Genomic DNA, 57671 nt, shown 5'->3' with positions numbered 1-57671 from the left:
GGAATAACCCCATAAACACAGCGTAAAATGCGATGAAATTGCCGGAACCCGTGCCAGGTAGGGTAAGGAACAGCAGGGCGCTGAAAATCGCCATAAAAATGAAGTTGATAAGCGTCACCCGCACGCCGCCAAATTTATCGGAAATAGCACCACCCACCGACCGCGCGATGGCACCGATAAACGGGCCAAAGAACGCCAGGCGCAGAATATTCACATCCGGGAACTGTGTTTTTGCCAGCATGGCAAATCCGGCGGAAAAACCGATAAACGAGCCAAAGGTAGCGAGATAGAGCAGACTCAGCAGCCACAGATGCAACCGTTGCAAAACGGGCAACTGGTCAGCAATTGACGCACGTGAACTGGCAATATCATTCATCCCTGACCAGGCGGCGATAGTGGCAATCGCCAGTAGCGGTACCCAAATCCATGCGGCGTTCGCCAGCGACATCACAGAACCATCGGCCTGCGGTACGCCATTGACGCCAAGAAAAGCAAATACCGGTACAAAAATCACCAGCGGCGCAACCAGTTGCATCACGCTGACGCCTAAATTCCCCAACCCGCCATTAATCCCTAATGCACTGCCTTGTTTGGCTTTCGGGAAGAAAAAACTGATATTTCCCATACTCGAAGCAAAGTTCGCGCCAGCAAAACCACAGAGCAAAGCAATAACAATAAATATCCCAAAAGGGGTATTCGGATTTTGCACAGCAATACCGAGCCAGACGCAAGGAATAATCAGAATCGCGGTACTAAAAACTGTCCAACGGCGTCCGCCGAATATAGGCACCATAAAGGAGTAGGGAACACGCAATAATGCGCCGGAAACGGAAGGTAAGGCGGTTAATAAAAAAAGCTGATCGGTAGTGAAATTAAAGCCGATTTTATTGAGATTAACGGCAACTGCGCTAAATAACATCCAGACACAGAAGGCAAGGAGTAAACAACTTACTGATATCCAGAGGTTTCTTCTGGCAATGTGTTTTCCTTTATTTTCCCAGAAGGCCGGATTTTCTGGCTTCCAGTCGCGCAAAAGGTAACGATTATTTTTCTCATTTTGTAGTGCCATATTCTTCCTCACATGCACACATTGTTAATGAAAAAAAGACAAGGCAGGACATTGGACGCAATGGTCCGTTATTAGAATTAAGAGTAAATAGAGTGAAGTGCTGATTGAAAGAATAGATAACAAAGCGAAACTGCGGGGGGAGAAAGCTGATTATCTGAATGGATATGTGTTACTGAATGTAACAGTGATGCATCATATTTTTTACTAATTTTTAAACTAACATACGGCAAACGTATTTGTTGCCGTATGAATCGTGGCTTTATTGTCGTAGCCTTTGCTTATCGTTGACGCGTTGCCAGCCAGCAGAGCAGGGAACCGCCGCAGACCATCAATGCGCCTTGCCAGAAAGAGAACGATAGCGGAGCACTAAGCAGTACCGCAGCAAGCGCCGACGAAAGCACAGGCGTAAAATACGAACCTACCGCCATAATGGTGACGTTGCCATGTAAAATGCCGACGTTCCACGCAGCGTAAGCAAATCCTAAGGTAAATGCCGCTGAGATAAGTTTTATAATGACGGGCGTGCTAAATACCATCTCCGGTTGCGGCGTTAAAAAATAGTAAACCCACAAACTTGCTCCTGTCAGCAGGACGAAAACGGTAATACCGTTAAATCCACGGGCATATTTATTGGTGACCGTGCAATAAGCGGCCCAGATAAAAGCACCAATAAAAGCCAGGCAATAACTCAACGGGCTGGTAGTGATATTGTTGATAATTTCATCCGGCTTGAGGCCATTTTCACCCCCTAATACCCAGCAGACGCCACCAAGGGCTAATAATAATCCTGGTACAATCAGCCAGTTGGTTTTCTGGCCATTAAACAGAATGGCAAAAAGTATCGTCAGACTGGGCCATAAATAGTTCACCATGCCCACTTCAATTGCCTGATGGCGGGTTGCTGCATACCCTAAGGAAAGTGCCAGACAGATTTCATAGCTGACGAATAAGAAACTCCCCGCAAGTAAATAACCTTTGGGGATCTGCCGAATGCGCGGAAAGCCAACGGTGAAAATTAACAGCAGCCCGCTTAATGAATAAATAGCTGCTGCGCCGCCGACCGGGCCGAGCCCCTCACTGACACCGCGAATCAATCCTACCATCGTGCTCCACAGGACGATCGCTATTAGCCCTATGAGCGTTGCTTTTTGTCGTGTCATGCTCGCTGTTTAGTCTCTCTTGCCGTTAAAAATTAAGCTGAAATTTATAGCATTTTTTTAACCAGGCTGTCAGGCAGTGGTGTGTTTTTCTACCGCCATTGAGGTAGGTCAATTTGCGCAGGCGGATTATTTTGTGGCAAACACGTGTTCTTTTTGATTTCGCGCAAAAAGATTCAGAATTTTACTGTTAGTTTCCTCGCGCAGTAATACCCCTGAAAAAAGAGGAAAGCAATGGACGTCAGTCGCAGACAATTTTTTAAAATCTGCGCGGGCGGTATGGCGGGAACAACAGTAGCGGCATTGGGCTTTGCCCCGAAGCAAGCACTGGCTCAGGCGCGAAACTATAAATTATTACGCGCGAAAGAGATCCGTAACACCTGCACATACTGTTCCGTAGGTTGCGGGCTATTGATGTATAGCCTGGGTGATGGCGCGAAAAACGCCAGAGAAGCGATTTATCACATTGAAGGTGACCCGGATCATCCGGTAAGCCGTGGTGCGCTGTGCCCGAAAGGGGCAGGTTTGCTGGATTACGTCAACAGCGAAAACCGTCTGCGCTACCCGGAATATCGTGCGCCAGGTTCTGACAAATGGCAGCGCATTAGCTGGGATGAAGCATTCTCCCGTATTGCGAAGCTGATGAAAGCTGACCGTGATGCCAACTTTATTGAAAAGAACGAGCAGGGCGTAACGGTAAACCGTTGGCTTTCTACCGGTATGCTGTGTGCCTCCGGCGCCAGCAACGAAACCGGGATGTTGACGCAGAAATTTGCCCGCTCCCTCGGGATGCTGGCGGTAGACAACCAGGCGCGCGTCTGACACGGACCAACGGTAGCAAGTCTTGCTCCAACATTTGGTCGCGGTGCGATGACCAACCACTGGGTGGATATCAAAAACGCTAACGTCGTAATGGTGATGGGCGGTAACGCTGCTGAAGCGCATCCCGTCGGTTTCCGCTGGGCGATGGAAGCGAAAAACAACAACGATGCAACCTTGATCGTTGTCGATCCCCGTTTTACGCGTACCGCTTCTGTGGCGGATATTTACGCACCTATTCGTTCCGGTACGGACATTACGTTCCTGTCTGGCGTTTTGCGCTACCTGATCGAAAATAACAAAATCAACGCCGAATACGTTAAGCATTACACCAACGCCAGCCTGCTGGTGCGTGATGATTTTACTTTCGAAGACGGCCTGTTCAGCGGCTATGACGCTGAAAAACGCCAGTACGATAAGTCGTCCTGGAACTATCAGTTCGATGAAAACGGCTATGCGAAACGCGATGAAACACTGACTCATCCGCGCTGTGTGTGGAACCTGCTGAAAGAGCACGTTTCCCGCTACACGCCGGACGTTGTTGAAAACATCTGTGGTACGCCAAAAGCCGACTTCCTGAAAGTGTGTGAAGTGCTGGCCTCCACCAGCGCGCCGGATCGCACAACCACCTTCCTGTACGCGTTGGGCTGGACGCAGCACACCGTGGGTGCGCAGAACATCCGTACTATGGCGATGATCCAGTTACTGCTCGGTAACATGGGTATGGCCGGTGGCGGCGTGAACGCATTGCGTGGTCACTCCAACATTCAGGGTCTGACCGACTTAGGCCTGCTCTCTACCAGCCTGCCAGGTTATCTGACGCTGCCGTCAGAAAAACAGGTTGATTTGCAGTCGTATCTGGAAGCGAACACGCCGAAAGCGACGCTGGCTGATCAGGTGAACTACTGGAGCAACTATCCGAAGTTCTTCGTTAGCCTGATGAAATCTTTCTACGGCGATGCCGCGCAGAAAGAGAATAACTGGGGCTACGACTGGCTGCCGAAGTGGGACCAGACCTACGACGTCATCAAGTATTTCAACATGATGGACGAAGGCAAAGTCACCGGTTATTTCTGCCAGGGCTTTAACCCGGTTGCGTCCTTCCCGGACAAAAACAAAGTGGTGAGCTGCCTGAGCAAGCTGAAGTACATGGTGGTTATCGATCCGCTGGTGACTGAAACCTCTACCTTCTGGCAGAACCACGGCGAGTCGAACGATGTCGATCCGGCGTCTATTCAGACTGAAGTATTCCGTCTGCCTTCGACCTGCTTTGCTGAAGAAGATGGTTCTATCGCTAACTCCGGTCGCTGGTTGCAGTGGCACTGGAAAGGTCAGGACGCGCCGGGCGAAGCGCGTAACGACGGTGAAATTCTGGCGGGTATCTACCATCATCTGCGCGAGTTGTACCAGGCCGAAGGTGGTAAAGGCGTAGAACCGCTGATGAAGATGAGCTGGAACTACAAGCAGCCGCACGAACCGCAATCTGACGAAGTGGCAAAAGAGAACAACGGCTATGCGCTGGAAGATCTCTATGACGCTAATGGCGTGCTGATTGCGAAGAAAGGTCAGTTGCTGAGTAGCTTCGCGCATCTGCGTGATGACGGTACGACCGCATCTTCTTGCTGGATCTACACCGGTAGCTGGACAGAGCAGGGCAACCAGATGGCTAACCGCGATAACTCCGACCCATCCGGTCTGGGGAATACGCTGGGATGGGCCTGGGCGTGGCCGCTCAACCGTCGCGTGCTCTACAACCGTGCTTCGGCGGATATCAACGGTAAACCGTGGGATCCGAAACGGATGCTGATCCAGTGGAACGGCAGCAAGTGGACGGGTAACGATATTCCGGACTTCGGCAATGCAGCACCGGGTACGCCAACCGGGCCGTTTATCATGCAGCCGGAAGGGATGGGACGTCTGTTTGCCATTAACAAAATGGCGGAAGGCCCGTTCCCGGAACACTACGAACCAATTGAGACGCCGCTGGGGACTAACCCGCTGCATCCGAACGTGGTTTCTAACCCGGTTGTTCGTCTGTATGAACAAGACGCGCTGCGGATGGGTAAAAAAGAGCAGTTCCCGTATGTGGGTACGACCTATCGTCTGACCGAGCACTTCCACACCTGGACCAAGCACGCGTTGCTCAACGCCATTGCTCAGCCGGAACAGTTTGTGGAAATCAGCGAAACGCTGGCGGCGGCTAAAGGCATTGCCAATGGCGATCGTGTCACTGTCTCAAGCAAGCGTGGCTTTATCCGCGCGGTGGCTGTGGTAACGCGTCGTCTGAAACCGCTGAATGTAAACGGTCAGCAGGTTGAAACGGTGGGTATTCCAATCCACTGGGGCTTTGAGGGTGTCGCGCGTAAAGGTTATATCGCTAACACTCTGACGCCGAATGTCGGTGATGCAAACTCGCAAACGCCGGAATATAAAGCGTTCTTAGTCAACATCGAGAAGGCGTAAGGGGGCGAACAGATGGCTATGGAAACGCAGGACATTATCAAAAGGTCCGCAACTAACTCCATCACGCCGCCTTCTCAGGTGCGTGATTACAAAGCAGAAGTCGCGAAACTTATCGACGTTTCCACCTGTATCGGTTGTAAAGCCTGTCAGGTGGCGTGTTCGGAGTGGAACGACATCCGTGATGAAGTGGGGCATTGCGTCGGGGTTTACGATAACCCCTCCGATCTGAGCGCCAAATCCTGGACGGTGATGCGCTTTAGCGAAACCGAACAGAACGGCAAGCTGGAGTGGCTAATCCGTAAAGACGGCTGTATGCACTGTGAAGATCCGGGCTGCCTGAAGGCGTGCCCGTCTGCTGGTGCAATTATTCAGTACGCTAACGGGATTGTCGATTTCCAGTCGGAAAACTGCATCGGCTGTGGTTACTGCATTGCCGGGTGTCCGTTTAATATTCCGCGCCTCAACAAAGAGGATAACCGGGTATATAAATGCACGCTCTGCGTCGATCGCGTCAGCGTCGGCCAGGAACCGGCTTGTGTGAAAACCTGTCCGACCGGGGCTATCCACTTTGGCACCAAGAAGGAGATGCTGGAGCTGGCGGAACAGCGCGTGGCGAAACTGAAAGCGCGTGGTTACGAACATGCTGGCGTCTACAACCCGGAAGGGGTCGGTGGTACGCATGTCATGTACGTGCTGCATCACGCCGATCAGCCGGAGCTGTATCACGGTCTGCCGAAGGAGCCGAAGATCGATACATCGGTAAGCCTGTGGAAAGGCGCGCTGAAACCGCTGGCAGCGGCTGGCTTTATCGCCACTTTTGCCGGGTTGATTTTCCACTACATCGGTATTGGCCCGAATAAGGAAGTGGACGATGACGAGGAGGAGCATCATGAGTAAGTCGAAAATGATTGTGCGCACCAAATTTATTGATCGCGCCTGTCACTGGACCGTGGTGATTTGCTTCTTCCTGGTGGCGCTGTCCGGGATTTCGTTCTTCTTCCCGACGCTGCAATGGCTGACGCAAACCTTCGGTACGCCGCAGATGGGACGCATTTTGCACCCGTTCTTCGGCATTGCGATTTTCGTCGCGCTGATGTTTATGTTTGTGCGTTTTGTGCATCACAACATCCCGGATAAGAAAGATATTCCGTGGCTGTTGAACATTGTCGAAGTATTAAAAGGCAATGAGCATAAAGTGGCGGATGTTGGTAAGTACAACGCCGGGCAAAAGATGATGTTCTGGTCAATCATGAGCATGATTTTCGTGCTGCTGGTGACCGGGGTGATTATCTGGCGTCCGTACTTTGCGCAGTACTTCCCGATGCAGGTTGTCCGTTATAGCCTGCTGATCCACGCGGCTGCCGGTATCATCCTGATCCACGCCATCCTGATCCATATGTATATGGCATTTTGGGTGAAAGGATCGATTAAAGGGATGATCGAAGGGAAGGTAAGCCGTCGCTGGGCGAAGAAACACCATCCGCGCTGGTATCGTGAAATCGAGAAGGCAGAAGCGAAAAAAGAGAGTGAAGAAGGGATATAATCTCTTTTGAACTTTAAGCTGAAAATGGCGCTGTAAAAGGCGCCATTTTCATATTGTAGACAACGTAGGCTTTGTTCATGCCGGATGCGGCGTGAACGCCTTATCCGGCCTACAAACCGTTCAAATCCAATAGATTGCAGTGAACGTGTAGGCCTGATAAGCGTAGCGCATCGGGCAATGTTGCGTTTGTTATCAGTTTCAAATGGCGCTTTATAAGGTGCCATTTTTTTATTGCGTAACCAGACGGCGGAGTCGCGACACATCCACCGTTTTTTCCGCCTCTGCCAGACTCCAGGCGTTTTGCAGATTCAGCCACATTTGCGGCGAACTGCCGATCACCACGGAAAGTTTAATCGCCATTTCTGGTGTCAAAGCTGCTTTTCCGGTCAGCAATCGGCTTGCCGTTGAGGGCGCAATTTCCATTGCTCTGGCAAACTCGCGCAGGCTGACATTAAGTTCGTCCAGTGATTCCTGAATAATGTCCCCCGGGCGGGGATGATTGGCCATTTTCATCAGTGATAGTCCTCGTAATCCAGTATGTATGCATCGCCATTGACGAATTCAAATGTGATTCGCCAGTTGCCCGAGACAGATATCGCCCAAATTCCATCGCGATCGCCGCTTAACGGGTGTAGTCGGTAACCGGGCATATCGATATCAGCAAGACAGCTTGCTGCATCAATCACAGCGAGTCGGTGGCGTAATCGTTTGACTTGCGTCGGTATAACGCCGGAGGTTTTGCCAAGAAGAAACAAGTCACGCAATCCCTTGTGTCTGAAATTCATTATCATCTCTTCATCCTTGTTCCCTCGAAAGGAACACTATCACTATTGTTCCGTGCAGCGCAACAAATTTCGCTACGTTTTCGCGAATTGTGAGGGGAAAGATGGGGGAGAAAAAGAAGAAGAGTGAAATTGCGGAAAGCGTCTCGCAAAACAGGCTGCGACCCGAATATGGCAGTCGCAGCAAAGGCCTCTTAGCGACGGAAATCAATCACCATACGGCCACGGATTTTGCCTTCTTCCATCTCGGTAAAGATGGTGTTGATGTCCGCTAACGGACGCAGGGCGACTTTCGGCACCACTTTGCCTTCGGCGGCAAACTGGAAGGCTTCGGTTAGATCCTGGCGCGTGCCGACCAGCGAACCGACCACTTCAATACCATCCAGCACAAGGCGTGGGATATCCAGGCTCATAGACTCCGGCGGCAGACCGACAGCCACAACACGCCCACCTGCACGGACAGCATCAACTGCCGAGTTAAACGCAGCTTTAGCCACCGCTGTCACCACCGCGGCGTGAGCGCCACCGGTTTTTTCCTGCACAATTTTGGCGGCGTCTTCAGTGCGTGAGTTAATCGCTAAATCTGCACCCATTTCGGTTGCCAGTTTTAACTGCTCATCATTGACATCAATGGCGATCACTTTAGCGTTAAAGACATTCTTCGCGTATTGCAGGGCTAGGTTACCCAGACCGCCAAGACCGTAGATAGCAATCCACTGACCAGGACGAATTTTTGACAGTTTAACGGCTTTGTAGGTGGTGACCCCCGCGCAGGTAATACTGCTGGCCGCCGCCGAGTCCAGGCCATCTGGCACTTTTACCGCGTAATCCGCCACCACGATGCACTCTTCAGCCATCCCGCCATCAACGCTGTATCCGGCATTTTTAACTGAACGGCAGAGCGTTTCGTTACCACTGTTACAGTATTCGCAATGACCGCATCCTTCGTAAAACCACGCCACGCTGGCACGATCGCCTGGTTTTAATGAGGTGACACCGGGGCCAACTTCTGTCACCACACCAATACCTTCATGACCCAAAATCACACCGGTCTTATCACCAAAATCGCCATTCTTAACATGAAGATCGGTATGACATACACCACAACACTCCATTTTCAGCAGGGCTTCGCCATGTTTCAGTGAGCGCAGAGTTTTATCCGTAACGTCAACATGATGATCCTTCGTAACAACCGCAGCCTTCATAGTTCCTCCTTTTCGGATGATGTTCTGCATAGCAGGTGAGGCAAATGAGATTTATTCGCCACTACCCAGTATGGATGAGATCTGAAAAAGGGAGAGAAAAATTGCCCGGCAGTGTTCACTACCGGGCGCAGGTTTAGATGGAGGTACGGCGGTAGTCGCGGTATTCGGCTTGCCAGAAATTATCATCAATGGCCTGTTGCAAAGCTTCGGCAGACGTTTTCACCGCCACGCCTTGCTGCTGCGCCATTTTGCCAACCGCAAACGCAATTGCGCGGGAGACTTTCTGAATATCTTTCAGTTCCGGTAGTACCAGACCTTCGCCGTTCAGGACCAGCGGCGAATACTGAGCAAGCGTTTCACTTGCCGACATCAGCATCTCATCGGTGATACGTGACGCGCCGGAAGCAATAACGCCCAGCCCGATGCCCGGGAAAATAAAGGCGTTGTTACACTGGGCGATAGGGTAGATTTTATCTTTCCATACCACTGGGTTAAACGGACTGCCAGTGGCGACCAGCGCGTTACCTTCGGTCCAGGCGATAATGTCCTGCGGTGTGGCTTCCACGCGTGAAGTCGGGTTAGACAGCGGCATCACGATCGGACGCGGACAGTGTTTATGCATCTCACGGATGATTTCTTCGGTGAAAAGCCCGGCCTGTCCGGAGACGCCGATCAGAATATCCGGTTTGACATTGCGCACCACATCCAGCAGTGACAGCACATCGCTGTCGGTATCCCAGTCACTGAGGTTTTCGCGCTTCTGCACCAGTTTGGTCTGGAAAGGTAGCAAGTTCGGCATCTTGTCGGTCAGCAGGCCAAAGCGATCGACCATAAAGACTTTCTGCCGCGCCGCTTCCTCGCTTAATCCTTCGCGCTGGGTCTGGGCGATGATCATTTCGGCAATGCCGCATCCCGCTGAACCTGCACCGAGGAAGACGATTTTTTTCTCGCTTAACTGACCGCCTGCCGCGCGACTTGCCGCGATCAGTGTGCCTACCGTTACCGCCGCGGTTCCCTGAATATCATCATTAAAGGAACAAATTTCATTGCGATAGCGGTTAAGCAGTGGCATCGCATTTTTTTGCGCGAAGTCTTCAAACTGTAACAGCACGTCCGGCCAGCGTTGTTTCACTGCCTGGATAAACTCGTCAACAAATTCATAGTATTCGTCGTCAGTGATACGCGGATTACGCCAGCCCATATACAGCGGATCGTTAAGCAGCTGTTGGTTATTCGTCCCGACATCCAGCACCACCGGAAGGGTATACGCCGGGCTGATGCCGCCACAGGCGGTATAGAGCGACAGTTTACCGATCGGAATCCCCATCCCGCCGATGCCCTGGTCACCAAGCCCCAGAATACGTTCGCCGTCGGTCACCACAATCACTTTGATATTATGGTTCGGCACGTTTTGCAGAATATCGTCCATATTGTGGCGGTTCTGGTAAGAGATAAACACGCCGCGTGAACGGCGGTAGATCTCAGAAAAACGCTCACAGGCTGCGCCGACGGTTGGGGTATAAATAACAGGCATCATCTCATCAAGATGATTGTTTACCAGACGGTAGAAGAGGGTTTCGTTAGTGTCCTGGATATTACGCAGGTAGATGTGCTTGTCGATTTCGGTTTTGAATCCCTGATACTGGATCCACGCACGTTCCGCTTGTTCTTCGATGGTTTCGACCACTTCCGGCAGTAACCCCAGCAGGTTGAAGTTACGGCGTTCTTCCATGCTGAAGGCGCTGCCTTTATTCAACAACGGAAATTCCAGTAGTACAGGGCCAGCGTAAGGAATATAAAGCGAACGCTGTTTTTTTGTTTTTGGTTCCATGTCACTCACTCTTTTTTGAATATCCATCCCTGGGGTGCTTTTATCTTCTTTGCTTTACCGCCAGGGCGTCGGCCCCAAGTATAAAGCAGATAAAAACAAAAACACCATTGCGCAGGCAATGGTGTTTAATCGTCATTGAGGACTGATGGTTATGAATTACTTTTCAGCGGGGCGTTTTCTGCCGGTTGGGGTATTTACCACGCTGGATTTGTCACCTTCGGTAACTATTTTGCGCTGGTTAGAAATTTTATGATCCAGTCCAAGAATATGACGTGCCTGACGGTTCGATTTCATTTGTACTCCTCAATCCTGTAGCTAGTTTTAAGGACAACATCGCCGTAGCGAAGAAACACGTGCTAAACCCCTAAATTAGGTTGCCGATCAAGCATAGCAGCTTAAAGCGTAGGGTGCTGGCCGCTGATCACATAATTTATCGTTTGCTGGTAGATGTCACTGAGGATGTCGTTATCAGAGGCTTCGACCCATTTGGTCAGCTCCATGAGAATGTCATCTTCAGTGACAACACCGTGCTCTGCCCGAAGGCCTTGCTCAATGGCATTAACCAGAGCGGGTTCTGCTGTTGAATTTTTTGCCTGATAATAAGTAAACATAGTGATTCTCCGTGTCTGTGTATTTATGGTGTCTGCTACGGATTGCAGATTTATAAAGCACATTCAGCATGACAAATATTTACCGCTTCGTTGTTAAGATTAGTCCTGGTTGATGATTTTTATATTTTAACTGCATGATATTGATGGGGATTGTTATTGTAATGAGTTGATTTGTATTGAGGTAATATCTCTTGAGTTATATATTTCCGGCTATCTATTGTGGGAATTTAATTTAAGTGCAGGAGAAATATTTTCGCCGGATTTTATTCGGAATATCCTGCTTATCCTCGTGCTGATTCTCACGTAGTCTATAATTTCCTTTTTAAGCCCACAGGAGAGCAAGAATGACAATCCATAAGAAAGGTCAGGCACACTGGGAAGGCGATATCAAACGCGGGAAGGGGACAGTATCCACCGAGAGCGGCGTGCTGAACCAACAGCCGTATGGGTTTAACACGCGTTTTGAAGGCGAAAAAGAACTAACCCTGAAGAACTGATTGGCGCAGCACATGCCGCATGTTTCTCAATGGCGCTTTCATTAATGCTGGGGGAAGCGGGATTCACGCCAACATCGATTGATACCACCGCCGATGTGTCGCTGGATAAAGTGGATGCTGGTTTTGCGATTACTAAAATCGCACTGAAGAGCGAAGTTGCCGTGCCGGGTATTGATGCGTCCACCTTTGACGGCATCATCCAGAAAGCAAAAGCAGGATGCCCGGTTTCTCAGGTACTGAAAGCGGAAATTACGTTGGATTATCAGTTGAAAGCATAAGTACTTGCCGGATGATGTTGTCATCCGGCAAGCATTTACACGGATATTTTCTACTTATCCCAATGAAACCTCGCATTTAAACTGCATCTTCATTTTTTTCGTTATTCCTGCCTGTTCTCGAACAATCATTATTGCATCAGGTTGTAAACTCCTGTTTCGTTCAGAATAACAGTAAAACTTTGTTTATTTATGTCCTCTGTTTGATGGTGAGAAACATTTATGGCATTGTAAGATTCAGTTGATTTAATTAACCTGAATTAATTAAATTTAATTAATGAGCTAATTAACATTGTTTAATAAGGATGAAACTATGTTGATGAAAAAGGTCTCTTTTGCCATTGTTTTAATTTCCCTTAGTCAGTATGCAAGTGCGTCTTCAGAATTTAATTTCTTATCTGACAATGTTTTTGTTGATGCTTCTCTTTCATTTCTGAATGGTGAGTCAGGTGAGTTTGTTTATAGCAATGGTGGCAAACTTAGCCAACTGGACTGGAAAATCCAAAATACCCCCATTGTTAAAATGGGGGTAACCTGGGATGCAATCTCATGGCTGACACTTAATGCTAAAGGCTGGACGACGATTGCGTCTGCCGGCACGCTGATGGATGATTATGACTGGCTGGAGCCGGGGCAGCACCACTGGAGCGATTGGTCACATCACCCGGCAACGCGGTTGAATTTTGCAAATCAGTTTGATCTCAATATGACAGGTTGGTTTTTAAAGGAGCAAAACTACCAACTTGGCGCCATGTTAGGCTATCAGGAGACGCGTTTCAGTTGGATCGCGAAAGGAGGTTACTATAGTTATGATAATGGTGCCGACACTGGAGATATCCCTCATAACGAAAGAGTTATTGGCTACCAACAAAAATTCAGTGCTCCCTATTTAGGTCTCTCTGGTAAATATATCTATCATGATTTTGATATCATTGCTCAATTTAAATACAGCGCCTGGGGAGAAGGGAAAGGTACGGATCAGCATTATTTGCGCAACATTACATTTAAAGATGAAGTATCCAACCAAAAATATTATTCAGGTCTTATTAATGTGGGATATAACATTAATTCACAGACGCGTATTTTCACAGAAATGTCATGGAGTAGATTTTCTAATGATATTGGGAATACTATAATTTATCATAAAGAAAATGGCGAAAGTGTAAAAGAGAAAGATTCGCCAGGGATGCAAAACTATAATTACATTATTGGCGCGGGTATTCAGTATCGATTTTAATATAGCGTCGGGTGAATGGCTGAATATGAATACATGAAATCTTGCCCGTCTGCACGGGCAAGATGTACTAAGCGTCGATTTGAAGCGGTAGCGCAGTAGACATCCAGACAGAGATCTCTTCGGCGGGCAAAGGACGTGAGAATAAATATCCCTGAATAACGCGACAGTGGATCTTGCGTAGCATCTCAAATTGTTCTTTGGTTTCGACGCCTTCTGCCACGACGGTTAAATTGAGGCTTTGCCCAATGCTGGTAATGGCTTCAAGTAAGGCTCGGATGCGTTTTTCGGTCAGACAACGATCGACAAAGCTTTTGTCGATTTTGATTTCCGTTACCGGAAGACTGACTAAACGGGATAAACCAGAAAATCCAGTGCCGAAATCATCGACAGATAAACCTACGCCCATATCGCGCAGGATCTGAATGCGCTTAAAGATTTCGGTATCGTGTTCCATCATCATGCTTTCCGTGATTTCCACCGTCAGCTGGTGGCCGTCAATACCCCAGGCTTGCATTGCATCAGACACCTGATTGGGTAGCTGATTGCTGCGAAAGTGCAGCGCAGACAAGTTAACGGAAAGCGCCGGGATATGAATATTCTGGCTACGCCACTCTGCTAGCTGGCGGCAGGCTTCAGCAATAACCCAGCGACCAATGTTTTCGATTTCGCCAATCTCTTCAGCAAGGGGGATAAATCGTGAAGGGGGAACATGACCATGCTGTGGGTCATACCAGCGAGCGAGGGCTTCGATACCATACAGCTCACCGGTTTCCGCAAAGATCTGCGGCTGATAAACCAGTTTTAGTTTGTTGTTGCTGATAGCTTCTTTCAGCGCCGCACCAAGAATCAGACGCTCTTTCACCATTTCGTTCATTACCGGGCTAAAGAATTGCCAGCCGTTACCGCCGTTTTTGCGAATAAAATCCATCGCATTGTGGGCGGTCGAAAGCAGGTAGTCCCGGTTTTTACCAACGTCGTAACTGATACCAATGCTTAAGGTTAGCGGGAATGGTTTATCGTCAATCATGACCGGTTTATTCACGACGTTGCGAAGTTCATCGGCTATTTGGGTAATGTTACTGACGTCGTTTTCCGGACTGATGAGGACAAACTGTGTACCTTCAATACGACAGAGATACTGGTCAGGTTTGATCTTTTCGCGAAAGCGATTGACCACTTCCAGCAATGCCTGATCGGCCCACGCATAGCCAAGGCTGTCGATGACATCCTGAATATGGTCAATGCCAATAAGATACACCACCGGAGAGACGGCATTTTCTACCAGGTCATCGAGATAATTGTGTAGGTTATTGCGGTTTGGCAAACCGGTCATCGGATCAAACTGAATGAGCTGCTCAATATGCTGGCGACTTTTTTCCTGTTCCAGCGCCAGGGCGGCCATATGCTGGCTGATATCCGCCACTCGTTCGATAAACGCGCTGGTTACCGCCCCGGACGCTGTTTTGATTTTCAGAATCCCGGCAGGTGCGCCATCGCGCTGGCGAATGGTGACTGACCAGCTTTGCGCATTCTTTACTTCCGTCCCATGAGAGGATGACGCCCAATGCACCGGCATACCATTACGCAATGCATACAACGACACATGGGATTCATGAAGAATGGATTCTATATTCCGGCAGATGATTTCGCCCATTTCATGAAATGGCGGGCTGCTACACATCGCGGCGAGGATATTGCCTTCAAGCTCACGAATTTGTCGTTCTTCGGTGATATCAGAGAAGGTCATCACCAGGTTTTGCAGATTAGCCAGCACATCATAAACTGGGCTAATAGAGGCTTTAATCCAGATTTTTTCCCCCGTGCGCGTTAACAACAGAAATTCATCCTGATCACGTGCTGTTTTCCATAGCAGTTGCTGTAAGCGAATACGATTATCTGCCGGGTATTCAGGGATGTTAAGCAAAGTATCGGGCTGCATACCGCTGGCTTCGCTGATGCAGTAACCAAACATTTCAGTAAACGCGCGATTGCACTGCACGATATGGCGTTCCGGGTCCAGCACAATGACCGGGCGGTCGAGATGGTCAACGGCAATAATTAACTGCCGGGTCTGTTCTTTCTGTGCCATTTCTACGCTGGCATCACGTACCAGCGCCAGGTAATAAATTTTCCCTTCGGCAGTGACTTTGGATAGCGCGAAACGGGTCCAGATTTTACTGCCGTCTTTTTTCTCCAGCTGCAATTCCCGGCTCATACCTTCGACCCGCGCTTTACCGCCTTCGCGGTTATGGCGAATATATTCTGGATGCGCAGGGCGCAAATTATGGGGAATCAGCATATCAATGTTATTGCCTATCACCTCTTCGCGCTTATACCCCCAGAGCTTCTCCGCCGCAGGATTAAAAAACATTACTTCGTCATTTTCGTTAATTAACACCGCGCCCATCATATTTTGCTCAAGGGCGGGAAAAAAAATGCCGTCGGCGGCATTTTCTGCATCGGTTAGCTTCATGATTACCTCTGCATCCGGGAGCATCTAAAGACTGGCTTTCCAGAGTTCAACACGGTTTCTACCTCGTCTTTTCGCGATATACAGAGCTTCATCGGCTATTTGAATTAAGCGTTCATAATCAGGATGCCCATTAAACATGGCAGCGCCAATGGACAAAGAAAGGGTTATGTCTTCGCCATTTGCGGCTTTCAGTTTGGTTTTTTCCACCCGGCTGCGGATCCGCTCTGCGGTACGCAAAGTGTCATTTTCTGAAGCTTCAGTCAGCACTATGATAAATTCATCGCCACCGTAGCGAAAAACATAGTCACTGCTACGTACGTTGTCGTAAAACGCCTGTGAGACCTTACGTAAAATCTCATCGCCTGTGTTATGTCCCCATGTATCGTTGATCTCTTTGAATTTATCTACATCGATGATCAGAACAGACAATGGTGTACCGGCCCGATTGGCATGGGCAATTTCACGTTTGAAGATAGTCGGCAAGAAACGGCGGTTAAGTAATTTCGTCAGTACATCCATACCCACTTCATGACGCGAGACTTCTTCAAAGAGTTCACGTAGTAAGGTGATAATCTGCGATACGGTATTTCGTATCTGTAATAAAAACTTCACGCGCAGACTTTTGTTACTCAAATTTTTGGCATTGAGCATTGCCTGATGAAAAATTCCGTCGAAATCCTGAATAAGGCGAGAGATATGACCAACTTCAGCAATGCCACTAAAATAATGGCGACCTTTATGGTTAAACCACAGGCCAAAATCAGCCTGACTTAACGGTAAGCTGCTGCCTAAATCAGAATCCAACAGGACTTTATAAATAATATCTATTTCCCATGAAAGTAATGAGGCTATTTGGCGTTCTTTTTCTTCTTCGGCGTTTTCCAGTAATGAGAAGATACGATAGTTCTCGTCTTCTTTAGCCGCGCTACTGTCGCTAAAGGTAAATGCTCTGGTCATCACTTCCATGGCTATGTCGATACTGTTAATCGAAAAGTGATAAACCTGAAGTTTTTCAGAAGGTGAATAATCAGAGGAAAATATTACCGGGTAGAGGATTTTTTTCAGCACGCGAAAACCCATCTCGACAATTTCTACCGGAATGCCAATACGAGCATGGACTTCGGCTACGGTATGTTGGATTTGTATAAGTCTTTCAACATCGTCCGTTTGTGCAGAGAGCACATTGATAATCCACGTTTCCATCGCACTTTTAAGTTGCCTTTCAACCTGTTCGTTACTCAAAAACTCTTCGGCATGCGGGTCAGTGCGTACAATTCGATAAAACTCAACACTTAAGTAATGAGCATGCGTTACGGCAATTTCTGCCGCTTTGTTACGAATGAGGGGGTCGACCTGGGCAACTAATCCGGTCCACTCATCTTTCATTCTTTTAAAATACATCTCCATAATTCATACCCTTATACGGCTGGAAAGGCAGACGGAATTGAAAAACGAAACGCAACTCGTTTGGACTGGCTTATGGCACCATATTCTCCTGAAATATGAAGATATACTGAAACGAAATAAGTGACTTATGACCGTTTTAATCTACGCTACTGGTCTTCTGAAGAGTATAGCCCATCGTGATTATTTTTCGGTGATGGTTAATATCGTATGGTTTTTCATATTCATACGTTTTTATCAGGGGAATTATAACAATTCGACTTAAGTTGATTTGATTATTCGTTGAGAGTGTTTTGTTGATGACAAGCCGGTGTTTAAAGCACCGGCAGTGTCATAAAGTAAGAAAGGGCGTTTAGCTTCCCCAGCGGCTTTGCAGATAGCTAACTGCCTGTTGAGTTTGCGGCTTGTTCAGATAGTCTTCGCGGAACAAAATCGTGCCGCTAATTTCTGGCACGGCGTCGTTAAGATCGAGCTGCTTTTTCAGTTCTGGCACGCCGCCGTTAACCATCCAGTCTGGCTCTATCTTTGAAGGTTCGCCGACTTTATAGAAGGCAATACCAATATAAAGACGTGTTTTGGTTGGTTTGACGACATCTGCCCACCATTTTGCCAGTACGTCATAACGTGCTGCGCTACGCGAGAACGGCCAGTAAATTTGCGGGGCTATATAATCCAGTAAGCCTTGTTCGACCCAACGACGAGTGTCTGCGTAGGATTCATCATAAGCTGCGGCCCCACGCGTATCAGAACCGAGCGGATCGTGTGAGCGATTGCGCCAGACGCCTGCAGGGCTTACACCAAATTCGACTTCCGGTTTAATGCTTTTAATGGTGTGCGACACCTTAGCAATTAACTGCTGGGTATTGTTGCGCCGCCAGTCAGCTTTTGACGCAAATGCACCACCGTATTTGCGGTATGTCTCGTTATCGTTAAGCCGTGAATCCGGCGATTCAGTATAAAAATAGTCGTCAAACTGCACGCCATCTACCGGATAACGAGAAACCACTTCAGCAACTATCGATGTGATCCAGTCCTGAACTTCAGGGATCCCAGGGTCGAGAACAAAACGGTCACCTGACGTCCTGATCCAGTCGCGATGTTGAACATAGACGCTGGCCGGTTGTTGAGACAGGGTGCTATTCAGTTCTCTGATAGTTCCGGGCTTCGTATTAACCGACACGCGGTAGGGGTTAAACCAGGCATGTACTTTCATCCCACGCTTATGGGCTTCGTCGAGAATAAATTGCAGCGGATCGTAACCAGGATATTCACCAATTTTGCCGGTCATTAGATCGGACCACGGCAAAATCTTCGACGGCCAAAGGGCAGTGCCGTCGGGCTTCACCTGGAAAAAGACCGTGTTAATTCCCAGTCGTTGCAAGTTTTCCAGTTTGTCGATCATCGCCTGCTGTTGCACGCGGACCCGGCTGGTGGGGTTGCTGATGTTAACCGAGGAGACGGGAGGCCAGTCGAGGCGGGACACCGTGGCCAACCAGATACCGCGCATAGGTTGCGACGACTGTTGTGCGGTCGCTGGTGGTTTTGAGCCTGCTGGTGGTGTCGTCATTGAATCTGGAGGCGTGCTTTTACAACTACACAGTAAAAGAGCCAGTGCAACCAATGCCGCTGGCCTTTTAATCGCGGATTTCACAGTTCGGGAGCAGATATCCATATATGCTTATTTCCGGTAAACAGATGTGCGCTTATTCTCGTACTTATCTGGGGCAAGTCAATACGGCAATAAGTACGCAAAAGGGAGCGATTAATTTTCGCTCCCTTGTGTTATTACCACTCAGACACGGTTAGTGTTTCTTATCGTTCATCACAATATAGTGCGGTGAACGAGCACGTGGATGCAGGAAGAAGTGACCTTTCGGCGCGTTCTGGCTGTTAATTGGCTCCAGTGTAACACCTGTATTCGCTTTGCCTTTACGGTCATGAATGGCATAGAGAATAAAGGGCAGGGCAAGTACCACTAGGAAACTAACGACCAGTAATTCGACATACATATCGGTAGAGTCACCCTGGATGTTATCCGGCGGCAGGAAGGAAACAATAAACGCCATAATTGAAGTCAGCAGACCGACAATAGCCACAACCAGTTTCACCCCTTTACCACCAGGGATATTAAATGTGCGTTTTAAGTCAGGATGTTTAAGAACCAACACAATGTAGCCAATAAACAGCATGAAATAAGCACACAGATAAATCACCACCGTCAGCGCCAGTGCGATCAGGAAGGACATGTTGTTACCACCACCGGTGTTGGTGAGGATGATCAACGCGATAGAGGTAATCACCAGCTGGGAAATTACCAGAGTTACCGGCACACCATTTTTGTTCATTTTAGCGAATGCGGCGGGCAGTAGATTTTTCTGCGCGGTGACATACATCCCACGAGAAGGGCCAACAATCCATGAGGCGATTTCCGCCAGAACACCCAGCAGCAGCAGGGCAGAGATAACGCGAACCGTCCACTCAATTTCCGGTGCTACATGAGACATCAGCACGGTGAATGTTTGCATTACACCTGCGGACAGGTTGATTTCATTACCCGGAATCACCATCGCAATGGACAAACCGCCTACTGAACTTAAGCAAATCGCTGCTACCATCAGCAGTAACATTGCCAGCGGATAGTCGCGCCCGGGGTTGCTCATTTCATTAACGTGGGTCGCGGAAGCTTCTACCCCCATATAACTCAAAATGAAGGCAACAAACACAACCAAAGTGCCAACTTTCGAGAAATCAGGGAAGAAGGTTTTGGCATCCATTTCGATAGCAACCGGTGCTCCGGAGTGCAGATAAATCGCTGCTAATGCAATCAAAATAAATGCAGGCAGTAGAATACCCGCGAAGAAACCCACTTTCGCAATTCGCGCAGTATATTTAGTTCCGCCAAACTGAGTTAATGCCAGCGCCCAAAGAATAATCAGCGCCGCGATAGTTTTCGTTACCGGGTCTTCATTCAGTGCTGGCCATTTCAGAATGTAGGACAGCGCCCCTAACACGAAATAGAGCATTGGAATAAAGCCAATAGCGATTTGCAGATAGCCAAATGAGATTGCAGCGAATCCCCATTTCGGCCCCAGGGTGTTTGATACCCAGGCGAACACGCCACCTTCTTCCCAGCCGTCCACGGTAGCCATTTCCGCAGCACAAAGACCAACGGGAATAAACCATAAAATCCCGCCTAAGAGCAGGAAGAAGACCAATGAAAAGCCAGATGTTGCGAAGGTAGGGTATTCATAAACAGCCATTACCATCGACGCCGTGATGGCGAAGAACCCGAGTAATGTTAGCTGCTTAGCTTTACCTGTCTGTACTGATGTAGCCATATTATCCCCCTAAAACGGTTGTCCTGTGGAACCGCACCTGTTTTGCTCTGAAGTGCTTTCAGAACAATTTTTTCCGTTGCTAATGCCAGTGAACAGACTTCGGAAATTGTCCCGAAACGGGTTCGTTTCGGGACACCGTTACCGCTTAAACGTTATCAGGTATGTTTAAAGCTGTTCTGCTGGGCAATACCCTGCAGTTTCGGGTGATCGCTGAGGTATTTCAGGGAGGCTTTGTAGTCTTCCAGTAACAGTTCAGCGAAGTCCATTTCGAAGCCACGGCGGCACATAATGCGCATTACCACGATGTCGGTGGCTTCACCGCCGAGGGTAAATGCCGGAACCTGCCAGCCGCGCAGACGCAGACGTTCAGAGAGGTCATACAGGGTATATCCTGGATTTTCCCCGTCTTTCAGTTTGAAGCACACCGCCGGGATACCTTCATCCGGGCGCCCCGTACAGATGAACTCATACGGCCCCAGTTTGGCGATTTCATCCGCCAGATAAGCAGCAACCTGGTAAGAGGCGTTCTGTACTTTGGTATAACCTTCACGACCGAGGCGCAGGAATTCATAGTACTGGGCAATCACCTGACCTGCCGGACGGGAGAAGTTGATGGCGAAAGTACCAATCTGACCGCCGAGATAGTCAACGTTGAATACCAGTTCTTTCGGCAGCGCTTCTTCGTCACGCCAGATAACCCAGCCGCAGCCCAGCGGAGCCAGACCGAATTTATGGCCTGAAGCACTGATCGATTTCACGCGCGGCAGGCGGAAGTCCCAGACAATATCAGGCGCCACGAACGGCGCAAGGAAACCACCGCTGGCGGCGTCGATGTGCATGTCGATGTCGATACCGGTGTCGGCCTGGAATTTATCCAGTGCATCGTGCAGCGGTTGCGGGAACTCATAGTTACCGGTATAGGTCACGCCGAAAGTCGGCACCACGCCGATGGTGTTTTCGTCGCAGGCCTCAATCATGCGTTTCGGATCCATGAATAGCTGGCCGGGACGCATAGGGATCTCACGCAGCTCGACATCCCAGTAGCGGGCAAATTTATGCCAGCAGATTTGCACCGGGCCGCAGACCAAGTTTGGTTTATCGGTCGGCTTGCCTGCGGCTTCCATACGCTTGCGCCAACGCCATTTCATCGCCATCCCACCGAGCATACAGGCCTCGGAAGAACCAATGGTGTTGGTGCCAACGGCCTGGCCGTTTTTCGGTGCAGGCGCGTGCCACAGGTCAGCAACCATATTTACACAGCGCAGGTCGATGGCTGCGGATTGCGGATATTCTTCTTTGTCGATCCAGTTTTTATTGATCGACAGATCCATCAATTTATGGACATTTTCGTCGTCCCAGGTCTGGCAAAATGTTGCCAGATTCTGACGAGCGTTACCGTCGAGAAATAATTCATCATTGATAATTTGAAATGCGACATCATCACGCATTTCATGCAGCGGAAAATGTTTAGATTCAGCGATGGTGGAAATAGATTTTGTACCAAAACGTGAATCGAGTAGTTCCGACCTTAAATCCGTTACTTGCTTCTTATCCATTTCAAACTCCTTAAAATGATTGGATCGCAATAAAAAAGTAGGATTTATCGATAAAGTAAGCAAGCTCAATGGTCTGGGTTTTAAATAACAAAATCCTAATCTTGTTTGGTTTTTGACAATAATTGCATTATGTTTTTTTAAGTAAAAACAAAAGGATGAGCAATATACTAATGATAATTTCGATCTTTTTAGCGTTATTTTAATGTGTTTTTTTACCTGCCGTTATTATCACGTAAAAATTAGCCAATAAAATATCATTATTAGTTAGTGGTTAATTTTTTGAACGTTTTTAAAGATTATCGAATAAAAAAGAGATAATTACCAGAATCCCCGCCAACATTGTTGACGGGGTAATTTGTTATTTCGGCAGTAATACTACGATATAGGTAACTGCGTGAAGGAGTTGTTGCCCTGGATGTAAACTGATTTTTACCCTACGTGTCATATGGACGTTCACTTATTATCTTTGAAGGCCAGGCAAGATAACGTCAATACGGCGTTGGGGATCGTTTACACGCCAACTTCCGAAACTGATAAGTCTTCCTTTTAATTAATAGTGTAAAATTCAGGTATAACTCTGACAGGAGGAAATATGCGTAAATACATCACCAGCAGCGAATGGGCGCTTTTCTTTAATGCTATAACGGGTACGCGAAATGAAATCCGTGATAAAGCATTGCTACATATAACTTACATTCATGGACTTCGCGTCAGTGAGTTGATAGACCTTAGACTGGGAGATCTTGATATGACTGAAAAAATTGTTTTTATTAGGCGTCTGAAAAATGGATTATCAACTTCACATCCATTACAGCCAGAAACAATAGAATTATTGCAACGCTGGTTCAAGAGACATTTTTTCTGTCCTGAGTGTGTTCAGGACATGCAGGCTCGACCACTGTATATCATCGTGACCTTCTGGGGGATGCGAACCGGCAGGTTACTGACAGTTGAGGCGGTCAGCCGGGAGTTTCATATTCCCCAGAGAACAGCAAAAGATATTCTGTATTACATTGAGCACGAGGGACGAAACCATATACGCTGCAGGCGCTTTATACAGAACGAACCGACAACGGGACGAAGACGCGCCCTGCGGATCCTGGATATACAGGATCCGCAGGAAATCCCGGCCAGTTCAGGAGCAAAACTGGATGTTCAGTTGGAACCTGTTGCCCCCGCAGCAAAGCAGTCACTCAGGCCACAGACAAAATTTCAGAAACTACGTCAGTGGATGGTATCGAGAAAACAGAATGAACAGGCTCCTCAGGAGCTGACAGAATACGGATGAAACAGATATTTTTGATGAGTCAGTGTCAGTACACCCGCCTCGGGCTTTTTGCAGTGATGGAAAGTGCCGGGCAACATGCTGTTCAGGTTATTTCCGTGGAAACACCGGAGCAGATTGTGTCGCATATTCTGTCTGACAGACACCTCCCCGGGAAACAGCGTGTCATTGTGGTAGATCTCACCTGCCATGAGTCATCAGTGACTGTGAGGGCGCTGTGGTTTTTGTGGAATCTGTCAGTCCTTTATTCTGAACGCCACGAACTGAGAGGGACTCCATGCATTTTAATTGGCCATCAGGGAGGGCAGAATAATATCAGATATCCTTTTACCTGGATTTCTCCGTCACAAAGCTTTCATCACTTGAAAAATATTTTTCTGCGCATTCTGGCAGTGCCTTCTCGCTATATAAGTAGTGGGTATAGATTTCAGCGTTTAAGTGCTAATGAGCGACATGTGATAAATGCACTTCTTGGCGGTGAAACTGTAAGGGATATTGCAAAGCGTATGCAGATACATTACAGCAATGTGTGTTACTACCGACAAAAGGCGATATTTAAAATCGGTCTGAGAAACCGGAATGATATTGCATGGATTATGAACAGGAAGTTTTTGTAAGCGCTGTAACGGTACGTACTGACCGGATACACTTCCGAAATTGATAAGTCTTTCTGCACGTAAACTGTAAACTAACTCCTGCGCGTAGCCGGAAGTAATGCAGGGTGCATTTCATCGGCAACGACTAAAGTCGTTTTAACTATAATGGAATGCGCGAGGTGTGACATCGTGAGAATGTCATATGTGAACTCATCTCTGCTATTACAGAAGAATATCAAAACCGTGCGATGGGTGTTACTCATCATAAGAAAGACACTTCAGTTATATTTTTAGCGTACTCATCGTGCTTTTCAACGCTTATATATTTTTGAAGGTGAAAATATGTCAACGCTGAAGAATACATTTTTTATCCCTCCGCCTGACACGCCAACGCAGGCAGGGCCTGAAAATATTTTTTATGACTTTAATGATGGTGCACGTGTATTGCTTCCTGAAGGGAAATGGCACGTGCGTTTGCTGGATGCGGATTCAGAAAATATTCTTTTCTGCTGCGATGTGGATAAAGGCTGGGTAACCAGCAGTAAGAAATATTTCGTGCGCTTTCGTATTCAGGTATTCCGTCAGGGGGAAGAAACGCCTCTGCTGGATGAAACCCTGAAATTAAAAGACCGGCCTGTACTGATTTCATTCCCGACCGGGACGCTGGGCGATTTGCTCGGCTGGTTTCCTTATGCGGAACGCTTCCAGTCCCTGCATAAGTGCCGTCTGGAATGCACGATGGCGCAGGACATTATTGATCTGCTGGCGCCTCAGTATCCGCAGATACAGTTTTCCACGCCGGATAAGCCGCGCACGGTGGCGCCTTATGCCACCTATCGCGTGGGGCTCTATTTCGGTGGCGATACAAACAATCAGCCGGTGGATTTCCGCAAGGTCGGTTTCCACCGCTCTGCGGGCTACATTCTGGGCGTTGACCCGCGTGAAGCCCCCGTCCGGCTTGACCTGTCTGCCCCCCGGATTATCCAGGAGCCTTATGTGTGCATCGCCACACAGTCCACTTGTCAGGCGAAATACTGGAACAACGGCACTGGCTGGAGTGAGGTTGTCGCACACCTGAAATCACTGGGTTACCGGGTGCTGTGCATTGACCGGGATGCCCATTATGGCCAGGGCTTTGTCTGGAATCACATCCCGTGGGGAGCAGAGGACTTTACCGGCAAGCTCCCGCTGCAGGAGCGGGTGAACCTGCTGCGCCATGCCAGCTTCTTCATTGGACTGCCAAGCGGCTTGTCATGGCTGGCCTGGGCTACCCGTATTCCGGTGGTGCTGATAAGTGGCTTCAGCCTGCCCAATAGCGAGTTTTATACCCCGTGGCGGGTATTCAACTCCCATGGCTGCAATGGATGCTGGGACGATACATCGCTGAATTTTGACCACCACGATTTTCTGTGGTGTCCGAGACATAAAAACACTGACCGGCAATTTGAATGTACTCGGCTGATAACTGGCGCTCAGGTCAATGGCGTCATCAATAAACTTCACCGTTCTTTAACTGAACAGGGTGTTGAGGACACTCTGGAGAAAGGAGTAAGCAATGAATAAGGTTTATAACACTGTCTGGAATGAATCCACAGGGATGTGGGTCGTTACCTCAGAACTGACCCGTAAAGGAGGTCAGCGCCCTCGGCAAATCAAGCGTACCGTGCTGGCAGGGCTGATTGCTGGTTTGCTTTTGCCGTCACAGCCTGTACTGGCGGCAGCCTATGACAATCAGACAATTGGAAGTGGTGGAACAAGTACGACGCTGAATATCTTCAGTGGTAGCAGTGCCACGGGTACTGTTATTAACAGTAGCGGCTATTTGTGGATCGATACTGGCGGCAGTGCCACGAGTACCACTATTAACAGTGGCGGGAAGCAGTATGTCTCCACGGGTGCTATCGCTACTGACACTACCGTTCACAGCGGTGGTGAGTTGATGGTTTACACCGGAGGTAGCGCTGTTAATGTTATTCAGAGCAGCGGCGGCATTATTGCAGCGAACACCAGTTCTATCCTGAACGGTAACAATGCTAACGGCAGCTTCAGTGTTGCCGGGGGCAGTGCCAGCAATATGCTACTGGAGAATGGAGGTTATCTCAGGGTATTAAATGGGCATCAAGCCAAAGATACGACCCTAAACAGCGGTGGGAGTCTGCTTGTCGAGAACGGCGGCAGTGGGTCAAACACCACTATTAACAGAGGTGGGATGCAACATGTCTCCAGTGGTGGCAGTGCCACGAGTACCACTATTAACGGTGGAAACCAGCATGTCTCCGGCGGCGGTAGTGCCACGAGCACCACCATTAACGGTGGGAATCAGCATGTCTCCAGTGGTGGCAGTGCCACGAGTACCACTATTAACAGTGGGGTGCAGCGTGTTTCAAGTGGCGGCAGTGTGACCTCTACAATAGTTAACGGTGGGGACCAGATTGTCTACGGCAGCGCTACTGACACCACCATTAACAACGGAGGAGTGCCCACTGGCTCTGACCAGGCGTTCAGAGCGTCTCTTCCAGTCATGAACTTCAGTACGTTGATTCCAGCTACTGAGCCGCTCAGTTACGCCAATCGTTGTCATCAGGGCGATGCGAACAGGTGTATCCCTGAATATTCGCAAAATGTTACGTACACCGCCGTAATCTATCGCTCTGGCACCAATACGTCCCTGACCATCGGAGCCGAGTGTAAAAATGATGGCATCAATATCTTTCGGTAAATCGGTGAGTGTTTCAGGTATTGAAACATCGCCATAGAAAATACCTGTTCCACGAGGGAGTAACTTGATTTTCCGCCGATTCCTGACCAGAGCCACGGGCTGATGGCCCATTGCAATAGCAGTATTCACAACATGAATACCAATGCTTCCTGTTGCGCCAGCAACGAGTATTTTCATGATAAACCTTCTGATAATTCAGCCTTATATTTGATACAGCCAGAGAATATCAATTATCATTATTGCCAGTAACGAGGCTAAAATGATTGTGTCTATGAACACCCTTCATGAATGCGCTTTGAAGGGAATGCTTCTACAAGGAAATCGTCAATGCTTAAAGAAAACTTCAACGAACTGCAAATCTTTCTTGTGGTGGCAAGAGAGCGAAGTTTTACCAAAGCAGCGAGCAAACTCGGCGTCTCTCAGTCTGCACTTAGCCATGCAATGAAGGCACTGGAGGAAAGGTTAAATATCCGTCTCTTAACCCGAACTACCCGTAGCGTGGCCCCCACGGAAGCAGGGGAGAGAATAATTGCCTGTCTTGAGCCACGTATAGATGAGCTTGAGCGCGAGCTGGAATCACTTATCCAACTGAATGGCACGCCCTCCGGGAATATTCGTTTATCAGCCGGGGAACATGCTGCGCGCAGTCTGGTCTGGCCGAAGCTAAAACCGTTCCTCAGGGAATATCCCGAAATCAATGTCGAACTGGTGGTGGATAACGGTTTTGTCGATATTGTTGAAGGTCGTTTTGATGCCGGGATCCGGCTGGGTGAAAGTGTGGATAAGGATATGATTGCAGTGCGAATTGGGCCTGATATGCGGATGGCTATGGTGGGAGCGCCGGCGTATTTTGCTGCAAACCCTGCGCCTGAAACGCCTCACGAACTACAAAATCATCGCTGCATCAATATGCGTCTGCCAACTGCCGGTGGACTTTATCACTGGGAGTTTGAACGCGAAGGGAAACCGTTTCGGGTCAGAGTTGATGGGCAACTGACGTTTAATTTGCTGCCAGAAAGAATTGATGCCGCATTATCAGGATTTGGTATTGCCTGTGTTCCCGAAGACGTGATTCAGGATTATGTAAAGTCAGGCGAGTTTATTCAGGTTTTACAGGAGTGGTGTCCAACTTTTCCCGGATATTACCTTTACTATCCCAGCCGTAAGCAGCATCCGCCTGCTTTTGCGCTGTTGATTGATGCACTTCGCTATTCAGAGTAAAGGGCCCGCTTTTTGCTGTGGGCCCGTTTAGGTATTAACGGCATACGCATGCCTGGTATGGCTATTGCAGATTTTTCTCTTTCAAAAACCGACTTACCAAATCAGCGATTTGCACATTATTCAGGTCAGAGAACGGGAAGTGGGTATTACCTTTTATCCCTACTTCAGGCAGATGCGTCACCGTGACATCCCCACCATGCTTGTTAACCACATCACGCCACTTACGCGCCATTGCCAGCCGTACTCGCCAGCTGTCCTGTGCGGGCATGGCTACAGGTTTATCCGGTATGTTATCGCCGTAAATAATCAAAATCGGGATTTTAGTCAGCGCCATAAACTGTTCCATTGGCACTGCTTCACCCTTCAGCGTGTCGAACGCACTTGGCATAGGGGCAGGGAGTTCTTTTTCCGGGGACACAAAACCGCTGCCTGGCTCGAAGGCGACAATGGCTTTGACCTTGTTGTTTTTCATCGCGGTATACCAGCCTGGTCCACCCCCCTGAGAGTGAGTAAAGAGGATTGCCGGGCCTGATTTATCCACTACGGCAGACATCGCATCAGAGATGACATTGACATCAAATGGCCCTGTATTCGGAGTCATCTGGCGGAAATACTGATTTAGTGCCTCTTTGTCGTGGGAAAACTGGACGCCTTTAAAATACTCTGGCCACACGCCAACACGGAACTGGTTAAACCACATCTGCTCATCAGGTTTTGGTGTAACCGTACCTTCTACAGTGGTACGTCCGGCATCACCCCGGCGCGGCTGATCGACAATATACGTGGAGAATCCGCGGCGCAGGAATATGTTCTGGAACCCTTCACGACCATCCGGCGTACTTTCCCAGGTACGAGAAGACTGGCCCGCGCCATGCAGCATAACTATGGGATATTTATGCGGATTCTCCGGTATTTGATAGAACACCGACGCATGATCGCCATGATAAGTTTGACCTGCAGAGTCCAGCGGCTTTTTCGCGTCAAATGTTCCCGGGGCGGTGATGATGGTGCCTCCGGCAGAAAAACTGCCTTGCTCCTGAATAACCAATGGTTCGGCGTATACAGACTGCGCCCCCAGGCCTCCTGCCATCATGCAGATGGCCAGCATTTTTAAGACCGTTTTCAAAATTACATCCTCTGTTATGGTTGCCGTTTAATCATATCTGAGTTGCCAGCGTTAATTATTTCGTCCCCTTGATTGCCTTTATTTGGCGGATTCATAAATGCAGAGGATGAATCACGTATGTGCACTGACCAAGGGGAGAGTCTGCATGACGACCGTCTCTATTTGTTCTCAAACGCTTTTTGCAGTGCCTCTTCAGCTCTTGTGGCTGCATCATTGTCGCCATGTTCACGCAGAACCTGTGCTAATTGTCGTAACTGCGCTGCCGTCAGACCGACTCGCAGACTTGCTCGCGTGTGTGACAGTAACTGGGCTTCAACGCCTGGCGTAGCGGCTAATGCGCCAACTGTTGCCAGTTCACGGCTTTGCCAGTCGAGGTTATCGCGAGCGAAAATATCGCCGAACAGATGTGTTTGCAGGAATTGATTTATTGTTGGCGCAAAATCAAACAGTGGCCCCTGAACAGGCGCGCCTGAGATTTTCGTCTGGTTTGCGGTACCGACACGGCGAAGCTCATCCCCGACGGGAATCGGGGCGATCGGCGCTTTACCTTCAATGTCTTCGATGCCACGTTGTTTACGTGTTTCGACGACTTTCATCAGCTCATTCAGTGCATTCAGGCTGCGGGGGAATCCCGTATAGGCATAGAGCTGGATGAGAATTTCTTTAGCTTCGTTTATCGTGAGTCCTGCATCAAGTCCTTGATTAAGCGCTGCATTCAGCTTATCCATCTGGCTGCTGGCCATTGATGCGGCTATCAACGGAATGGCCTGCTGGCGAGCTGACAGCGTATCTGAAACCGTATATTCATGATTCATTTCGGTGACTCCTTTATTGTTGAGCGCAGCATTTGCGGTAAGCGCAAAACCAAAGGTTAGCAGTACCGCTGCCGTTAATATCTTAATGGGCGTGGTATTGTTCATCTGTCACTAACTCCTTCCAGTTAACGCTTTTGCCATCCACCACGCCGGTTATTGCCAGATGTGTCATCGCACTACCGGGGGCCGCCCCATGCCAGTGTTTAACGTCCGCCGGACAAGAGACAACATCGCCAGCACGGATCGCCTGTACCGGCTTGCCTTCTTGTTGGGTGAGTCCAACACCAGAGGTCACAATCAGTCGCTGACCTGCTGGATGCGTATGCCAGGCGGAGCGGGCACCAGGTTCAAAGGTGACATAAGCCGCGGAAACACGGATGTCGTTGTCAGCATTGAACAGCGGATCAACCCGGACACGACCGGTAAAATTCTCCGCCGAGCCATACACCGCAGTCTGGCTTCCGGCGGGGGCGATATGGACAGTGGAATTTTGCTCCGCAGCCCATGATGAAGTTGTGAAGAGAGGCAGTAGTAGCCCAAGATAATGTAACTGTCTGATCATACAACGCGTCCTTATCTACGGTGACAGGAGGGGAGACAATGATTCTATTCAGACGGACATGTCGTCAGGCTGACGCCTCGCTGACAATTTTGTCAGCTAACGTTGCTCCAGACTCAGTGCCTGAAGGCGCATTGCTCACCGTTTTATCCGCTTTCAGCGCAAAAGTGAGGCCAAATGTATTGATGCCGCCTTCACTACGGGCAAAGACATCACCCTGGTGCATAATGGCGACGGCACGCACGATCGACAGGCCCAACCCATGATGGGCATCACTCCTTGCTGACTAAAGATGCGTTCGCTAAAGCTACCGGTACGAAGGACAAAGAACTCTTCCTGATCGATGGTGCTACCCACATTGAGACATATTGGGTGCCTGAATACGTTGACCAGGCGACGCAAAAGTTAGACGTTTTCTTCCATAAGAATATCTAGTTACCCTCCAGGCGATCCCCAGCCGTACAGGCTGGGGGATATCCATCAGCTGTAGCCACTGTCCACTTGGCGAGGTAGTTAAAAAATCGAAAGAGAGCTCCAGCATTCTGGGGAATCAAGATTCCGACAATAGGGTACTAATTTGCTGACTCTACGAGGCGAGACGTGGGTGTAAGACGTTGCTTATCCAATCCAATTCATCATTTAACATAATATACATTATGCGCACCAACATAAACAAAGGGAAAATCCAGTCTTTAGCGGTCATGATTGTCCTGCTCATTAGCCACGATCAAACCCCACATCTCACTTAATTCCGTATTCTCGGCTTAACCGACCGTGCAACCTCAACACATTGGTTTCAATTGCCGTCACCACATTCTCCGAAAAATCTGCCGGTAATGAAGTCTTCACGTTATCCAGTGCTGCGGGAATCATTCTGGCAAAGTCACTCAGGATTTCATGCATCTGCACTTCCGGGAATTTCAGCGCCTTTGCTGTCGCCAAAAAATGTCGCGGATAAATTTTATCGATTGCCGTTTTTCTGCCTTTGGATGCGTTAAGCCCCATTGCCAGTTTGAGATCGCTGATGTGTATTCCCGCGCCACCCAATACCGGAAATGCTGAAATGATGTCGTAAAATGGCGTGAGTCGATAACTGCCACCGGCCTGGATAAAAACCGAAAAATTTTTCGCATGGCCGTCCGTCGCGCCAATCAACCACTGGAATACCTGGAATTTCATAAAATCATAACGATCGCGAAGCGCCTCGCTGGACCCCATTAAAAACGCCATGATCCGCGCGATGCCAGGGCCTCCGTCAGCGCTGGTTGTTCATCCAAGTGACAAGTTTAGGCATTACCACTCCAGATCTTGCTGTTCTGTTGATTCTGGCGCAGCGTTTTTCGTGTCGCATAGCGTCATTGAGAGTTCAAGTGACTGTAATATCTTAAAAAATGTCGTCAGCGTGGTGTTATCGGGATTATTCTCGAAATTCGAAATCGTCGCCTGCTTGATGCCGATTTTTTTCGCCAGCTCGCTCTGCGTCCAGCCATTTTGCTGACGAACCAGTTTCATTGCATTCGCTAATTGCGTTGGGCTATAGATCATCGGAAAGCTTATCATGCCATACGTCCACAGAAAGTTTATCCGCTTAAGGGGATATTGTCCGTTTTATCCCTTAGTGAGGATAAAGTCAATCTGTAAACGCATTTTATCCGCTATACGGGATAAATGCTGCGATATCCGCGATCGCGGATAAAAGGGAGAATTTAAAAAACGGCGCTGATGCGCCGGTTGAAAAGAAATAGGAATACCGATGCTCAAAAATTAACAGCCACGGTTATCAGGATGTGGCTGTCAATAAAACTATAACCCAGGCGCTTTCCATAACGATGTCGTCAGTCCGTGATCAACCAGCCCCAGTTGATCCTGATATACAGCCTGCCACTTATCGCGTGAATCTTGATAAAGTTCATGCTTTTCTGGGTCTGGTGTATGCGTTCGTTCCCAGCGTACAAGACGTTCTCCAGTTTCTGCCATTGATGAATAAACCCCGGCACCGACGCCAGCGGCAATGGCACATCCTAATGCGGTGGCTTCTTTGACCACCGGAATATTAACGGGTAATCCCGCGACATCAGCGAGAATTTGACTCCATAATTTCCCTTTTGAACCTCCGCCTGCAAAGACTAACGATGTGGGATGAATATTAGAAAAATCAGCAATTTGCTGCAAGTTACACGCTGATACAATCGCCGCATTTTCTTCCAGCGCACGGAACAATGTCGCTTTGTTACATTTATCCGGGTCAATGGACAAGTTAATAAAGGAAGGCGCAGCGTGATACCAGGTTTTAAAGCGCATTCTGTCGGAGAATATCGGCATCACGCCCCACGACCCAGGCGGCACCCGACTGGCCATCTCTTCCAGCAGCGTATAGGTGTCGATACCTAAACGTTCGGCAATCAGTTTTTCTTCGGCACAAAAGGCATCGCGGAACCAGCGCATGGTGAGTCCGGTAAAAAAGCTAATAGATTCAGCTTGTACCATGCCAGGAACAACATGGGGATTAACGCGCACGTTCATTTCTGGATCGGTTACCGGCGCGGCTAAGTTTACAACTTGCTGCCAGAATGTGCCGCCAAGAACAGCGGTTTGTGCCGGACGCACAACGCCTAACCCAAGGCAACCGAGTTGCACGTCCCCTCCTCCCACGACCACCGGAGTGCCAGCCTTCAGGCCGCAAAGTTCCGCAGCTTGTGAACTTACCACGCCCAGCAATGTGCCGGTTTCTTTGACAGGAGAAAGAATATCAGCCCGCAGTCCGGCCATATCCAGCAATGCAGGTTTCCAGTCACGGGTGGTTAGATCAAGAAGTCCCGTGGTGCCTGCGTTAGACGGATCGACCGCCAGCTCCCCACTTAACATATAGGCCAGCCAGTCGCTGATCATGGTGATGGTCGACGCTTGTCGGTAGATATCAGAACGATGATGCGCCAGCCAAAGTAATCTGGGAATGGCGCTTAAAGCCAACGTTTGTCCGGTCGCGCGATACACTTCGTTTTCAAAGGTATTGTTATGCAGTTCTTTTAGTTCGCTGACTTCCCGCGCCGCTCTGGCATCCACATTGGCGCAGGCCCAGATCGGTGTTCCTTCATTGTTATATAAAACAATGCCTTCGCGCATCGAACATGCCGAAACGGCAGCAATATATTCCGGCGCGATACCTGAATTATGTAACGCCTGGCGCATACATTCGCACGCCAGTTGCCAGTTCTTATTCAGATCAAATTCCATTGAACCGGGAACGTCAGGTACTGCCAGATGCCGCCACTCCGCCTGTCCTACCGCGATTTGATTGCCTTCCAGGTCGAAAATCACAGCCCGAATACTTCCGGTGCCTGCGTCCAGCGCCATCAGGTAATGCTTTGATTCTGAAGGGGTAAAGAGTCGAGCCATTAGATTGTCCTCGGCTTAAGCGTTCTGTCTGTTCCTCTATACGTTCTCCATCGTTCCCGGTAATAAGGTGATGCTAAATTAACCACGTAAAATCGCAGCGGCAGTATCCTGGTCGGTAACCAGCGCGTTGATGTAGCCGCCTTTCATCGCAGCGGCGATCGCTTCGGCTTTATTTTCGCCCCCTGCGACACCTACTCTAATTGGAATGGTTGTCATCGCGGTTAAAGGTAAGCCAATCAGTTCGTTATGTATTTTGATATCCGTGACAACGTCACCTTTAGCGTCAAAAAAGTAACCTAAAATATCGCCAATGGCCCCTTTTCGACCAATCATTAACTGTTCGCCCTGGCTGATATAACCGGAGCGAATAATCGTCGCATCCTCTTTTTGATTCACGGCGCCAATGCCGACAATGGCCACATCCGCAGCTTGCGCGGCTAACAGGACATCATTGACGCAGTTTTCATTTTTCAGCGTTCGGGCAATTTCAGCCGAAGATGCCCGTAATGGCGCCGGAATGATGTTGACGCTGCACGCTGCATTAAGTTGCCCGATGCCTGTCATATAAGAGCCGACGCCACCGGAGAGCGTGACCAGGCGGATTTGCTGTGACGAAATAAAACCACTTAAGCGTTGCAGCGTGTTCATCGTTGCCTCGCCAAAGCCAATCGCCAGCATTTGCTGTGGCCGGAGCAATCCCATCAACATATGCGCTGCACCGATTCCTAAGCGCCCGCCGACATCTGCATCTGCGAGTCCAGGGATCACCCGCACATGCTGTAATGAAAACTGGCGACGTAATTGCGTCTCATATTCCAGGCAGCCTTCAAAGCGAGAATTAATCTGCACGCGAATAATGCCGGACTGATGCCCTTTCTCCAGTAACCGCGACACTTTCAAACGCGTTAGCCCGAGGCGATCGCTGATCTCGCTCTGGGTCAGCCCGTCGTGATAGTAAAACCACGCGATCCGCGCGACCTGTTCTTCTTCGCACATTCCCTGTTCTGAAATTGCCGAATCGTTGATTGTCATAATTCATTCTTCACTTTGAACATATTTAAACCTTTAATGCAATTGTTCAGTTCTTGCGCATTTATATCTGTGATAGCAACCACAGTTTGGTCAAACGAGCATGAACAAACGCAACCATAAAAATCAAAATAGCATAAATTGTGATCTATTCGTCGGAAATATGTGCAATGCCCACCTAAGGTTATGAACAAATTAAAAGTAGAAACACATTTGTTCAAAACTCACCTACAAAACTGAATGGGGGAAATATGCAAACGAGTGATACCTGCGCGTTACCGCTACTTTGCGCCCGCTCGGTTTATAAACAGTATTCAGGGGTTAATGTCCTGAAAGGTATTGATTTTACGTTGCATCAGGGGGAAGTCCACGCCCTGCTCGGCGGTAACGGCGCGGGTAAATCGACGCTAATGAAAATCATCGCCGGTATTACCCCTGCTGATAGCGGTACGCTGGAGATTGGTGGCAACAACTACACCAGATTAACGCCAGTTCATGCTCATCAGTTGGGTATTTATCTCGTTCCCCAGGAACCGCTGCTTTTCCCAAGCCTGTCGATAAAAGAAAACATCCTGTTTGGGCTGGCAAAAAAACAGCTCTCCATGCAAAAGATGAAGAACTTGCTGGCGGCTCTGGGCTGCCAGTTTGATCTCCATAGTCTGGCGGGCTCACTGGATGTTGCCGACCGACAAATGGTGGAAATCCTGCGCGGTCTGATGCGCGATTCGCAAATTCTTATTCTCGATGAACCTACAGCGTCGCTTACCCCTGCGGAAACCGAACGCTTGTTTGGCCGTTTGCGGGAACTACTCGCCACTGGCGTGGGTATTGTTTTTATCTCACATAAGCTGCCGGAAATTCGCCAGATTGCCGATCGGATTAGCGTGATGCGCGACGGAACTATTGCGTTAAGTGGCAAAACCAGCGAGCTGTCTACCGACGACATCATTCAGGCCATTACGCCAGCAACGCGAGAAAAATCTCTCTCAGCCAGTCAAAAGTTATGGCTGGAGTTGCCCGGTAATCGCCCACAACATGCAGCTGGAACATCGGTACTGGCGCTGGAAAATCTGACTGGCGAAGGTTTTATGAATGTCAGTTTTACGCTGAATGCCGGAGAAATTCTTGGCCTGGCTGGGCTAGTGGGGGCCGGGCGCACTGAACTGGCAGAAACGTTGTATGGTCTGCGACCTTTTCGTGGCGGGCGCATCATATTGAATGGTAAAGAGATCAATAAATTATCTACCGGAGAACGTTTGCATCGCGGTCTGGTTTATCTACCAGAAGATCGCCAGTCCTCAGGATTGAATCTCGATGCTTCGCTGGCGTGGAACGTCTGCGCCCTCACCCATAATCAACGCGGATTCTGGGCAAAAACCGCGAAAGATAACGCCACACTGGAGCGATATCGTCGCGCGCTGAATATTAAATTAAACCAACCGGAACAAGCTGCACGAACTTTATCCGGTGGCAACCAGCAAAAAATCCTGATTGCCAAATGCATGGAAGCTTCGCCGCAAGTATTGATTGTCGATGAGCCGACGCGCGGCGTGGATGTCTCGGCCCGTAATGATATCTACCAGCTGTTGCGCAGCATCGCCGCACAAAATGTGGCCGTGCTGCTTATCTCCTCCGATCTGGAAGAGATCGAACTGATGGCTGACCGCGTGTATGTGATGCATCAGGGTGAAATTACCCACTCGGCACTGACCGGGCGCGATATTAATGTCGAGACCATTATGCGCGTTGCCTTCGGCGATAGTCAGCGTCAGGAGGCGTCATGCTGAAGTTTATTCAGAACAACCGTGAAATCACGGCACTGCTGGCGGTGGTGCTGCTGTTTGTATTACCCGGTTTTCTCGACCGTCAGTATTTAAGTCTGCAAACGCTGACCATGGTTTATAGCAGCGCACAAATCCTGATCCTGCTGGCAATGGGCGCGACGCTGGTGATGCTGACGCGCAATATTGATGTTTCGGTAGGCTCAATTACGGGGATGTGCGCGGTGCTGTTGGGGATATTACTGAACGCCGGGTATTCACTGCCTGTTGCTTGTGTCGCGACGTTACTGCTCGGCTTGCTCGCGGGATTTTTCAACGGTGTCCTGGTCGCGTGGCTAAAGATCCCAGCCATTGTCGCCACGCTCGGTACATTAGGATTGTACAGAGGCATCATGCTGCTGTGGACTGGCGGAAAATGGATTGAAGGGTTACCCGCCGAACTGAAACAACTCTCCGCCCCGCTACTGTTTGGCGTTTCCGCGATTGGTTGGTTGACGATAATTCTGGTGGCATTTATGGCCTGGCTGCTGGCGAAGACGGCGTTTGGACGCAGTTTTTATGCCACGGGCGATAATTTGCAGGGCGCTCGTCAACTGGGCGTTCGTACGGAAGCCATTCGGATTGTGGCATTTTCGTTGAACGGCTGCATGGCGGCACTGGCGGGGATTGTGTTTGCTTCGCAGATTGGTTTTATCCCCAACCAGACCGGTACCGGGTTGGAGATGAAAGCGATTGCAGCCTGCGTGCTGGGCGGCATTAGTTTGCTCGGCGGTTCCGGTGCGATCATCGGTGCGGTACTCGGTGCCTGGTTCTTGACGCAGATCGATAGCGTACTGGTGCTGTTGCGCATTCCGGCATGGTGGAATGATTTTATCGCGGGCCTGGTTCTGCTGGCGGTGCTGGTGTTTGATGGGCGCCTGCGTTGCGCGCTGGAACGTAATCTGCGGCGGCAAAAATATGCCCGCTTTATGACGCCACCGCCATCCGTTAAACCCGCTCCGTCAGGTAAAAAACGGGAGGCCGCGTAATGCGTATTCGCTACGGTTGGGAACTGGCCCTTGCCGCACTGCTGGTTATTGAGATCGTCGCATTTGGTGCAATTAACCCACGGATGTTAGATCTCAATATGTTGCTGTTCAGCACCAGTGACTTTATCTGCATTGGCATTGTCGCCCTACCGCTGACGATGGTGATTGTCAGTGGCGGGATCGATATTTCGTTTGGTTCGACCATCGGCTTGTGCGCCATTGCATTAGGCGTACTGTTTCAAAGTGGTGTGCCGATGCCGCTGGCGATTCTTCTGACCTTTCTGCTCGGCGCATTGTGCGGGCTGATTAACGCCGGATTAATTATCTATACCAAAGTTAACCCGCTGGTGATTACGCTTGGCACGCTGTATCTGTTTGCCGGAAGCGCTCTGCTGCTTTCCGGGATGGCCGGAGCGACGGGGTACGAAGGTATTGGTGGATTCCCGATGGCGTTTACAGATTTCGCTAACCTGGATGTGCTGGGACTCCCCGTTCCGCTGATTATCTTCCTGATATGTCTCCTCGTTTTCTGGCTGTGGCTGCATAAAACTCATGCCGGACGTAACGTGTTTTTGATTGGGCAAAGCCCGCGTGTGGCGCTTTATAGCGCGATTCCAGTTAACCGCACCTTATGTGCGCTCTATGCCATGACGGGGCTGGCGTCTGCGGTCGCCGCTGTGCTGCTGGTGTCGTATTTTGGTTCAGCACGTTCCGATCTCGGTGCGTCGTTTCTGATGCCCGCCATCACCGCCGTGGTGCTTGGCGGTGCCAATATTTATGGTGGTTCCGGTTCCATTATCGGCACCGCCATTGCGGTTTTATTAGTGGGATATTTGCAACAAGGTTTGCAAATGGCAGGAGTGCCAAATCAGGTGTCCAGCGCCCTTTCCGGTGCGCTGCTTATCGTCGTTGTCGTAGGTCGTTCCGTTAGCCTGCATCGCCAGCAAATTAAAGAGTGGCTGGCGCGTCGGGCCAATAACCCATTGCCATAAAGGATATCTTCATGACACTTCATCGCCTTAAGAAAATCGCCTTACTTAGCGCCTTTGGTATTGCCGCAATCTCTATGAATGTGCAGGCCGCAGAGCGTATTGCATTTATTCCCAAACTGGTTGGCGTGGGATTTTTTACCAGCGGTGGCAACGGCGCACAACAAGCGGGTAAAGAGCTGGGCGTTGATGTGACCTACGATGGGCCAACAGAACCCAGTGTTTCTGGTCAGGTACAGTTGATTAATAACTTCGTCAATCAGGGATATAACGCCATTATCGTTTCTGCGGTTTCGCCAGATGGTTTATGCCCGGCACTGAAACGCGCCATGCAACGTGGTGTGAGAGTGCTGACCTGGGACTCTGATACCAAACCGGAGTGCCGTTCTTACTACATTAACCAGGGAACGCCCGCCCAGTTGGGAGGTATGTTGGTGGATATGGCGGCGCGCCAGGTGAATAAAGACAAAGCCAAAGTCGCGTTTTTCTATTCCAGCCCCACCGTTACGGACCAAAACCAGTGGGTGAAAGAAGCGAAAGCGAAAATCGCCAAAGAGCATCCAGGCTGGGAAATTGTCACTACGCAGTTTGGCTATAACGATGCCACTAAATCGTTACAAACCGCAGAAGGCATATTAAAAGCGTATAGCGATCTCGACGCCATTATCGCCCCCGACGCCAACGCCCTGCCCGCCGCCGCGCAAGCCGCTGAAAACCTTAAAAATGACAAAGTCGCGATTGTGGGATTCAGTACGCCAAACGTGATGCGTCCGTATGTAGAGCGCGGCACGGTGAAAGAATTTGGCCTGTGGGATGTGGTTCAGCAAGGCAAAATTTCGGTCTATGTCGCGGATGCATTATTGAAAAAAGGATCAATGAAAACGGGCGACAAGCTGGATATTCAGGGCGTAGGTCAGGTTGAAGTCTCGCCAAACAGCGTTCAGGGCTATGACTACGAAGCGGATGGTAATGGCATCGTACTGTTACCAGAGCGCGTGGTTTTCAATAAAGAAAATATCGGCAAATACGATTTCTGATGTGCATTACTTAACCGGAGTAAGTTATGGCAGATTTAGACGATATTAAAGATGGTAAAGATTTTCGCACCGATCAACCGCAACAAAATATCCCTTTTACCCTGAAAGGTTGCGGTGCGCTGGATTGGGGAATGCAGTCTCGTTTATCGCGGATATTTAATCCGAAAACGGGTAAAACCGTGATGCTGGCCTTTGACCATGGTTATTTTCAAGGGCCGACTACCGGACTTGAACGCATCGATATAAATATCGCCCCACTGTTTGAACATGCCGATGTATTAATGTGTACGCGCGGTATTTTGCGTAGCGTAGTGCCCCCGGCGACCAATAAACCAGTGGTACTGCGGGCGTCAGGTGCGAACTCTATCCTTGCGGAATTAAGTAATGAAGCAGTGGCGTTATCGATGGATGACGCCGTGCGCCTGAACAGTTGTGCGGTGGCGGCGCAGATTTATATCGGCAGCGAATATGAACATCAGTCGATCAAAAATATTATTCAGCTGGTCGATGCTGGAATGAAAGTGGGAATGCCGACCATGGCAGTCACTGGCGTGGGCAAAGATATGGTGCGCGATCAGCGTTATTTCTCGCTCGCGACTCGAATCGCCGCTGAAATGGGGGCGCAAATTATCAAAACCTATTATGTCGATAAAGGTTTTGAACGGATTGTTGCCGGATGTCCGGTACCCATTGTTATTGCTGGCGGTAAAAAATTACCGGAGCGCGAGGCGCTGGAAATGTGCTGGCAGGCTATCGATCAGGGCGCTTCTGGTGTGGATATGGGGCGTAATATTTTCCAGTCTGACCATCCGGTGGCGATGATGAAAGCCGTACAGGCGGTGGTTCACCATAACGAAACGGCTGATCGGGCATATGAACTCTATTTGAGTGAAAAACAGTAACTGCGGATTTAAGGAGAAGAATCATGCACGTCACACTGGTTGAAATTAACGTTCATGAAGACAAGGTTGACGAGTTTATCGAGGTCTTTCGCCAGAACCACCTGGGCTCGGTACAGGAAGAAGGTAATTTGCGCTTCGATGTCTTACAGGACCCGGAAGTGAATTCGCGCTTTTATATTTACGAAGCCTATAAAGATGAAGACGCAGTGGCGTTCCATAAAACCACGACCCACTACAAAACCTGTGTCGCGAAACTTGAAGAGCTAATGACCGGGCCGCGTAAAAAACGTGTGTTCAATGGGTTGATGCCGTGAGGCGAATTCATCAGTTTTATCTACAATTGGGGTAACGCGCTGACGGGAGTAAAAAAATGTCTGACTGGAACCCCTCTTTATATCTGCACTTTGCCGCTGAACGATCGCGTCCGGCGGTGGAGCTGCTTGCCAGAGTGCCGTTGGAAAATGTCGAATACGTTGCCGATCTTGGCTGTGGCCCAGGTAACAGCACCGCCCTGCTGCATCAACGTTGGCCTGCGACCAGGATAACGGGCATCGACTCGTCTCCGGCGATGATTGCCGAAGCGCGCAGTGCTTTGCCGGACTGCCAGTTTGTGGAAGCAGATATCCGCAACTGGCAACCTAAACAGGCACTGGATCTGATTTTCGCTAATGCCTCATTGCAATGGCTGCCCGACCACTACGAATTGTTTCCTCATCTGGTTTCGTTACTTAATCTCCATGGTGTGTTGGCAGTACAGATGCCAGATAACTGGCTGGAGCCGACCCATGTGCTGATGCGCGAAGTCGCCTGGGAACAAAATTATCCGGATCGCGGGCGTGAGCCGCTGGCTGGCGTTCATGCTTACTACGATATTTTGAGCGAAGCCGGATGCGAGATTGATATCTGGCGAACCACTTACTATCACCAGATGCCGTCGCACCAGGCGATTATCGATTGGGTGACCGCAACCGGATTACGTCCGTGGTTGCAGGATCTGACTGAGAGCGAACAGCAGCATTTTCTTACACGCTACCATCAGATGCTGGAAGAGCAGTATCCACTGCAAGAGAACGGACAGATACTGCTGGCATTCCCGCGACTGTTTATTGTTGCCCGACGTACGGAGTAATTATCACGTCAGCTGGTAATGGCGATCGGGAAGAATTTTTGCTGGAATTTCTGCTTCATCGTTCATCTGTAACAGGTCAATTTCAATAGCGTTGCAGATGGCATCCAGCGGTAAATCATTGTTTTCAGTACCGAACGGATCTTCCAATTCTTCCGCCAGACAATCCAGCGAAATAAAAGTGTAGGAAATCAGCACAGAGATAAAAGGCGTCATGTAATGCAGGTCCACGACCAGCGCGAACGGCAGCATGATACAAAACAGATAAACGGTACGATGCAAAATCAGGGTGTAGGCAAAGGGAATTGGCGTATAGGCAATGCGCTCGCAGCCTGCCAGAACCGCTGAAATATCATTAAGCCGATCGTTGAGGCTAATAAACAGAATATCTGAAAGTTGTCCATTGCGGCGCTGAACCGCCAACCACTCCCCCATTATCAACAAGATACGGTTAGCTGGAGAGTTCGAAGCCAGTACACGCTGAAGATCTTCGGCATTGAGATAATGTGCCAGCACTTCCGCCTGTGGTTGTTTGCGTAACGTCATGCGTAAACAGTGGGCGAAGGCGATTTGCAGTCGGGCAAACTCCCTTACCCTTGCCGAATCCGGCAATGTCGTTTTTACCTCACGCAATAATGACCGTGAAGCAATCATCAACTGCCCCCAAAGTTTTCGCGCTTCAACGTAACGGGCGTACCCCGCGTTATTACGAAAACCCAGAAAGATGGCGATGGCGACACCAAGAATGCTGAACGGTGCGAGGGTGAATTTGATGCCCAAATGCGTGTACCAGGGCAGCATGAAAATAACAGCGATAGAAAAGAGAAAATTGAGTAGTAAGCGCGAGAATATCTTGGATAATACTGAACCGTGCCAGACAAAAATACGGCGCAGCCAGTGTTGTTGTGGACGAACGATCATGGTTATCTTCAGGCGTGGACAAGTCGCCCTATTAAACGTGATTACGATCACATTCTCAAGACAGTACTTACAAATTACCTACAAGACTACAACATTTACAGGTGCTACATATGGCACCTGGTTATGATAATCAGCATATGGGATGTTGTAACTAAAATAGTTAAATAAGAAACCCGGTCGAAACCGGGTTCAGATAACGAAGCTATTTAGCACAACGGACGTACAGCTTCGCGCATCCCTTTTTCCAGAATGGAATCCAGGTCATTAGCAACCAGTTCGACCAGGCCAGGCACTTGCGTCAGGTCCTGTTCCCAGTGGTCTTTTTCTGCCAGCACAATAGCGACCAGCTCCTGGGTGTCGATGATACGGTCACGATGCTGGCTCCAGAGTTGCTGATAACGTTCCAGCCAGTGGGCATCATCCTGTACCGGATACGCTTCCCCGTTACGTTCTCCTCGATAGAATGCAATCAATGCCGCTAGCGCGAAGGTCAGTCGGGCCGGAAGTTTACCGTTCGCCTTCTGTCCTGCCAGCAACTGCGGCAGAATTCGGGTACGGAACTTGGTCATACCGTTGAGCGCGATGGAAAGCAGCTGATGCTTAATGTACGGGTTACGGAAACGCCCGGTGACTGCACTGGCGAAAGATTCCAGTTCATCACGAGGCAAATCCAGTACCGGAATAATTTCTTCGTAGATGGCTTTCTCAACGAATGCGCAAATTTCAGCATCGTTCATTGCTTCGCCTACAGTATCCAGCCCTGCCTGGAACGCAACTGGCACCAACGCCGTATGCGCACCGTTCAGGATTGCAACCTTACGCTCTTTGTATGGCTTAATATCGTCAACAATCAATACGTTGAGCGGATATTTGTCCAGACGTAGTTCTGAAGCTAAAGATTTCGGCCCCTGAATCACAAACAGGTAAAAGTGTTCAGCGGTATCGAGGAAACCATCGTGATACCCCAGTTCTTCTTCCAGTTTCGCCACTTCATCACGCGGATAACCGGTAACGATACGGTCCACCAGCGTTGAACAGAAGCTGTTAGCCTGCTCCAGCCATTGAATAAATGCTTCTGGTAGCGCCCACTCCTGCGCGTAGCGCAGAACCAGTTCACGCAGCGCATCGCCATTATAGTCGATCAGTTCACACGGGATGATGATCCAACCTTTATCCAGCGCACCGTTGAAATGGCTAAAACGTTCGAACAACAGGCGAGTCAGTTTTGCCGGATAGCTTACCGCTGGCGCGTCATCAAATTTGTCGCCTGCATGGTAGCTGATACCTGCTTCGGTGGTGTTAGAGAAAACAAAGCGCATTTCCGGGTTGTGCGCCAGTTTCAGGAATTCATCGTATTCACTGTAGACGCTGATTTCACGATTAACAGAACGAATCAGACGCGCATCGCTAACCGCTTCGCCCTTCTCATTCAAACCACGAATGATGGTGGTGTACAGACCATCCTGAGTGCTCAGTGACGGCGGGAATGAAGTTTCAATCGGACGAACTACGACCACACCAGAATTCAGATCGGTGTGCTCATTCAGGAGATCAATTTGCCAGTCTACAAAGGCACGCAGGAAGTTACCTTCACCAAACTGAATGATACGTTCTGGATACTGTGCACCGGGAAAATCGCGACGATTTAGTGTTTTCACAATGGGTTCCCTTTTGATTAGTCATACAACCTGTTTGAATTGGTACGACAGGTTAGCAAACTTTAATACGCTGAACCCCTGTTTTGATCAACTCGCGGTGAACAATTCACGGTTTTTGGCGAAAAATGTGCTGCTGGTCAAGGTTCCGGAAAGTTAAAGCTTGTAATCATGACTCGAGGTAAAAGTGGAAAATGTCCAAATTGGTAGAACAAATTAGATGTTCCCCACAAAAACTCGCAAATTTGTCAGACAACTTCCTCGCCATAATGCATAGTGCTGGTACGATTTCGCCCGTCTTTTTTCGAGCGATAAAGACAAGTATCGGCTTCTACCATTAGTTTGTTGAAATCATCGATTAACGTACGAAATGTTGCACTTCCACTTCCGACACCAATGCTAACCGTCAAGTAAAGCGTTTTTTGTTGCCAGATAAACGGTTGCATTTCTACGCCTTTACGGATTTTTTCCGCCATCAGCAGACCATCCACAGGATTCACTGAAGGCACTGCAACCGCAAATTCTTCGCCGCCCATCCGCGCCACCAGCCCCTTATCACCAACTATCTTCTGTATATGCCGGGCAAACACGCTTAAAACTTTATCGCCACATTCATGACCATAGTTGTCGTTTATGCTTTTGAAATAGTCGATATCAAGCAGCATCACCGTCAGATGTTGTGTCTGTTGTAGTGACGAATTTTTTAACGCCTCAAAAAGACCTGAGCGCGAGTAAACCTGGGTGAGAAAATCAAAATCGGCACGCAGAGAAACTTGCTTAACCAGCGAATTAATTGCCGCCACGCTAAAGGAAACCATGATTGGGCAAATTGCCATGGTAGCAATCCCCAGACGAGCGGAGAACATTTGTGGGATAGAGAACGGCGAACCGACGGCGATATCTATCACCGAATTTGCCACCAGTACGATTTCCACCGCTCCCGTCAAAAAAGTCAGCAAACACGTTACCTGCGGGGTATAGCGTACCGCACACCAGATCAATGCAGGCAATGGGAACGCCAGACTCCCCGCACCGCCAATCACTACCGAGGCAATGACCGATACAATGAGCGCAATAAACGGCATCATCTGTTCTGCTTTAAAGCGTGGCAACGCCCTGGGGATCGCCAGCGTCAACATACACGGAACAATTAACACGCCCGTCGAAAACTGTTCGCTAAACCAGTCAGCAAGTAAGGGCCAGAAATCCAGACTATCAATACTTACTGAACCAACCGCCCCGACAATTGCGCATAATAATGCGGCTATAAGGCAATAATTAAACAAGCGTAAGGCACTTACTGGCTCATACTTATTTTTCCCCAGTCGCTTATCCCTCACCACTAACCGAGCCACGGTCACAATAAACATCATATTGGACAAGTTGATGACCAGTGAAACTAAACCCCATTCGGTAGTCATCGCATCATAAGCCAGCATCGCCACGTAACTGATTGCATAGTAATGCAGTCGATTGAGCCAGACATACCGGGCAAAAACCCCTGCCATCACACCATTCAGCGGCCAGAAGAGAGAGAGTTCATGAACCAGACGTAACTCTGCACCAACAAAATAGAACAGCGTGGTTAGCGCAAAAATCGCGATGCTATTACGTAGCAAATGGCCTTCCAGGAACAAATGGAAAGTTGAGATGGGGTGTACACGCATTAATTATCTGTCCATACAATTGCAGGCTGCAATTATTTTAACGCAATAAGTAAATTCTCATAAAGGATAGCATGTTCACTGGCAGCGGTGACAAATAAAGATATTAATCCGATACGGCTTTGTCGAAATCTGACATTCTTATGGCTGATTCATCTGAATAACCAGCCAGTGGTAGATAACCGTCACAATATAACGTTGTTGTTCCTCACTTAACGAAACACCTTGCGGAATGTTGTGCCACTTAGCCAGACAGCCGCGACAACATGTTGCTGTAGCATGCTGGGCAATAAACACCGGATGCCCGCGCATGGGAGTTTGCTTGCCATCGTTCGCCGGTAAGGCCGGGGCAAGACGTTTAGCGACAAAATCCGCCGCATGTTGTTCGATAACCGGCGCGCCCTTCTCCAGACAATACTGACGCTCCTTCACGCCTAAACGAAAGCGGGAGCGAAATTTTGAACGGGATAAACGCGCGAAGAGTGGATCAAGAGACTGCATTAGTAAACCGAGCGTCCTAATTGTTTCGTCAATTGTTCAAGTACTGCAATACCGGCAAGAGAGTTACCTGCGTCATCCAGTTCCGGACTCCAGACCGCAATGGCCATTTCATGTGGGACGATCGCCACAATACCGCCACCAACGCCAGATTTCGCCGGAAGTCCCACCCGCCAGGCAAACTCGCCCGCGTTCTGGTACATACCACTGGTTGCCATCAGCGCGTTAATTTGTCGCGCCTGCATTGGCGTCACCACGGGCTCATCGATATGAATAGCCTTCCCCTGATTTGCCAGAAAGACAAACGTTCGGGCCAGCTCAACGCAGCTCATTTTTAGTGCACAGTAGTGAAAGTAGTTTTGCAGTACTGTTGTCACATCATGATGGAAATTGCCAAACGACTTCATCAGCCAGGCTATCGCCGCATTTCTCGCAGAATGCTCGAACTCTGAACGCGCTACCACCGTATCGTAGGCAATATCAGACACACCGCTTAGTCCACGCACCACTTCCAGCATACGTTGCCGTGGGGCGCTTAATCGCCCTTGCAGCATGTCGCAGACCACCAGCGCACCGGCATTAATAAAAGGATTTCGTGGAATACCCTGCTCCATTTCAAGTTGCACCAGGGAATTGAAAGGCGATCCCGACGGATCCTTGCCCACACGTTGCCAAATCTCTTCTTCGGAGTAATGACGCATTGCAACAACGAGGCTGAGCACTTTGGAAATAGACTGAATTGAAAAACGCTCTTGCGCGTCTCCGGCCTGAAAAAGCTGTCCGTCAACGGTACAGATAGCAATGCCCAGTCGGGAACCCTCTACCGTTGCCAGTGCCGGAATATAATCCGCGACTTTCCCCTGACCAATTAGCGGACGTACTTGCCGCAAAATGTTTTCTAAAATTGCATTATCCATGGCGACTGCCACTCTCTGCTCCTTGCTCGCAGGTCTGAAAAGACCTGCGAGTATAACAGAGCTAAATATGTGACGTCAGATCCGGTCTTTCCATACCGTCTGGATATTACAGAACTCATGTAACCCAAAATGGGAAAGTTCACGACCAAAGCCGCTCTTCTTCACACCGCCAAACGCTACCCGTGCATCACTGGCGTTGAAACCATTGATAAACACCCCTCCACATTCCAGACGTGCTGCCATTTGTTTCGCCAGTGCTTCATCAGAGGTAATAATGGTTGCTGAAAGTCCAAACTCGCTGTCATTAGCCAGTTTAAGCGCATGTTCAGCATCTTTCGCAATGGTGATTGCCACGACGGGTCCAAACAATTCTTCACGAAACGCGGTCATTTCTGGCGTGACGTCTGCCAGAACCGTTGCCGGATAGTAGTTTCCTGCGCCTGCTACCTTTTCCCCTCCGAGTAACAGACGGGCGCCCTGTGCCAGTGATTTTTCAACCTGATGATGTAGCTCATCACGCAAATCGAAACGCGCCATCGGTCCGAGGTCGTTTTCCTCATGACTCGGATCGCCCATTTTCAACGCCGATACCGCCGCCACAAAACGTTCGGTAAATGCAGAGGCAATCCCCTCTTCGAGGATAAAGCGTTTTGCTGCTGCACAAACCTGCCCGGTATTCTGATAACGTCCGGCAACCGCGGCTTTCACGGCCAGGTCCAGATCGGCATCGTTAAGCACAATAAACGGGTCGGAACCGCCCAGTTCAAGCACACATTTTTTCAGCGCCGCCCCAGCCTGCGCGCCAATGGCTGCTCCCGCACGGACACTTCCGGTGACTGTAACAGCAGCAATGCGCGGGTCTTTAATCATCTGGCTTACACCGTCATTGTCGGCATTCAACCAGCCATATACGCCTTGTGGGATACCTGCATCGTTAAAGACCTGAGCAATTAACTGTGCACAGCCCATCACATTTGGCGCATGCTTAAGCAAATAACCGTTACCTGCCAGGATAATGGGAACAGCCCCTCGCATCACCTGCCATAACGGAAAGTTCCACGGCATAATCGCCAGGATCGTCCCCATAGGACGATATTCAATAACCGCTTGCTGATTTTCTACCTGCGTAGGTTCGCTCTTCAGCATTGCCGGGCCATGCTCTGCATACCAGTCGCACAAGTTTGCCGATTTCGCCACTTCGGCACGCGCCTGTTTGATCGGTTTCCCCATTTCTCGAGTAATCATATGCGCCATCTCTTCGCTACGGGCGCGCAAAGCCTTACCGAGATCACGCAGTTTTTCTGCGCGATAATCTACGTTTGTTACGCGCCAGTCGCGAAAGCCTGCCGCCGCGAACCGAAGTGCGTGTTCAATATCGTCAGCGCCAGCCCACGGCAGTGCAGAAAGTTGTTCGCCATTGGCTGGATTTATTGAAATAGCATGGGTAAGCGGAGTGATGGTCATCCGGGTATCTCCTTCGTGAGTTATGGTGTGAAGATACGCAGATTTACTCTTTCGTGAAAATGAATAATATTAAGTCACTTATTCACGAATCGAGAATGTTATGGATCTGACCCAACTGGAGATGTTTAACGCCGTTGCCGAGGCTGGCAGCATTACCCAGGCGGCAGCAAAAGTGCATCGTGTGCCATCTAACCTGACTACCCGTATCCGCCAGCTGGAAACAGAACTCGGCGTTGAACTGTTTATTCGCGAGAATCAGCGTTTACGTCTCTCTCCTGCCGGGCATAATTTTTTGCGCTATAGCCAACAAATTCTCGCGTTGGTCGACGAAGCGCGAAATGTTGTTGCTGGCGATGAGCCACAAGGCTTGTTTTCTCTCGGTTCGCTGGAAAGCACCGCAGCGGTACGCATCCCAGCTACGCTGGCAGAATTTAACCGTCGTTATCCTAAAATTCAGTTTTCCCTTTCCACTGGCCCTTCCGGAACTATGCTGGACGGTGTACTTGAGGGAAAACTGAATGCGGCATTTATTGATGGTCCGATTAACCATACCGCCATTGACGGGATGCCGGTGTACCGCGAGGAGTTGATGATCGTTACGCCGCAAGGACATACTCCCGTTACCCGCGCCAGTCAGGTTAATGGTTGTAATATCTATGCCTTCCGCGCTAACTGCTCGTATCGCCGCCACTTTGAGAGCTGGTTTCATGCCGACGGCGCAGCGCCGGGGACAATTCATGAGATGGAGTCATATCACGGTATGCTGGCCTGTGTAATCGCCGGAGCGGGAATTGCGCTTATTCCTCGTTCCATGCTGGAAAGTATGCCGGGGCATCATCAGGTAGAAGCCTGGCCATTAGGTGAGCAATGGCGTTGGTTAACGACATGGCTGGTCTGGCGTCGTGGCGCGAAGACTCGTCAGCTTGAGGCGTTTATTGAACTGCTTGACACATCGCTGGAACAGCATGAAGCGGCAAAATGAGACGTAGATCACAAAGTCATTGTATTCACATCATTAACCGTTTTAAGATCATTTCATCACCTTTTTGCAACTCACCCGATAATCTGTTATGACAACAAACACTGTTTCCCGCAAAGTGGCGTGGCTACGGGTAGTTACGCTGGCAGTAGCCGCCTTCATCTTCAATACTACCGAATTTGTCCCTGTTGGCTTGCTTTCTGACATTGCGCAAAGTTTTCACATGCAAACTGCTCAGGTCGGCATCATGTTGACCATTTATGCATGGGTAGTAGCGCTAATGTCATTGCCTTTTATGCTAATGACCAGTCAGGTTGAACGCCGCAAATTGCTGATCTGCCTGTTTGTGGTGTTTATTGCCAGCCATGTGCTGTCATTTTTATCGTGGAGCTTTACCGTTCTGGTGATCAGTCGAATCGGCGTTGCTTTCGCACATGCTATTTTCTGGTCGATAACGGCGTCTCTGGCGATTCGCATGGCGCCAGCAGGTAAACGAGCGCAGGCGTTGAGTTTAATTGCTACCGGTACAGCTCTGGCAATGGTATTAGGTTTACCCATTGGTCGAATTGTGGGGCAATATTTCGGCTGGCGAACGACGTTTTTTGCCATTGGTATTGGAGCGCTTATCACCCTGCTATGCCTGATTAAGTTACTTCCATTACTCCCCAGCGAGCATTCCGGGTCGTTGAAAAGTCTTCCGCAACTGTTCCGCCGCCCGGCATTGATGAGCATTTATTTGTTGACGGTAGTGGTGGTTACCGCGCATTACACGGCATACAGCTATATCGAGCCTTTTGTGCAAAACGTAGCTGGGTTCAGCGCCAATTTTGCCACCGCATTGCTGTTAATGCTCGGAGGCGCAGGCATCATTGGTAGCCTGATTTTCGGCAAACTCGGCAATCAGTATGCGTCTACGCTGGTGAGTGCGGCAATTGCGTTATTGCTGGTGTGCCTGGCGCTACTGTTACCTGCGGCGAACAGTGAGATGCACCTCGGCGTACTGAGCGTTTTCTGGGGGATTGCGATGATGATCATCGGCCTTGGGATGCAGGTAAAAGTGCTGGCGCTGGCACCGGATGCTACCGACGTTGCGATGGCGCTATTTTCGGGAATATTTAATATTGGTATCGGCGCCGGGGCGCTGGTGGGTAATCAGGTGAGTCTTCACTGGTCGATGTCGATGATTGGCTATGTTGGCGCGGTGCCTGCTCTCGCTGCGTTAATATGGTCAATCGTCATATTCCGCCGCTGGCCAGTGAAACTCGAAGAACAGACACAATAGTTGAAAGGCCCATTCGGGCCTTTTTTAATGGTACGTTTTAATGATTTCCAGGATGCCGTTAATAATAAACTGCACTCCCATACACACCAGTAAGAAGCCCATCAGGCGGGAGATCGCTTCAATTCCCCCCTTGCCCACCAGCCGCATAATTGCGCCAGAGCTACGTAGGCTTCCCCACAAAATGACCGCAACCAGAAAAAAGATCAGCGGCGGCGCAACCATCAGTACCCAGTCTGCGAAGGTTGAACTCTGACGTACTGTGGACGCCGAACTGATGATCATCGCAATGGTCCCCGGTCCAGCGGTACTTGGCATTGCCAGTGGAACAAAGGCGATGTTGGCACTGGGTTCATCTTCCAGCTCTTCGGATTTGCTTTTCGCCTCCGGTGAATCAATCGCTTTTTGCTGGGGGAAGAGCATACGGAAACCAATAAAAGCGACAATTAAGCCGCCAGCAATACGCAGACCGGGAATCGAAATCCCGAATGTGTCCATCACCAGTTGTCCGGCATAGTACGCCACCATCAAGATGGCAAAAACATATACCGAGGCCATTAATGACTGACGATTACGTTCGGCGGTGTTCATGTTACCCGCAAGCCCGAGAAACAACGCTACGGTAGTTAACGGGTTAGCTAACGGCAATAACACCACCAGCCCCAGGCCTATCGCTTTAAACAAATCTAACATTGGTGGTTGTCATCCTGTGTCGCTAGTTATCTGCGAAAAGTATAAAGGGTAAACAAGGAGAAAGTTTCACTCTTTAACTAATCTTGCAGCACACTGCGCAATACTTGAACCGATTTAGCAAATCGTGGCATCGAGGGATTCATTCGTTTGACTTATACTTGCCTGGGCAATATTATCCCCTGCAACTAATTACTTGCCAGGGCAACCATTGTGAAAAGTACCAGCGACCTGTTCAATGAAATCATCCCATTAGGTCGCTTAATCCATATGGTTAATCAGAAGAAAGACCGTCTGCTTAACGATTATCTGTCACCGCTCGATATCACCGCGGCACAGTTTAAGGTGCTCTGCTCTATCCGCTGCGCGGCGTGCATTACTCCCGTTGAGCTGAAAAAAGTCCTTTCGGTTGACCTTGGCGCGCTGACCCGCATGTTGGATCGCCTGGTTTGCAAAGGCTGGATTGAGCGGTTGCCGAACCCGAATGACAAGCGCGGCGTGTTGGTGAAACTCACCAGCAGCGGCGCGGCAATATGTGAACAATGCCATCAATTAGTTGGCCAGGACCTGCATCAAGAATTAACAAAAAACCTGACGGCGGACGAAGTGGCAACGCTTGAGCATTTGCTTAAGAAAGTCCTGCCGTAAACAAAAAAAGAGGTATGACGATGTCCAGACGCAATACTGACGCTATTACCATTCATAGCATTTTGGACTGGATCGAGGACAACCTGGAATCACCACTGTCACTGGAAAAAGTGTCAGAGCGTTCAGGTTATTCCAAATGGCACCTGCAACGGATGTTTAAAAAAGAAACCGGCCATTCATTAGGTCAATACATCCGCAGCCGTAAGATGACAGAAATCGCGCAAAAGCTGAAAGAAAGTAACGAGCCCATCCTCTATCTGGCAGAACGTTATGGTTTCGAGTCACAGCAAACGCTGACTCGTACCTTCAAAAATTACTTTGATGTTCCTCCGCATAAATATCGGATGACCAATATGCAGTGCGAGTCGCGGTATTTGCATCCATTGAATCATTACAACAGTTAATAAAAATGTGACAACGTCACTGAGGCAATTATGAAACCACTTTTATCCGCAATGGTAACCGCGCTTATTCTCTTTTCCGCGCAGAGCTTTGCGGAGCAAACCTCGCAACCGGTCGTTACTTCCTGTGGCGATGTGGTGATTGTTCCCCCATCGCAGGAACAACCACCGTTCGATTTAAATCACATGGGTACAGGCAGTGACAAATCGGATGCGCTGGGCGTGCCCTATTATAACCAACACGCCATGTAGTTTATTCAGGCCCCGGCATATCGGGGCTTGTTAGCCTCTCACCTTCACCGCTTTACGCCACCGCAAACCAAACACATTGATATACAGTCCGGTCATAATAAGCACGGCACCTAAGAATTGCAGACCTGTTAGGCGTTCATCCAGCAGTAACGCTGCACTTGCCAGACCGACTACCGGCACCAGTAATGATAATGGTGCGACACGCCATGTTTCATAGCGTCCAAGCAGCGTACCCCAGATCCCATAACCAACTATCGTCGCCACAAATGCCAGATACATCAACGCCAGAATGGTGGTCATGTCGATAGTGACCAGACTGTGAATCATTTTTTCGGCGCCATCGAGAATGAGCGAGGCGACAAAAAACGGGATTATCGGGATTAATGCGCTCCAGACGACCAGAGACATCACTGCCGGACGGGATGAATGAGACATGATCTTTTTATTGAAGATATTGCCACTCGCCCAACTAAATGCCGCCGCCAGGGTCAAAATAAAACCGAGCATTGCCACATGCTGACCGTTAAAGCTATCTTCGATTAACACCAGTACGCCAAAAATCGCTAACGCAATCCCCGCCAGTTGCTTACCGTGCAGCCGTTCGCCAAAAGTAAAAGCACCGAGCACGATAGTAAAAAACGCCTGAGCCTGTAAGACCAGCGAGGCTAGTCCTGCCGGCATACCGAAGTTAATGGCGCAAAAGAGAAAGGCAAACTGCGCAAAACTGATGGTTAAACCATACCCCAGCAGTAAATTCAGCGGTACTTTTGGTCGCGCCACGAAAAAGATTGCCGGGAAGGCGACCAGCATAAAGCGTAAACCGGCCAGCATTAGCGGTGGCATGTTATGGAGCCCCACTTTGATGACCACAAAATTAAGCCCCCATACAACGACGACTAATAGCGCCAACAACCCATCTTTCCGCGACATTTTTCCGCCTCTGAATTTTCATTTTTTGTCAGCAATCAACTTAGCTGAATTTACTTTTCTTTAACAGTTCATTCGTTAATCACCGTTTACCACGGCATTAATGGCAAATAAGTCGCTATACTTCGGATTTTTGCCATGCTATTTCTTTACATCTCAAAAACAAAACATAACGAAATGCATTGTCGGACAGCCAAATGAACTTATCTCTGAGACGCTCTACTTGCGCCCTTCTCGCCTCGTCGTTGTTATTAACTATCGGACGCGGTGCCACGCTGCCATTTATGACTATTTACTTGAATCGCCAGTACAGTCTGGGTGTCGATCTCATTGGTTATGCGATGACAATTGCGCTCACTATTGGTGTCGTTTTTAGCCTCGGTTTTGGTATCCTGGCGGATAAGTTCGACAAGAAACGCTATATGTTACTGGCAATTACGGCCTTCGCCAGCGGTTTTATTGCCATTCCACTGGTGGACAGCGTCACGCTGGTGGTACTGTTTTTCGCACTCATCAACTGCGCCTATTCCGTTTTTGCCACTGTATTGAAAGCCTGGTTTGCCGACAATCTTTCATCCACCAGCAAAACGAAGATCTTCTCGATCAACTACACCATGCTCAACATTGGCTGGACCGTCGGCCCACCACTCGGCACCCTGTTAGTCATGCAGAGCATCAATCTGCCCTTTTGGCTGGCAGCTATCTGCTCTGCGTTTCCCATGGTTTTCATTCAAATTTGGGTAAAGCGCAGCGAGAAAATCATCGCCACAGAAACAGGCGGCGTCTGGTCGCCAAAGGTTTTGTTACGGGATAAAGCGCTGCTGTGGTTCACCTGCTCGGCCTTTCTGGCTTCTTTCGTGAGCGGTGCCTTTGCCTCTTGTATCTCGCAATATGTGATGGTCATAGCGGATAGTGGTTTTGCTGAAAAAGTGGTCGCAGTGGTCCTGCCTGTTAATGCCGCGATGGTGGTTACATTGCAATATTCCGTTGGGCGACGAATTAACCCGACCAACATCCGCGCGCTGATGACGGTAGGCACACTCTGTTTTGTCGTCGGGCTGGTCGGTTTTATTTTTTCCGGAAACAGCCTGCTATTGTGGGGAATTTCAGCTGCGGTATTTACTGTTGGTGAAATTATTTATGCTCCCGGTGAGTATATGTTGATTGACCATATTGCGCCGCCTGGAATGAAAGCCAGCTATTTTTCCGCTCAGTCATTAGGCTGGTTGGGTGCAGCGGTAAATCCATTAGTGAGTGGTGTGGTACTGACCACTCTCCCGTCTTCCTCGCTGTTTATCATCCTGGCGGTAGTCATCATTGCCGCGTGGGCGCTGATGTTAAAAGGTATTAACGCCAGATCCCAGGGGCAGCCAGCACTCTGTTGACATTCGTGCCGTGCCACTACTGGCACGGCTTTGCTAATCATTATTCTGAGGCAAAGGCATAGTCTTCCCTCGCCGAGCGGGTAAATATGAGTCCGCGCACTTTTTTGAGACGTTTTGAGGCGTTAACCGGCATGACGCCCGCCCGCTGGCTGCTCAATTAGCGCTTAATACAAGTACAGGATTATCTGCAAAATTCGGCTTTTAACATCGATAAAATTGCCGAGCTGACGGGTTTTGGCAATTCAGCGTTATTGCGTCATCACTTTCACCAACGTTTTTTATTATCCCCTTCTCAATATCGTAAAAACAGCCGTTCCCCATCACAATAACCGCCTGATTCAGGCTTTGTTTAGGTAATCTCTGCTAATATCTTTCTCATTGAGATGAAAATTAAGGTAAGCGAGGAAACACACCACACAATAAACGGAGGAAAATAATGTTGGGTAATATGAATGTTTTTATAGCTGTTCTGGGAATAATTTTATTTTCTGGCTTTCTGGCCGCATATTTCAGCTACAAATGGGATGACTAATGAACGGAGATAATCCCTCACCTAACCGGCCCCTTGTTACAGTTGCGTGCAAGGGGCCTGATTTTTGACGGCGAAAAAAAAACCGCCAGTAAACCGGCGGTGAATGCTTGCATGGATCGATTTGTGTTTTGCTTTTACGCTATCAGGCATTTCTCTGCGCTGGTAACGGTTCTTTGACACAGTAGCATTATTTTTCTCAATGAATGTTAAACAGAGCTTAAACTCGGGCAATCACGTTTTGTTCGTCAATAAACATGCAGCGATTTCTTCCGGTCTGCTTGCCTTCGTACATTGCTTTATCTGCTCTTCCTATAACCACATCCAGTGATTCTTCAGGAAATGCGCGGCTTACTCCAGCAGTCACGGTTATGTTGATATGCCCTTCAGAATGCGCAATTGCGTGGTTATCAACTAACTGGCAAATACGGACTCCTGCACGACAGGCATCGTCATCATTAGCCGCTTTGACGATGATGATAAATTCTTCACCCCCATAGCGATAAACCGTTTCGTAATCACGCGTCCAACCGGCTAAGTAAGTCGCCAGGGTTCGTAATACCACATCACCGATTAAATGCCCGTAGGTATCATTAACCAATTTAAATCGGTCTATATCCAGCAGCATCAAATAAAGATTCAATGGTTCAGCATTACGTAATTGATGATCAAAGGATTCATCAAGCACCCGACGGCCAGGTAATCCCGTCAATACATCCATATTGCTGCGAATAGTCAGCAAATAAATTTTGTAATCTGTTAATGCTGCGGTAAAAGAAAGCAACCCTTCCTGAAATTCGTCAAAATGAACTTCTTGCCAGCGATTTTCGACAATAGCCAGCATTAATTCCCGACCACAGTTATGCATATGCTGATGGGTAGAGTCTATTATCCGAACATAGGGTAATTCATCACTATCGAGTGGTCCATGATGATCAAGCCACCGACCAAACTGGCACAGTTCATAAGAATGGTTATCCGTAATTTCTGGCTGACTGGTATCTCTCGCTACCACGCTATGAAACATACTCACCAGCCACTGGTAATGGGCATCGATAGCCTTATTGAGATCTAACAAGATAGCATCGATTTCCGTTGTCTTCTTGATCATTGCCACTCCTTTTTCACAATTCCTTGTGCGTTCTATTGTAACGAGAAAAAAGAAAATTTATGTCAACAATTCCATAGAAAAAACATTAATTAATGGATAAAAATATAACGACGTGATTTAAAACAAAATAAACAGAAATAAGTGATTAAATCTGTCAGAACACGTTAAATTCAAGCCAGAAGATATAATGCCGATTATGCCAAAGGGAAGAAGGTAATGGCCTGAAAGATTAGGGCTTTTGGCAGTATTATAAATCCAATTATTTCTGCAAATGTACACAGATCCCGGATAACTAAAAAAGAAATGAACAGCATATTATAATATAGCACCGGACTGGATGTAGCCCGGTGCTATATGGGGAATTATACGTTCAAGCCGCGATGTTGCAGCATCGGTGTAATCTGTGGTGCCTTACCTCGCCATTGGCGATACAGGTGTTCTAAATCTTCGCTATTACCTTTGGAAAGGATAGCGTCGCGAAA

At 49.0% G+C, this 57671-nt stretch carries 51 protein-coding genes and 8 pseudogenes (2 of these 59 cut by a window edge); 27 read left to right on the top strand and 32 right to left on the bottom strand.

The window, feature by feature from the left end; translation table 11 throughout:
* Both narU and yddG read right to left on the bottom strand, forming a co-directional pair.
* On the bottom strand, nt 1-1069 hold the 5' portion of the coding sequence (gene narU, locus AACU94_RS08925) for a nitrate/nitrite transporter NarU (RefSeq protein WP_130210509.1). Its footprint begins 320 nt before the window's first position; the window shows 1069 of its 1389 coding nt (coding positions 1-1069); its start codon is at nt 1067-1069; its stop codon lies beyond the left edge, outside the window.
* 278 nt (nt 1070-1347) lie between these two features.
* Nucleotides 1348-2229 carry an aromatic amino acid efflux DMT transporter YddG gene (yddG, locus tag AACU94_RS08920; RefSeq protein ID WP_130210507.1) on the bottom strand — a complete coding sequence of 294 codons (882 nt, stop codon included), beginning with the start codon at nt 2227-2229 and terminating at the stop codon, nt 1348-1350.
* 231 nt (nt 2230-2460) lie between these two features.
* On the opposite strand from yddG, the gene fdnG reads away from it, so the two are divergent.
* From fdnG to fdnI, 3 genes are read left to right on the top strand one after another with little or no spacing between them, the layout of a single operon-like run.
* Nucleotides 2461-5508: a formate dehydrogenase-N subunit alpha gene (fdnG, locus tag AACU94_RS08915; RefSeq protein ID WP_135489297.1), complete on the top strand. Its 3048-nt coding sequence runs from the start codon at nt 2461-2463 to the stop codon at nt 5506-5508.
* 12 nt (nt 5509-5520) lie between these two features.
* Entirely contained in the window at nt 5521-6405 is an 885-nt protein-coding gene (gene fdnH, locus AACU94_RS08910) for a formate dehydrogenase N subunit beta (RefSeq protein WP_135489296.1), read from the top strand.
* On the top strand, nt 6398-7051 hold the full coding sequence (fdnI, locus tag AACU94_RS08905; protein WP_000045648.1) for a formate dehydrogenase-N subunit gamma: 654 nt from the start codon (nt 6398-6400) through the stop codon (nt 7049-7051). Before fdnH ends, fdnI begins: the two co-directional genes overlap by 8 nt.
* Before the next feature lie 228 nt (nt 7052-7279).
* Here fdnI and AACU94_RS08900 read toward each other — a convergent pair whose 3' ends face one another.
* The 6 genes from AACU94_RS08900 to bdm form a co-directional block, all read right to left on the bottom strand.
* A complete protein-coding gene (locus AACU94_RS08900) occupies nt 7280-7564 on the bottom strand; it encodes a HigA family addiction module antitoxin (protein ID WP_000781370.1) in 285 nt (94 codons plus the stop codon).
* Nucleotides 7564-7842, bottom strand: coding sequence for a type II toxin-antitoxin system RelE/ParE family toxin (locus AACU94_RS08895; RefSeq protein ID WP_000605676.1), 279 nt, complete (start codon nt 7840-7842; stop codon nt 7564-7566). Before AACU94_RS08895 ends, AACU94_RS08900 begins: the two co-directional genes overlap by 1 nt.
* Before the next feature lie 185 nt (nt 7843-8027).
* Complete coding sequence (gene adhP, locus AACU94_RS08890; protein ID WP_135405914.1) at nt 8028-9038, bottom strand: alcohol dehydrogenase AdhP; 1011 nt, start codon at nt 9036-9038, stop codon at nt 8028-8030.
* 133 nt (nt 9039-9171) lie between these two features.
* A complete protein-coding gene (maeA, locus tag AACU94_RS08885; RefSeq protein WP_024166593.1) occupies nt 9172-10869 on the bottom strand; it encodes a malate dehydrogenase in 1698 nt (565 codons plus the stop codon).
* Between the two features lie 156 nt (nt 10870-11025).
* The gene (sra, locus tag AACU94_RS08880) at nt 11026-11163 is read right to left on the bottom strand and encodes a stationary-phase-induced ribosome-associated protein (protein ID WP_000841557.1); all 138 of its coding nucleotides are present in this window, start codon (nt 11161-11163) and stop codon (nt 11026-11028) included.
* A gap of 101 nt (nt 11164-11264) precedes the next feature.
* Nucleotides 11265-11480: a biofilm-dependent modulation protein gene (gene bdm, locus AACU94_RS08875; RefSeq protein ID WP_130217566.1), complete on the bottom strand. Its 216-nt coding sequence runs from the start codon at nt 11478-11480 to the stop codon at nt 11265-11267.
* Nucleotides 11481-11824: 344 nt separating this feature from the next.
* Here bdm and osmC point away from each other — a divergent pair.
* Both osmC and AACU94_RS08865 read left to right on the top strand, forming a co-directional pair.
* Nucleotides 11825-12255 (top strand): annotated as a pseudogene (gene osmC / locus AACU94_RS08870) (peroxiredoxin OsmC).
* Nucleotides 12256-12565: 310 nt separating this feature from the next.
* Nucleotides 12566-13489: an omptin family outer membrane protease gene (locus tag AACU94_RS08865; RefSeq protein WP_130259036.1), complete on the top strand. Its 924-nt coding sequence runs from the start codon at nt 12566-12568 to the stop codon at nt 13487-13489.
* Between the two features lie 67 nt (nt 13490-13556).
* On the opposite strand, the gene dosP is transcribed toward AACU94_RS08865, so the two are convergent.
* From dosP to AACU94_RS08840, 5 genes are all read right to left on the bottom strand, one after another.
* The gene (dosP, locus tag AACU94_RS08860; RefSeq protein WP_130217559.1) at nt 13557-15962 is read right to left on the bottom strand and encodes an oxygen-sensing cyclic-di-GMP phosphodiesterase DosP; all 2406 of its coding nucleotides are present in this window, start codon (nt 15960-15962) and stop codon (nt 13557-13559) included.
* Nucleotides 15963-15986: 24 nt separating this feature from the next.
* The gene (gene dosC / locus AACU94_RS08855; RefSeq protein ID WP_130217557.1) at nt 15987-17369 is read right to left on the bottom strand and encodes a diguanylate cyclase DosC; all 1383 of its coding nucleotides are present in this window, start codon (nt 17367-17369) and stop codon (nt 15987-15989) included.
* A 349-nt stretch (nt 17370-17718) separates the two neighbouring features.
* Nucleotides 17719-19038 (bottom strand): family 10 glycosylhydrolase, encoded by a 1320-nt coding sequence (locus AACU94_RS08850; protein WP_130224876.1) that lies wholly within the window; start codon nt 19036-19038, stop codon nt 17719-17721.
* A gap of 130 nt (nt 19039-19168) precedes the next feature.
* The gene (gene gadC / locus AACU94_RS08845) at nt 19169-20704 is read right to left on the bottom strand and encodes an acid resistance gamma-aminobutyrate antiporter GadC (protein WP_130259039.1); all 1536 of its coding nucleotides are present in this window, start codon (nt 20702-20704) and stop codon (nt 19169-19171) included.
* A 155-nt stretch (nt 20705-20859) separates the two neighbouring features.
* The gene (locus AACU94_RS08840; protein WP_135405912.1) at nt 20860-22260 is read right to left on the bottom strand and encodes a glutamate decarboxylase; all 1401 of its coding nucleotides are present in this window, start codon (nt 22258-22260) and stop codon (nt 20860-20862) included.
* A gap of 592 nt (nt 22261-22852) precedes the next feature.
* Here AACU94_RS08840 and AACU94_RS08835 point away from each other — a divergent pair.
* From AACU94_RS08835 to AACU94_RS08820, 4 genes and pseudogenes are all read left to right on the top strand, one after another.
* Nucleotides 22853-23548: a tyrosine-type recombinase/integrase gene (locus AACU94_RS08835; RefSeq protein WP_135489295.1), complete on the top strand. Its 696-nt coding sequence runs from the start codon at nt 22853-22855 to the stop codon at nt 23546-23548.
* A complete protein-coding gene (locus AACU94_RS08830; protein ID WP_135489294.1) occupies nt 23545-24162 on the top strand; it encodes a helix-turn-helix transcriptional regulator in 618 nt (205 codons plus the stop codon). The genes AACU94_RS08835 and AACU94_RS08830 overlap by 4 nt, the downstream gene beginning before the upstream one ends.
* A 321-nt stretch (nt 24163-24483) precedes the next feature.
* Nucleotides 24484-25704, top strand: a complete 1221-nt coding sequence (locus AACU94_RS08825; RefSeq protein ID WP_135489293.1) for an autotransporter strand-loop-strand O-heptosyltransferase — start codon at nt 24484-24486, stop codon at nt 25702-25704.
* Nucleotides 25697-26581 (top strand): annotated as a pseudogene (locus AACU94_RS08820) (AIDA repeat-containing protein); the annotation flags it as partial. The gene AACU94_RS08825 and the pseudogene AACU94_RS08820, both read left to right, overlap by 8 nt.
* A gap of 36 nt (nt 26582-26617) precedes the next feature.
* Here the strand turns inward: AACU94_RS08820 and AACU94_RS08815 are convergent.
* A pseudogene (locus AACU94_RS08815) lies at nt 26618-27037 on the bottom strand (NAD(P)H-binding protein); the annotation flags it as partial.
* Between the two features lie 150 nt (nt 27038-27187).
* Between AACU94_RS08815 and AACU94_RS08810 the strand changes: the two are divergent.
* A complete protein-coding gene (locus tag AACU94_RS08810) occupies nt 27188-28081 on the top strand; it encodes a LysR family transcriptional regulator (protein ID WP_135489292.1) in 894 nt (297 codons plus the stop codon).
* Between the two features lie 61 nt (nt 28082-28142).
* On the opposite strand, the gene AACU94_RS08805 is transcribed toward AACU94_RS08810, so the two are convergent.
* The 4 genes and pseudogenes from AACU94_RS08805 to AACU94_RS08790 form a co-directional block, all read right to left on the bottom strand.
* Complete coding sequence (locus AACU94_RS08805) at nt 28143-29207, bottom strand: alpha/beta hydrolase (protein WP_135489291.1); 1065 nt, start codon at nt 29205-29207, stop codon at nt 28143-28145.
* A gap of 158 nt (nt 29208-29365) precedes the next feature.
* On the bottom strand, nt 29366-30127 hold the full coding sequence (locus AACU94_RS08800; RefSeq protein WP_135489290.1) for a carboxymuconolactone decarboxylase family protein: 762 nt from the start codon (nt 30125-30127) through the stop codon (nt 29366-29368).
* Entirely contained in the window at nt 30105-30584 is a 480-nt protein-coding gene (locus tag AACU94_RS08795) for a (R)-mandelonitrile lyase (protein WP_135405901.1), read from the bottom strand. Before AACU94_RS08795 ends, AACU94_RS08800 begins: the two co-directional genes overlap by 23 nt.
* 64 nt (nt 30585-30648) lie before the next feature.
* Nucleotides 30649-30864: pseudogene (locus tag AACU94_RS08790) on the bottom strand (heavy metal sensor histidine kinase); the annotation flags it as partial.
* Between AACU94_RS08790 and AACU94_RS08785 the strand changes: the two are divergent.
* A pseudogene (locus AACU94_RS08785) lies at nt 30864-31016 on the top strand (alpha/beta hydrolase); the annotation flags it as partial. The pseudogenes AACU94_RS08790 and AACU94_RS08785 overlap by 1 nt on opposite strands.
* 306 nt (nt 31017-31322) lie before the next feature.
* On the opposite strand, the pseudogene AACU94_RS08780 reads toward AACU94_RS08785, so the two are convergent.
* The 4 genes and pseudogenes from AACU94_RS08780 to lsrR all read right to left on the bottom strand — a co-directional run.
* Nucleotides 31323-31841 (bottom strand): annotated as a pseudogene (locus tag AACU94_RS08780) (HipA domain-containing protein); the annotation flags it as partial.
* A gap of 33 nt (nt 31842-31874) precedes the next feature.
* A complete protein-coding gene (gene hipB / locus AACU94_RS08775; RefSeq protein WP_130219125.1) occupies nt 31875-32141 on the bottom strand; it encodes a type II toxin-antitoxin system antitoxin HipB in 267 nt (88 codons plus the stop codon).
* Nucleotides 32142-32384: 243 nt separating this feature from the next.
* Nucleotides 32385-33977 carry an autoinducer-2 kinase gene (gene lsrK / locus AACU94_RS08770; RefSeq protein WP_135489287.1) on the bottom strand — a complete coding sequence of 531 codons (1593 nt, stop codon included), beginning with the start codon at nt 33975-33977 and terminating at the stop codon, nt 32385-32387.
* Nucleotides 33978-34055: 78 nt separating this feature from the next.
* On the bottom strand, nt 34056-35009 hold the full coding sequence (gene lsrR / locus AACU94_RS08765; protein ID WP_135489286.1) for a transcriptional regulator LsrR: 954 nt from the start codon (nt 35007-35009) through the stop codon (nt 34056-34058).
* 248 nt (nt 35010-35257) lie between these two features.
* Between lsrR and lsrA the strand changes: the two genes are divergently transcribed.
* Genes lsrA through tam form a run of 7 tightly spaced genes read left to right on the top strand, consistent with a single transcriptional unit; the run spans nt 35258 to nt 41872 of the window.
* Nucleotides 35258-36793: an autoinducer 2 ABC transporter ATP-binding protein LsrA gene (gene lsrA, locus AACU94_RS08760; protein ID WP_135489285.1), complete on the top strand. Its 1536-nt coding sequence runs from the start codon at nt 35258-35260 to the stop codon at nt 36791-36793.
* Nucleotides 36787-37815, top strand: a complete 1029-nt coding sequence (gene lsrC, locus AACU94_RS08755) for an autoinducer 2 ABC transporter permease LsrC (protein ID WP_135489284.1) — start codon at nt 36787-36789, stop codon at nt 37813-37815. Before lsrA ends, lsrC begins: the two co-directional genes overlap by 7 nt.
* Nucleotides 37815-38807, top strand: coding sequence for an autoinducer 2 ABC transporter permease LsrD (gene lsrD, locus AACU94_RS08750; protein WP_105288422.1), 993 nt, complete (start codon nt 37815-37817; stop codon nt 38805-38807). Before lsrC ends, lsrD begins: the two co-directional genes overlap by 1 nt.
* An 11-nt stretch (nt 38808-38818) precedes the next feature.
* Nucleotides 38819-39841: an autoinducer 2 ABC transporter substrate-binding protein LsrB gene (lsrB, locus tag AACU94_RS08745; RefSeq protein ID WP_135489283.1), complete on the top strand. Its 1023-nt coding sequence runs from the start codon at nt 38819-38821 to the stop codon at nt 39839-39841.
* A gap of 26 nt (nt 39842-39867) precedes the next feature.
* Nucleotides 39868-40743, top strand: coding sequence for a 3-hydroxy-5-phosphonooxypentane-2,4-dione thiolase (lsrF, locus tag AACU94_RS08740; RefSeq protein ID WP_135489282.1), 876 nt, complete (start codon nt 39868-39870; stop codon nt 40741-40743).
* A 23-nt stretch (nt 40744-40766) separates the two neighbouring features.
* Entirely contained in the window at nt 40767-41057 is a 291-nt protein-coding gene (gene lsrG, locus AACU94_RS08735) for a (4S)-4-hydroxy-5-phosphonooxypentane-2,3-dione isomerase (protein ID WP_135489281.1), read from the top strand.
* A gap of 56 nt (nt 41058-41113) precedes the next feature.
* Entirely contained in the window at nt 41114-41872 is a 759-nt protein-coding gene (gene tam, locus AACU94_RS08730; protein ID WP_130219112.1) for a trans-aconitate 2-methyltransferase, read from the top strand.
* 3 nt (nt 41873-41875) lie between these two features.
* Here tam and AACU94_RS08725 read toward each other — a convergent pair whose 3' ends face one another.
* The 6 genes from AACU94_RS08725 to sad all read right to left on the bottom strand — a co-directional run bounded on the left by AACU94_RS08725 (nt 41876) and on the right by sad (nt 48988).
* Nucleotides 41876-42790 (bottom strand): bestrophin family protein, encoded by a 915-nt coding sequence (locus AACU94_RS08725; protein ID WP_135489280.1) that lies wholly within the window; start codon nt 42788-42790, stop codon nt 41876-41878.
* A 206-nt stretch (nt 42791-42996) separates the two neighbouring features.
* A complete protein-coding gene (uxaB, locus tag AACU94_RS08720) occupies nt 42997-44448 on the bottom strand; it encodes a tagaturonate reductase (RefSeq protein ID WP_135489279.1) in 1452 nt (483 codons plus the stop codon).
* Nucleotides 44449-44693: 245 nt separating this feature from the next.
* A complete protein-coding gene (locus AACU94_RS08715) occupies nt 44694-46112 on the bottom strand; it encodes a sensor domain-containing diguanylate cyclase (protein ID WP_130224814.1) in 1419 nt (472 codons plus the stop codon).
* A 138-nt stretch (nt 46113-46250) separates the two neighbouring features.
* A complete protein-coding gene (locus AACU94_RS08710; RefSeq protein ID WP_001191034.1) occupies nt 46251-46610 on the bottom strand; it encodes a DUF4186 domain-containing protein in 360 nt (119 codons plus the stop codon).
* A complete protein-coding gene (glsB, locus tag AACU94_RS08705; protein WP_064529958.1) occupies nt 46610-47536 on the bottom strand; it encodes a glutaminase B in 927 nt (308 codons plus the stop codon). Before glsB ends, AACU94_RS08710 begins: the two co-directional genes overlap by 1 nt.
* A gap of 63 nt (nt 47537-47599) precedes the next feature.
* Nucleotides 47600-48988 (bottom strand): succinate-semialdehyde dehydrogenase, encoded by a 1389-nt coding sequence (gene sad / locus AACU94_RS08700; protein ID WP_135489278.1) that lies wholly within the window; start codon nt 48986-48988, stop codon nt 47600-47602.
* A 100-nt stretch (nt 48989-49088) separates the two neighbouring features.
* Here sad and ptrR point away from each other — a divergent pair, with 100 nt between their 5' ends.
* Both ptrR and ydeA read left to right on the top strand, forming a co-directional pair.
* Nucleotides 49089-49970, top strand: a complete 882-nt coding sequence (gene ptrR / locus AACU94_RS08695) for a putrescine utilization regulator PtrR (RefSeq protein ID WP_130219101.1) — start codon at nt 49089-49091, stop codon at nt 49968-49970.
* Nucleotides 49971-50058: 88 nt separating this feature from the next.
* Nucleotides 50059-51249 (top strand): L-arabinose MFS transporter, encoded by a 1191-nt coding sequence (gene ydeA / locus AACU94_RS08690; RefSeq protein WP_130219099.1) that lies wholly within the window; start codon nt 50059-50061, stop codon nt 51247-51249.
* A gap of 24 nt (nt 51250-51273) precedes the next feature.
* On the opposite strand, the gene marC is transcribed toward ydeA, so the two are convergent.
* Complete coding sequence (gene marC, locus AACU94_RS08685; RefSeq protein WP_130209251.1) at nt 51274-51939, bottom strand: NAAT family transporter MarC; 666 nt, start codon at nt 51937-51939, stop codon at nt 51274-51276.
* Nucleotides 51940-52149: 210 nt separating this feature from the next.
* On the opposite strand from marC, the gene marR reads away from it, so the two are divergent.
* Genes marR through marB form a run of 3 tightly spaced genes read left to right on the top strand, consistent with a single transcriptional unit; the run spans nt 52150 to nt 53237 of the window.
* Nucleotides 52150-52584 (top strand): multiple antibiotic resistance transcriptional regulator MarR, encoded by a 435-nt coding sequence (marR, locus tag AACU94_RS08680; RefSeq protein ID WP_130209253.1) that lies wholly within the window; start codon nt 52150-52152, stop codon nt 52582-52584.
* Nucleotides 52585-52604: 20 nt separating this feature from the next.
* Nucleotides 52605-52988 (top strand): MDR efflux pump AcrAB transcriptional activator MarA, encoded by a 384-nt coding sequence (gene marA / locus AACU94_RS08675; protein ID WP_130209255.1) that lies wholly within the window; start codon nt 52605-52607, stop codon nt 52986-52988.
* Between the two features lie 30 nt (nt 52989-53018).
* A complete protein-coding gene (gene marB / locus AACU94_RS08670; RefSeq protein ID WP_130209257.1) occupies nt 53019-53237 on the top strand; it encodes a multiple antibiotic resistance protein MarB in 219 nt (72 codons plus the stop codon).
* Between the two features lie 30 nt (nt 53238-53267).
* Here the strand turns inward: marB and eamA are convergent, their stop codons facing one another.
* Nucleotides 53268-54167 carry an O-acetylserine/cysteine exporter gene (eamA, locus tag AACU94_RS08665; protein WP_130260617.1) on the bottom strand — a complete coding sequence of 300 codons (900 nt, stop codon included), beginning with the start codon at nt 54165-54167 and terminating at the stop codon, nt 53268-53270.
* 194 nt (nt 54168-54361) lie between these two features.
* On the opposite strand from eamA, the gene ydeE reads away from it, so the two are divergent.
* From ydeE to AACU94_RS08645, 4 genes and pseudogenes are all read left to right on the top strand, one after another.
* Nucleotides 54362-55549 carry an efflux MFS transporter YdeE gene (gene ydeE, locus AACU94_RS08660; RefSeq protein ID WP_135489277.1) on the top strand — a complete coding sequence of 396 codons (1188 nt, stop codon included), beginning with the start codon at nt 54362-54364 and terminating at the stop codon, nt 55547-55549.
* 62 nt (nt 55550-55611) lie between these two features.
* Nucleotides 55612-55878: pseudogene (locus AACU94_RS08655) on the top strand (helix-turn-helix domain-containing protein); the annotation flags it as partial.
* Between the two features lie 107 nt (nt 55879-55985).
* Nucleotides 55986-56081 (top strand): protein MgtS, encoded by a 96-nt coding sequence (mgtS, locus tag AACU94_RS08650; protein WP_064529968.1) that lies wholly within the window; start codon nt 55986-55988, stop codon nt 56079-56081.
* A pseudogene (locus AACU94_RS08645) lies at nt 56081-56184 on the top strand (hypothetical protein). The gene mgtS and the pseudogene AACU94_RS08645 overlap by 1 nt, the downstream one beginning before the upstream one ends.
* A 114-nt stretch (nt 56185-56298) precedes the next feature.
* Here AACU94_RS08645 and AACU94_RS08640 read toward each other — a convergent pair.
* On the bottom strand, nt 56299-57189 hold the full coding sequence (locus AACU94_RS08640) for a diguanylate cyclase (RefSeq protein WP_135489276.1): 891 nt from the start codon (nt 57187-57189) through the stop codon (nt 56299-56301).
* A 362-nt stretch (nt 57190-57551) separates the two neighbouring features.
* A protein-coding gene (gene dcp, locus AACU94_RS08635; RefSeq protein ID WP_135489275.1) for a peptidyl-dipeptidase Dcp crosses the window boundary here: on the bottom strand, nt 57552-57671 show its 3' end. The gene runs 1926 nt beyond the window's last position; 120 of the gene's 2046 nt are visible here — the last part of the coding sequence; the start codon falls outside the window, past its right edge; the stop codon is at nt 57552-57554.

The sequence above is a fragment of the Escherichia sp. E4702 genome (genome assembly GCF_963883545.1).
GTDB lineage: Bacteria > Pseudomonadota > Gammaproteobacteria > Enterobacterales > Enterobacteriaceae > Escherichia.
This window is presented reverse-complemented; position numbering and strand designations above follow the sequence as displayed.

Bases quoted from the DNA above. Each gene is read 5' to 3' on its own strand.
- yddG (WP_130210507.1), bottom strand. From the start codon at position 2,229: ATGACACGACAAAAAGCAACGCTCATAGGGCTAATAGCGATCGTCCTG.
- fdnH (WP_135489296.1), top strand. From the start codon at position 5,521: ATGGCTATGGAAACGCAGGACATTATCAAAAGGTCCGCAACTAACTCC.
- fdnI (WP_000045648.1), top strand. From the start codon at position 6,398: ATGAGTAAGTCGAAAATGATTGTGCGCACCAAATTTATTGATCGCGCC.
- AACU94_RS08900 (WP_000781370.1), bottom strand. From the start codon at position 7,564: ATGAAAATGGCCAATCATCCCCGCCCGGGGGACATTATTCAGGAATCA.
- AACU94_RS08895 (WP_000605676.1), bottom strand. From the start codon at position 7,842: ATGATAATGAATTTCAGACACAAGGGATTGCGTGACTTGTTTCTTCTT.
- adhP (WP_135405914.1), bottom strand. From the start codon at position 9,038: ATGAAGGCTGCGGTTGTTACGAAGGATCATCATGTTGACGTTACGGAT.
- maeA (WP_024166593.1), bottom strand. From the start codon at position 10,869: ATGGAACCAAAAACAAAAAAACAGCGTTCGCTTTATATTCCTTACGCT.
- sra (WP_000841557.1), bottom strand. From the start codon at position 11,163: ATGAAATCGAACCGTCAGGCACGTCATATTCTTGGACTGGATCATAAA.
- bdm (WP_130217566.1), bottom strand. From the start codon at position 11,480: ATGTTTACTTATTATCAGGCAAAAAATTCAACAGCAGAACCCGCTCTG.
- AACU94_RS08865 (WP_130259036.1), top strand. From the start codon at position 12,566: ATGTTGATGAAAAAGGTCTCTTTTGCCATTGTTTTAATTTCCCTTAGT.
- dosP (WP_130217559.1), bottom strand. From the start codon at position 15,962: ATGAAGCTAACCGATGCAGAAAATGCCGCCGACGGCATTTTTTTTCCC.
- dosC (WP_130217557.1), bottom strand. From the start codon at position 17,369: ATGGAGATGTATTTTAAAAGAATGAAAGATGAGTGGACCGGATTAGTT.
- AACU94_RS08850 (WP_130224876.1), bottom strand. From the start codon at position 19,038: ATGGATATCTGCTCCCGAACTGTGAAATCCGCGATTAAAAGGCCAGCG.
- gadC (WP_130259039.1), bottom strand. From the start codon at position 20,704: ATGGCTACATCAGTACAGACAGGTAAAGCTAAGCAGCTAACATTACTC.
- AACU94_RS08840 (WP_135405912.1), bottom strand. From the start codon at position 22,260: ATGGATAAGAAGCAAGTAACGGATTTAAGGTCGGAACTACTCGATTCA.
- AACU94_RS08835 (WP_135489295.1), top strand. From the start codon at position 22,853: ATGCGTAAATACATCACCAGCAGCGAATGGGCGCTTTTCTTTAATGCT.
- AACU94_RS08830 (WP_135489294.1), top strand. From the start codon at position 23,545: ATGAAACAGATATTTTTGATGAGTCAGTGTCAGTACACCCGCCTCGGG.
- AACU94_RS08825 (WP_135489293.1), top strand. From the start codon at position 24,484: ATGTCAACGCTGAAGAATACATTTTTTATCCCTCCGCCTGACACGCCA.
- AACU94_RS08810 (WP_135489292.1), top strand. From the start codon at position 27,188: ATGCTTAAAGAAAACTTCAACGAACTGCAAATCTTTCTTGTGGTGGCA.
- AACU94_RS08800 (WP_135489290.1), bottom strand. From the start codon at position 30,127: ATGAACAATACCACGCCCATTAAGATATTAACGGCAGCGGTACTGCTA.
- AACU94_RS08795 (WP_135405901.1), bottom strand. From the start codon at position 30,584: ATGATCAGACAGTTACATTATCTTGGGCTACTACTGCCTCTCTTCACA.
- hipB (WP_130219125.1), bottom strand. From the start codon at position 32,141: ATGATAAGCTTTCCGATGATCTATAGCCCAACGCAATTAGCGAATGCA.
- lsrK (WP_135489287.1), bottom strand. From the start codon at position 33,977: ATGGCTCGACTCTTTACCCCTTCAGAATCAAAGCATTACCTGATGGCG.
- lsrR (WP_135489286.1), bottom strand. From the start codon at position 35,009: ATGACAATCAACGATTCGGCAATTTCAGAACAGGGAATGTGCGAAGAA.
- lsrA (WP_135489285.1), top strand. From the start codon at position 35,258: ATGCAAACGAGTGATACCTGCGCGTTACCGCTACTTTGCGCCCGCTCG.
- lsrC (WP_135489284.1), top strand. From the start codon at position 36,787: ATGCTGAAGTTTATTCAGAACAACCGTGAAATCACGGCACTGCTGGCG.
- lsrD (WP_105288422.1), top strand. From the start codon at position 37,815: ATGCGTATTCGCTACGGTTGGGAACTGGCCCTTGCCGCACTGCTGGTT.
- lsrB (WP_135489283.1), top strand. From the start codon at position 38,819: ATGACACTTCATCGCCTTAAGAAAATCGCCTTACTTAGCGCCTTTGGT.
- lsrF (WP_135489282.1), top strand. From the start codon at position 39,868: ATGGCAGATTTAGACGATATTAAAGATGGTAAAGATTTTCGCACCGAT.
- lsrG (WP_135489281.1), top strand. From the start codon at position 40,767: ATGCACGTCACACTGGTTGAAATTAACGTTCATGAAGACAAGGTTGAC.
- tam (WP_130219112.1), top strand. From the start codon at position 41,114: ATGTCTGACTGGAACCCCTCTTTATATCTGCACTTTGCCGCTGAACGA.
- AACU94_RS08725 (WP_135489280.1), bottom strand. From the start codon at position 42,790: ATGATCGTTCGTCCACAACAACACTGGCTGCGCCGTATTTTTGTCTGG.
- AACU94_RS08715 (WP_130224814.1), bottom strand. From the start codon at position 46,112: ATGCGTGTACACCCCATCTCAACTTTCCATTTGTTCCTGGAAGGCCAT.
- AACU94_RS08710 (WP_001191034.1), bottom strand. From the start codon at position 46,610: ATGCAGTCTCTTGATCCACTCTTCGCGCGTTTATCCCGTTCAAAATTT.
- sad (WP_135489278.1), bottom strand. From the start codon at position 48,988: ATGACCATCACTCCGCTTACCCATGCTATTTCAATAAATCCAGCCAAT.
- ptrR (WP_130219101.1), top strand. From the start codon at position 49,089: ATGGATCTGACCCAACTGGAGATGTTTAACGCCGTTGCCGAGGCTGGC.
- ydeA (WP_130219099.1), top strand. From the start codon at position 50,059: ATGACAACAAACACTGTTTCCCGCAAAGTGGCGTGGCTACGGGTAGTT.
- marC (WP_130209251.1), bottom strand. From the start codon at position 51,939: ATGTTAGATTTGTTTAAAGCGATAGGCCTGGGGCTGGTGGTGTTATTG.
- marA (WP_130209255.1), top strand. From the start codon at position 52,605: ATGTCCAGACGCAATACTGACGCTATTACCATTCATAGCATTTTGGAC.
- marB (WP_130209257.1), top strand. From the start codon at position 53,019: ATGAAACCACTTTTATCCGCAATGGTAACCGCGCTTATTCTCTTTTCC.
- eamA (WP_130260617.1), bottom strand. From the start codon at position 54,167: ATGTCGCGGAAAGATGGGTTGTTGGCGCTATTAGTCGTCGTTGTATGG.
- ydeE (WP_135489277.1), top strand. From the start codon at position 54,362: ATGAACTTATCTCTGAGACGCTCTACTTGCGCCCTTCTCGCCTCGTCG.
- mgtS (WP_064529968.1), top strand. From the start codon at position 55,986: ATGTTGGGTAATATGAATGTTTTTATAGCTGTTCTGGGAATAATTTTA.
- AACU94_RS08640 (WP_135489276.1), bottom strand. From the start codon at position 57,189: ATGATCAAGAAGACAACGGAAATCGATGCTATCTTGTTAGATCTCAAT.